52 protein-coding genes and 1 riboswitch (2 of these 53 cut by a window edge) are annotated in these 57,671 nt (G+C 41.1%); of the genes, 35 read left to right on the plus strand and 17 right to left on the minus strand.

The window, feature by feature from the left end:
- A protein-coding gene (locus WC882_02730) for a glutamate-5-semialdehyde dehydrogenase (GenBank protein MFA5842563.1) crosses the window boundary here: on the plus strand, positions 1–1,162 show its 3' portion. The gene continues 89 nt to the left of window position 1, outside the view; only the last 1,162 of its 1,251 coding nucleotides appear in the window; its start codon lies off the left edge, out of view; it ends in the stop codon at positions 1,160–1,162.
- A 936-nt stretch (positions 1,163–2,098) separates the two neighbouring features.
- On the opposite strand, the gene WC882_02735 is transcribed toward WC882_02730, so the two are convergent.
- On the minus strand, positions 2,099–4,132 hold the full coding sequence (locus WC882_02735; protein ID MFA5842564.1) for a hypothetical protein: 2,034 nt from the start codon (positions 4,130–4,132) through the stop codon (positions 2,099–2,101).
- Between the two features lie 12 nt (positions 4,133–4,144).
- Between WC882_02735 and WC882_02740 the strand changes: the two genes are divergently transcribed.
- A complete protein-coding gene (locus tag WC882_02740; protein MFA5842565.1) occupies positions 4,145–4,396 on the plus strand; it encodes a hypothetical protein in 252 nt (83 codons plus the stop codon).
- 2 nt (positions 4,397–4,398) lie between these two features.
- Here WC882_02740 and fsa read toward each other — a convergent pair whose 3' ends face one another.
- Entirely contained in the window at positions 4,399–5,043 is a 645-nt protein-coding gene (gene fsa, locus WC882_02745; GenBank protein ID MFA5842566.1) for a fructose-6-phosphate aldolase, read from the minus strand.
- Positions 5,044–5,135: 92 nt separating this feature from the next.
- Here fsa and WC882_02750 point away from each other — a divergent pair, with 92 nt between their 5' ends.
- A complete protein-coding gene (locus WC882_02750; protein MFA5842567.1) occupies positions 5,136–6,098 on the plus strand; it encodes a DUF1385 domain-containing protein in 963 nt (320 codons plus the stop codon).
- Positions 6,099–6,154: 56 nt separating this feature from the next.
- Positions 6,155–6,982 carry a pyrroline-5-carboxylate reductase gene (proC, locus tag WC882_02755; GenBank protein ID MFA5842568.1) on the plus strand — a complete coding sequence of 276 codons (828 nt, stop codon included), beginning with the start codon at positions 6,155–6,157 and terminating at the stop codon, positions 6,980–6,982.
- Positions 6,983–7,077: 95 nt separating this feature from the next.
- Here proC and WC882_02760 read toward each other — a convergent pair whose 3' ends face one another.
- From WC882_02760 to WC882_02780, 5 genes are all read right to left on the minus strand, one after another.
- Complete coding sequence (locus tag WC882_02760; protein ID MFA5842569.1) at positions 7,078–7,494, minus strand: hypothetical protein; 417 nt, start codon at positions 7,492–7,494, stop codon at positions 7,078–7,080.
- A gap of 115 nt (positions 7,495–7,609) precedes the next feature.
- The gene (locus WC882_02765) at positions 7,610–9,013 is read right to left on the minus strand and encodes an integrin alpha (protein ID MFA5842570.1); all 1,404 of its coding nucleotides are present in this window, start codon (positions 9,011–9,013) and stop codon (positions 7,610–7,612) included.
- Complete coding sequence (locus tag WC882_02770) at positions 8,986–11,151, minus strand: O-antigen ligase family protein (GenBank protein ID MFA5842571.1); 2,166 nt, start codon at positions 11,149–11,151, stop codon at positions 8,986–8,988. Before WC882_02770 ends, WC882_02765 begins: the two co-directional genes overlap by 28 nt.
- Before the next feature lie 10 nt (positions 11,152–11,161).
- Positions 11,162–12,541, minus strand: a complete 1,380-nt coding sequence (locus WC882_02775; GenBank protein ID MFA5842572.1) for a sugar transferase — start codon at positions 12,539–12,541, stop codon at positions 11,162–11,164.
- An 18-nt stretch (positions 12,542–12,559) separates the two neighbouring features.
- Positions 12,560–14,143 carry a glycosyltransferase gene (locus WC882_02780; GenBank protein MFA5842573.1) on the minus strand — a complete coding sequence of 528 codons (1,584 nt, stop codon included), beginning with the start codon at positions 14,141–14,143 and terminating at the stop codon, positions 12,560–12,562.
- 177 nt (positions 14,144–14,320) lie between these two features.
- Here WC882_02780 and WC882_02785 point away from each other — a divergent pair, with 177 nt between their 5' ends.
- The 17 genes from WC882_02785 to WC882_02865 all read left to right on the plus strand — a co-directional run bounded on the left by WC882_02785 (position 14,321) and on the right by WC882_02865 (position 31,807).
- Positions 14,321–16,684 (plus strand): hypothetical protein, encoded by a 2,364-nt coding sequence (locus WC882_02785; GenBank protein ID MFA5842574.1) that lies wholly within the window; start codon positions 14,321–14,323, stop codon positions 16,682–16,684.
- Between the two features lie 46 nt (positions 16,685–16,730).
- Positions 16,731–17,663 (plus strand): UDP-glucuronic acid decarboxylase family protein, encoded by a 933-nt coding sequence (locus tag WC882_02790; protein MFA5842575.1) that lies wholly within the window; start codon positions 16,731–16,733, stop codon positions 17,661–17,663.
- Between the two features lie 56 nt (positions 17,664–17,719).
- Positions 17,720–17,846: riboswitch (SAM riboswitch) on the plus strand.
- Between the two features lie 56 nt (positions 17,847–17,902).
- A complete protein-coding gene (gene metK, locus WC882_02795) occupies positions 17,903–19,048 on the plus strand; it encodes a methionine adenosyltransferase (protein MFA5842576.1) in 1,146 nt (381 codons plus the stop codon).
- 6 nt (positions 19,049–19,054) lie between these two features.
- On the plus strand, positions 19,055–19,627 hold the full coding sequence (locus WC882_02800; GenBank protein MFA5842577.1) for a class II aldolase/adducin family protein: 573 nt from the start codon (positions 19,055–19,057) through the stop codon (positions 19,625–19,627).
- Complete coding sequence (mtnA, locus tag WC882_02805; protein MFA5842578.1) at positions 19,548–20,522, plus strand: S-methyl-5-thioribose-1-phosphate isomerase; 975 nt, start codon at positions 19,548–19,550, stop codon at positions 20,520–20,522. The genes WC882_02800 and mtnA overlap by 80 nt, the downstream gene beginning before the upstream one ends.
- Entirely contained in the window at positions 20,512–21,027 is a 516-nt protein-coding gene (locus tag WC882_02810) for an adenine phosphoribosyltransferase (GenBank protein ID MFA5842579.1), read from the plus strand. The genes mtnA and WC882_02810 overlap by 11 nt, the downstream gene beginning before the upstream one ends.
- Complete coding sequence (locus WC882_02815) at positions 21,020–21,820, plus strand: S-methyl-5'-thioadenosine phosphorylase (protein ID MFA5842580.1); 801 nt, start codon at positions 21,020–21,022, stop codon at positions 21,818–21,820. The genes WC882_02810 and WC882_02815 overlap by 8 nt, the downstream gene beginning before the upstream one ends.
- 57 nt (positions 21,821–21,877) lie before the next feature.
- Positions 21,878–22,654, plus strand: a complete 777-nt coding sequence (gene rfbF, locus WC882_02820; protein MFA5842581.1) for a glucose-1-phosphate cytidylyltransferase — start codon at positions 21,878–21,880, stop codon at positions 22,652–22,654.
- Between the two features lie 21 nt (positions 22,655–22,675).
- Positions 22,676–23,779, plus strand: coding sequence for a CDP-glucose 4,6-dehydratase (gene rfbG / locus WC882_02825; protein ID MFA5842582.1), 1,104 nt, complete (start codon positions 22,676–22,678; stop codon positions 23,777–23,779).
- Positions 23,748–24,998, plus strand: a complete 1,251-nt coding sequence (locus WC882_02830; protein MFA5842583.1) for a class I SAM-dependent methyltransferase — start codon at positions 23,748–23,750, stop codon at positions 24,996–24,998. Before rfbG ends, WC882_02830 begins: the two co-directional genes overlap by 32 nt.
- A 6-nt stretch (positions 24,999–25,004) precedes the next feature.
- Positions 25,005–25,553, plus strand: coding sequence for a dTDP-4-dehydrorhamnose 3,5-epimerase (gene rfbC / locus WC882_02835; protein MFA5842584.1), 549 nt, complete (start codon positions 25,005–25,007; stop codon positions 25,551–25,553).
- A complete protein-coding gene (gene rfbD, locus WC882_02840) occupies positions 25,535–26,413 on the plus strand; it encodes a dTDP-4-dehydrorhamnose reductase (protein MFA5842585.1) in 879 nt (292 codons plus the stop codon). The genes rfbC and rfbD overlap by 19 nt, the downstream gene beginning before the upstream one ends.
- 48 nt (positions 26,414–26,461) lie before the next feature.
- The gene (locus WC882_02845) at positions 26,462–27,481 is read left to right on the plus strand and encodes a radical SAM/SPASM domain-containing protein (protein MFA5842586.1); all 1,020 of its coding nucleotides are present in this window, start codon (positions 26,462–26,464) and stop codon (positions 27,479–27,481) included.
- A complete protein-coding gene (locus WC882_02850; GenBank protein MFA5842587.1) occupies positions 27,468–28,691 on the plus strand; it encodes a class I SAM-dependent methyltransferase in 1,224 nt (407 codons plus the stop codon). The genes WC882_02845 and WC882_02850 overlap by 14 nt, the downstream gene beginning before the upstream one ends.
- An 8-nt stretch (positions 28,692–28,699) precedes the next feature.
- Positions 28,700–30,052 carry a glycosyltransferase family 4 protein gene (locus tag WC882_02855; protein MFA5842588.1) on the plus strand — a complete coding sequence of 451 codons (1,353 nt, stop codon included), beginning with the start codon at positions 28,700–28,702 and terminating at the stop codon, positions 30,050–30,052.
- A gap of 12 nt (positions 30,053–30,064) precedes the next feature.
- Positions 30,065–30,823 carry a cephalosporin hydroxylase family protein gene (locus WC882_02860; protein ID MFA5842589.1) on the plus strand — a complete coding sequence of 253 codons (759 nt, stop codon included), beginning with the start codon at positions 30,065–30,067 and terminating at the stop codon, positions 30,821–30,823.
- 15 nt (positions 30,824–30,838) lie between these two features.
- Positions 30,839–31,807 (plus strand): glycosyltransferase family 2 protein, encoded by a 969-nt coding sequence (locus tag WC882_02865; GenBank protein ID MFA5842590.1) that lies wholly within the window; start codon positions 30,839–30,841, stop codon positions 31,805–31,807.
- A gap of 4 nt (positions 31,808–31,811) precedes the next feature.
- Here WC882_02865 and WC882_02870 read toward each other — a convergent pair whose 3' ends face one another.
- Entirely contained in the window at positions 31,812–33,245 is a 1,434-nt protein-coding gene (locus WC882_02870) for a flippase (protein ID MFA5842591.1), read from the minus strand.
- Between the two features lie 65 nt (positions 33,246–33,310).
- Between WC882_02870 and WC882_02875 the strand changes: the two genes are divergently transcribed.
- From WC882_02875 to WC882_02905, 7 genes are all read left to right on the plus strand, one after another.
- Positions 33,311–34,486 (plus strand): glycosyltransferase family 4 protein, encoded by a 1,176-nt coding sequence (locus WC882_02875; protein ID MFA5842592.1) that lies wholly within the window; start codon positions 33,311–33,313, stop codon positions 34,484–34,486.
- Positions 34,487–34,495: 9 nt separating this feature from the next.
- Complete coding sequence (locus WC882_02880; GenBank protein MFA5842593.1) at positions 34,496–35,221, plus strand: hypothetical protein; 726 nt, start codon at positions 34,496–34,498, stop codon at positions 35,219–35,221.
- Positions 35,149–35,760 carry an HAD family phosphatase gene (locus WC882_02885; GenBank protein ID MFA5842594.1) on the plus strand — a complete coding sequence of 204 codons (612 nt, stop codon included), beginning with the start codon at positions 35,149–35,151 and terminating at the stop codon, positions 35,758–35,760. Before WC882_02880 ends, WC882_02885 begins: the two co-directional genes overlap by 73 nt.
- Before the next feature lie 4 nt (positions 35,761–35,764).
- Positions 35,765–36,502 (plus strand): glycosyltransferase family 2 protein, encoded by a 738-nt coding sequence (locus WC882_02890; GenBank protein MFA5842595.1) that lies wholly within the window; start codon positions 35,765–35,767, stop codon positions 36,500–36,502.
- 428 nt (positions 36,503–36,930) lie between these two features.
- On the plus strand, positions 36,931–37,509 hold the full coding sequence (locus WC882_02895) for a DUF1893 domain-containing protein (protein ID MFA5842596.1): 579 nt from the start codon (positions 36,931–36,933) through the stop codon (positions 37,507–37,509).
- A complete protein-coding gene (locus tag WC882_02900) occupies positions 37,410–38,723 on the plus strand; it encodes a phenylacetate--CoA ligase family protein (GenBank protein ID MFA5842597.1) in 1,314 nt (437 codons plus the stop codon). The genes WC882_02895 and WC882_02900 overlap by 100 nt, the downstream gene beginning before the upstream one ends.
- Positions 38,713–40,104, plus strand: coding sequence for a DUF362 domain-containing protein (locus WC882_02905; GenBank protein MFA5842598.1), 1,392 nt, complete (start codon positions 38,713–38,715; stop codon positions 40,102–40,104). Before WC882_02900 ends, WC882_02905 begins: the two co-directional genes overlap by 11 nt.
- A gap of 17 nt (positions 40,105–40,121) precedes the next feature.
- On the opposite strand, the gene WC882_02910 is transcribed toward WC882_02905, so the two are convergent.
- The 8 genes from WC882_02910 to WC882_02945 form a co-directional block, all read right to left on the minus strand.
- Positions 40,122–40,451 carry a DUF2304 domain-containing protein gene (locus WC882_02910; GenBank protein MFA5842599.1) on the minus strand — a complete coding sequence of 110 codons (330 nt, stop codon included), beginning with the start codon at positions 40,449–40,451 and terminating at the stop codon, positions 40,122–40,124.
- On the minus strand, positions 40,409–41,107 hold the full coding sequence (locus tag WC882_02915; protein MFA5842600.1) for a glycosyltransferase family 2 protein: 699 nt from the start codon (positions 41,105–41,107) through the stop codon (positions 40,409–40,411). The genes WC882_02910 and WC882_02915 overlap by 43 nt, the downstream gene beginning before the upstream one ends.
- 9 nt (positions 41,108–41,116) lie before the next feature.
- Complete coding sequence (locus WC882_02920) at positions 41,117–41,932, minus strand: NAD(P)-dependent oxidoreductase (GenBank protein MFA5842601.1); 816 nt, start codon at positions 41,930–41,932, stop codon at positions 41,117–41,119.
- On the minus strand, positions 41,881–42,933 hold the full coding sequence (locus tag WC882_02925; GenBank protein MFA5842602.1) for a polysaccharide biosynthesis protein: 1,053 nt from the start codon (positions 42,931–42,933) through the stop codon (positions 41,881–41,883). Before WC882_02925 ends, WC882_02920 begins: the two co-directional genes overlap by 52 nt.
- Before the next feature lie 92 nt (positions 42,934–43,025).
- Positions 43,026–44,192, minus strand: coding sequence for a glycosyltransferase family 4 protein (locus WC882_02930; GenBank protein MFA5842603.1), 1,167 nt, complete (start codon positions 44,190–44,192; stop codon positions 43,026–43,028).
- A 5-nt stretch (positions 44,193–44,197) separates the two neighbouring features.
- The gene (gene ahcY, locus WC882_02935) at positions 44,198–45,508 is read right to left on the minus strand and encodes an adenosylhomocysteinase (protein ID MFA5842604.1); all 1,311 of its coding nucleotides are present in this window, start codon (positions 45,506–45,508) and stop codon (positions 44,198–44,200) included.
- Between the two features lie 44 nt (positions 45,509–45,552).
- Positions 45,553–46,533, minus strand: coding sequence for a methyltransferase domain-containing protein (locus WC882_02940; protein ID MFA5842605.1), 981 nt, complete (start codon positions 46,531–46,533; stop codon positions 45,553–45,555).
- Between the two features lie 56 nt (positions 46,534–46,589).
- Complete coding sequence (locus WC882_02945; GenBank protein MFA5842606.1) at positions 46,590–47,504, minus strand: glycosyltransferase family 2 protein; 915 nt, start codon at positions 47,502–47,504, stop codon at positions 46,590–46,592.
- Positions 47,505–47,600: 96 nt separating this feature from the next.
- On the opposite strand from WC882_02945, the gene asnB reads away from it, so the two are divergent.
- The 5 genes from asnB (at position 47,601) to WC882_02970 (ending at position 54,664) form a co-directional block, all read left to right on the plus strand.
- Positions 47,601–49,496 (plus strand): asparagine synthase (glutamine-hydrolyzing), encoded by a 1,896-nt coding sequence (asnB, locus tag WC882_02950; GenBank protein ID MFA5842607.1) that lies wholly within the window; start codon positions 47,601–47,603, stop codon positions 49,494–49,496.
- 3 nt (positions 49,497–49,499) lie between these two features.
- Entirely contained in the window at positions 49,500–50,597 is a 1,098-nt protein-coding gene (locus WC882_02955; GenBank protein MFA5842608.1) for a glycosyltransferase, read from the plus strand.
- Positions 50,598–51,383: 786 nt separating this feature from the next.
- Positions 51,384–52,244: a hypothetical protein gene (locus tag WC882_02960; GenBank protein ID MFA5842609.1), complete on the plus strand. Its 861-nt coding sequence runs from the start codon at positions 51,384–51,386 to the stop codon at positions 52,242–52,244.
- Positions 52,217–53,806, plus strand: a complete 1,590-nt coding sequence (locus tag WC882_02965; GenBank protein ID MFA5842610.1) for a hypothetical protein — start codon at positions 52,217–52,219, stop codon at positions 53,804–53,806. The genes WC882_02960 and WC882_02965 overlap by 28 nt, the downstream gene beginning before the upstream one ends.
- Positions 53,807–54,106: 300 nt before the next feature.
- Positions 54,107–54,664 (plus strand): hypothetical protein, encoded by a 558-nt coding sequence (locus tag WC882_02970; protein ID MFA5842611.1) that lies wholly within the window; start codon positions 54,107–54,109, stop codon positions 54,662–54,664.
- On the opposite strand, the gene WC882_02975 is transcribed toward WC882_02970, so the two are convergent.
- Positions 54,616–55,557, minus strand: a complete 942-nt coding sequence (locus WC882_02975) for a glycosyltransferase family 2 protein (GenBank protein ID MFA5842612.1) — start codon at positions 55,555–55,557, stop codon at positions 54,616–54,618. The genes WC882_02970 and WC882_02975 overlap by 49 nt on opposite strands.
- Positions 55,558–56,074: 517 nt before the next feature.
- On the opposite strand from WC882_02975, the gene WC882_02980 reads away from it, so the two are divergent.
- Together WC882_02980 and WC882_02985 are read left to right on the plus strand one after the other, a co-directional pair.
- Positions 56,075–57,178 carry a DegT/DnrJ/EryC1/StrS family aminotransferase gene (locus tag WC882_02980; protein ID MFA5842613.1) on the plus strand — a complete coding sequence of 368 codons (1,104 nt, stop codon included), beginning with the start codon at positions 56,075–56,077 and terminating at the stop codon, positions 57,176–57,178.
- An 8-nt stretch (positions 57,179–57,186) separates the two neighbouring features.
- Positions 57,187–57,671 carry the 5' portion of a formyltransferase family protein gene (locus tag WC882_02985; GenBank protein MFA5842614.1) on the plus strand. Its footprint extends 637 nt past the window's final position, so 485 of the gene's 1,122 nt are visible here — the first part of the coding sequence; the start codon lies at positions 57,187–57,189; its stop codon lies beyond the right edge, outside the window.

Consider the following 57,671-nt stretch of genomic DNA (forward strand, 5'->3'; position numbering starts at 1 on the left):
ACGCATTAGCGAAGAGCTTTTAACGCAGACGGATGCGATTCTCGCCGCGAATCAAGAGGACGTTGAACGTGCGAAAGCCGCCGGCGAAACCGTGATGGTGGACCGCCTGACTCTCAACGCCGAGCGCTTGCAAGGCATTGTGAATGAACTCAAAAACGTGATTTCGCTCCCTGATGAGGTTGGGAAAATCATGGATGAGCGCGTGCGACCGAACGGGCTCAAGCTCGAGCGCGTGCGCGTGCCCCTGGGCGTGGTGGGAATGATTTATGAGGCGCGGCCCAATGTAACCGTGGACGCGACCACGTTGTGCTTGAAAAGCGGAAATGCAGTGATGCTCAAAGGCGGTTCGAATGCGATTTCAACCAATCGTGCGCTGGTGAAAGCCATGAAAGAGGCGTTGGATGAGACCGACGTGCCGTCGGATGCGATTCAATTCATTGATTCTACGGACCGGGCTATGACCGGTGAGTTCTTGAAATTGCGAGGCTATTTGGATGTTGTGATCCCTCGTGGAGGACGTGGTTTGATTGATTTTGTGGTGGAAAATTCTCGGATTCCGGTGATTGAAACCGGCGCATCCGTGGTGCACACGTATGTTGATGCCGATGCGGATCTCGACAAAGCTGCAGCCATTGTGGTGAATGCCAAAACGCGGCGCGTTTCCATTTGCAATACGCTCGACACGTTGTTGGTGCACGAAAAGATTGCGGAAAAATTTCTTGAAAAATTAACACCGTTGCTTCGTGCTAAAAACGTTGAATTGCGATGCGATGAACGGGCGTTGGCCATCGTTGGAAAAGAAGGTATAAAAGCCAAGCCCGAGGATTTTGGCAAAGAATTTCTCGATACTATTTTAGCCATCAAAGTGGTGGATTCGTACGAAGAAGCGGTGGAACACATCGCCCAGTACAGCCTCAAACATTCCGAGGCCATTGTGACCGAAAATGCGACCACAGCCGAGCGTTTTTTACATGAAGTGGATGCCGCGTGTGTGTATTGGAACGCGTCGACGCAGTTCAGCGATGGAGCTCAATTCGGGCTGGGAGCCGAGATCGGGATTTCCACTCAAAAACTACATGTGCGCGGACCGTTCGCACTCGAAGGACTGACCACGTTTAAGTGGGTGGGACGGGGGGATGGGCAGACCAGACCCGAAGCGTAGCGAAGGGTCTCCCCCTCTTTTTTCCCTACTGGATCCCCGTTTTCACGGGGATGACATTTTTATGATAAGATAAAGGAAATTCATCTTTTCCTCATGCTCAACGAAGTCAAAAGACCGGACCTCAAAAAACTCTTCCCCAAGCGCAAGCGCGATTCGCACAAGGGCGACAATGGGCGCGTGTTGATTGTTGGCGGAAGCCGCGAATATTACGGGGCGCCGATTCTGGCAGGCATGGGCGCGTTGTTTGGCGGCACGGATTTGGTCACGCTGTTTGTTCCGGAATGCAATTTTGACGTGAGCCGAAGTTATTATCCGGATTTTATTGTCAAAGCGTTTCCCGGCGACCATCTTGATGGCCGAGGCGTGGAACTCATTTCTTTGACGAGTCAAAGTCAAGATTGTGTGGTGTTTGGGCCCGGTATCGGCGATCGAGAAGAAACGCAAACCGCGATTCAAGCGCTGATTAAAAAAATCGAATGCCCTCTGGTTTTGGATTCGCATGCGATTTATGCGTTGCCGCGAAAGGACACTCGAGATAATGCTCGTATTTTGATCACGCCTCATGCGCAAGAATTCGCCAATTTTTGTAAAAAGCCAATGCCTTCCCTTTTTATTGAAAAGACCGAATGCGTTAAAAAATGCGCTGCCACCTTTAATGTGAATGTTCTTTTAAAAAATCCCGTAGACATTATTGTGTCTGCCAAAGGCGATTTTTGCATCAACTCCACCGGGAATCCGGGCCTAACCAAAGGTGGGACCGGCGATGTTTTGGCCGGACTGATCGGCGGGCTGGTGGCGCGCGGGCTTTCACTCTACAACGCAGCACGAATCGGCGTTTTCATCTTGGATACGGCCGGAGACGAACTTTTCCTCGAAAAAGGCTATGGCTACACAGCCACGGATTTGGCGTTGCATTTGCCGTATACGATCAAAGAGCTACTTAGCTGAAGAATTTCGGACACGTTTTGGCTCAGGCTCTCCCTTCGCTCCTCTAATTGTAACATTCGGAGTTTTTCCCGCTTCAATGTGAAATATTTCGGTAGGAATACCTTTAGCGTCACAAGCTTCATAAACCCCCGCAGGCAACATTATAGTTATCCCTTTTTTGATTTCTCCTTCTCTAATTCTTTCATTTATTCTCTTAAGTGCCGCCTGCCCAAAAAAATTCAGACTAGACTCCTCTCGAGGTCGAACAGATTTAATCCCAAAACCGTTATCGTTCAGAACTTGGATCCCCCACCCCTTTTCGATTGTATCCACATAATACTTAATCAATTCAACAACCTTCTTATCCTCATTTGAAAGAGAAGAATTGCGATAATTTTCTCGTATGGCTTTCCCGGCTTTTCTTGCTATTTTATCAGCATTTCGAGGGTCTCCGCAGTGCATGGCCGCTTCCACGGCAGCGCACCATTCTTGAGGAGAGAAAGGTTCTGTCTTCTCTGCTTTTTTCTCATACAATTTATATACTTTTTTCCAATCCCCATCCCCGACAGTGGCCTTATCAGCGGCTTCAAGCAATGGATTACCGGAATCTTTATATAAAAAATCTCCCAGTTTTGGCTCCTGCTTAGGTTTGCCGTAGGGTGAAAGAACTAAAGCATCCGGATCCTTTGGTTTGGGAGGATTCCCGACACGATTGAGAAGTTCCATTATTTCGTCATAATAACTCTTAGAATTTGGATTTTTTACCAGGTCTAGAGATATTTTTTCCGGTGCACCACAACCCTCTATCCCCCCTTTACAGGAAACGTTAATTTCCCAGGAACGAGGCTTTCCGTCCTCAGGTTCTTTTATGATGCAGGAAGCGGTTACCTTAGGATACATATTAAGTGAATCCGCGACGAATGCTTTTATTTTCTCCCATGCTTTTTCCTGAGGATCTGCCTCTTTTGATTCGAGGGTTTTTACCGGTTCTACTTTTACGGCCTCTGCCTTCTCGGCTGCTGCTTGCTCGGCTGCTGCTTGCTCGACTGCTGCCTTCTCGGCCGCTGCTTTCTCGGCCGCTACTGTCTCCTCTTCTGAAGGCGGTTCAGGGTATACTGTAGGTGGCTCGTCTAAAGGCCCGGAACCAACCGGAGAAGGAGCTTCTTTTTGAGGAGAATTCCCGACACGCTCAAAGGCGGCATCTATTTCTTGATAGGTGACCTCAAGATTCTTTTTTAAATCAATTACAAAGCTCTCATTAGGTCCGCAAGTGCTATCATTACACAATGTTTGAAATCGCCATGAACGAGACCCATCTGTGGGTGAAATGGTCACAACACAAGTAGCCCCTACTTTAGGGTATATTTTATTTTTAGACTCGATGTGGTCTTTTATCTTTCCTATGGTTTTTTCTTGTTCATTTTCTTCCGGCGTCGACTCTCTTAAGGGCACTTCCATCTTAGGTTGCAGCTGAGAAGATCCACCGAAAATATCCGGAAACAGCGTGCAGGTGGCGGTTTTTGTTTCCGGTTTGCCATCGGGTGTAAATTTTTGCTTCCCGTCCGTCCCGAACACGAGTTGGGTTACTGTCACTACACCCTTCTCAAGTTGAACGATGGTCCCCTGCTTACGTTTGGCGGTTTTAATCAAAACAACGTTGGCATCTAACCCCGCCTCCTCAAATTTTTGAAAAACATGCATGTATGACACGTCTTTAAGGGCGTGATTGTCCTCAAAAGCCGCATTTAAAAGTGGACTTTCCATCGCCAAGATTTCAAGCAATCCTTTCCCTGCATATTCAGGTTTATCAACCTCAAAAGATTTCCCTCCCTTTGCGTCAAAACTGTTTAAATCCGCCGCTCCCCCTTCCTCTTCCACTTTCCTTCTAAGTTCGGCTAATTTTTCTTTCGTATAAGTCTTTTGAATCTCTGCTAATTTCTCTTTTGAATAAACCTCTTTAAGATCTCCTGCATACTGCTTCGCCTCCGGGGTTGAAATCACTTTTTCGCCCTCGGTTTTCACCCATTTTTGAGGAACTTCCAAATAAATACAAGCATGCTCGCTCCCGGCCAAGGAATTGAATGAAAGGAATTTATTCCAATGAGTGAAATTCATGTTTTTAGGGTTAGTGTTTGTTTTTTATTATTTTCTTATCTTATTATTTTACCAAAAATTGAAGATTTTCTCAATAGAATCTCCTGAAAAAGCTCTTTCATGAAAATAGAGTTCGAGCTGAATAAGAATGCTGCGAAAAATTCGGGGAAAGAAATACGGGGAGAAATTCAGGGGAGGAGCGCACTTCGCTAGCGCTACGTGCGTGGTGAGTGCCAATCTTTCTTAAACTTCTCAATCCCAATCTCCGTGAGCGGGTGCTTAAACATTTGTTCGAGAATTTTGAAGGGAACCGTGGCCACGTGCGCGCCCATGGCTGCCGCGCTTTGCACGGTCAATGGAGATCGCACCGAGGCCACAATGATTTGCGATTTGAACCCGTAATTTTGAAGGATTTGCAACGACTCGTCGATCATACTCAGGCCATCTTCTCCCACATCATCCAACCGGCCCACGAACGGACTGATATAAGAAGCGCCGGCTTTGGCAGCCAGCAACACCTGATTCGGCGAGAACACCAAGGTCACATTGGTCTTGATGCCTTTGGCTTCGAGAGTTTTGGCGGCTTTGATGCCTTCTTCTGTGCACGGGATTTTGATGATTACGTTTTTGTGCCACTTTGCCAACTTTTCCGCTTCCACGATCATGCCTTTGGCGTCCGGGCTCATGACTTCCGCGCTCACCGGGCCTTTAACGATTTCGCAAATTTCGATCACGGTTTCCTTGAAATCACGGCCTTCTTTGGCGATGAGGGACGGGTTGGTGGTGGCGCCGTCAACCACGCCCCAGGATGCGGCTTTTTTAATTTCATTCAAGTTTGCAGAATCGATAAATAATTTCATGTCAGAAAATTTTAATAAATTTTTAACAAAAATAATCGTACCGCAATCATTGGATTTCAACAAATTTTGTTATGGTGTAAATTACCCCTAACATGAACAAAGATGAAAAAATCAATTTTGCGGTGGGCGGGCAGGCGTTGATCGAGGGAGTAATGATGCGTGCCCCTCACGGATATGTGATGGCGGTACGACGATCCACGGGTGAAATCGTGGTAGAACGGCAAGCTTATGTGAGTATTGCCAAGCGCATTCGTATCTTGGGCGTGCCCGTGATTCGCGGGGTGGTGAATCTGATCGAATCGCTCATCATTGGAGTAAAGGCGTTGATGTTTTCGAATACAATTTTCTTAGAAGGGCTCGAGCCGACGCAAAAAAATAAGACTCCGAAGCCAAAAGATGTGCCTGAATCTTCTTTTAAGCGTTTTTTGAAAATGATGTTTATGACTTTTTACTTTCTGTTTTTGTTAGCGTTTTCGCTTTTTTTATTCAAATTTTTACCCCTTCTTGCCGCGAATACGGTTCAACGCTATGTGCCGGCGGTGGAGGCGCACTATTCACTTTTCAATCTTGTGGATGGCTTGGTAAAAATTTCCATTTTCCTCGGGTATATTGTGGCGATTTCATTTTTGCCCGACATCCAGCGCGTGTTTGGGTATCACGGGGCCGAGCATCAGTCGATTTGGGCGTATGAAAAAGACAAACCTCTGACTGTGGCTGCCGCGCAAGAAGAATCTCGATTCCATCCGCGTTGTGGCACGAGTTTTATTTTGTTGGTGTTTTTATTGAGTGTTGCGGTGTATACGGTCGTGCCTCCGGCTGCGACATTTTGGATGAAACTGGTGGAACGCATTGCGCTGTTGCCTTTGATTGCCGGACTTTCGTATGAAGCGCTTAAATTCTGTGCCAAATATGAAAAAACCGCATGGGGCCATGCCGTGGTGCAACCCGGACTGTGGCTCCAACGCCTAACCACCCGCAAACCGAGCGATGACATGCAAGAGGTGGCGCTGGTGGCGTTGAAAGCGGCACTTGAAGAAGAAAAAATGAATCCTTAATTCTTTTCTCCTCTATTTTCTTTCTTCTTATTCTCATGAAAAATTTAAATAAAAAAATGCGGGAAAGGACACTCAGCTACGCTTCGTGTCTGCTGATCGGTTGCGGCAATATGGGTTCTGCGATCGCAGAATCGTTGTTGCTCCTTAAAAAACCACTCTTCAAATCCATCCAAATCCTCGATTCTCATCCTGAAAAGTGTGCGCCGCTCAAAAAACTGGGGGCGAAAATTCTCCCTTCATTAAGTCGAACAAAAATCGATGCAAATACCTTTATTTTACTCGCGGTTAAGCCCCAAAGTATGGAGGAGCTTTTACGAACAATTTGCCCGAATCTCCACCCCGGCACACTGCTCATTTCCATTGCCGCCGGTGTGAATTTAAAACGACTTCAAAAATATTCCGGCCACTCCCGAGTGGTGCGCGTGATGCCCAACACCCCAGCCTTGGTTCAAAAAGGCGCGTCCGCGTGGATTGCGTCGTCGGAGGTGACTGTCGCTCAAAAAAGGGCCACTCAACGCATGCTGGAGAGTTTTGGCATGGCCATTGAGGTAAAGCGCGAACGGGATATGGATGCCGTTACTGCGCTGTCCGGAAGCGGTCCCGCGTATGTTTTTTACTTTTTGGAAGCACTGGTGCAAGGGGCAACGAAACTCGGACTTTCTGAGGATACGGCACAAAAACTGGCGATTCAAACCTTGATTGGCGGATCCGAATTGGCTTTACGACAAGCTAAAACCCTCCCCGATCTTATGGCCCTGCGCGCCAAAGTCACGTCCAAGGGCGGGACCACGGAACGCGCGCTTGGAGTATTTGAAAAAAAACAATTCAAGAAAATCGTAGAAGAAGCGCTTAAGGCCGCGTTTGATCGAGCTCAAGAGTTATAATTTTAAGTACACCTCTCTACGGTGCGCTATTTTTACAATCACTAAAATTATCAACGTTCCATCTGACTCCGGAGTTACAAGGATTCGATAATCCCCTACACGAAATCGGAAATAATGATCATATCCGGTCAATCGTTTTGCATGAGTCAATGGATTGGATGATTGCTCAAAAAATTCAATTTTTTTAAGAATTCTAATTTGCCAAGGTCTCTCCAATCGAGCAAAATCCAATTCCGCTTTTTTAGAGAATTGAAATTGGTAAGAAATTTTCATGATTTAATATTGAACTTTTTTTTCATTTCTTTAACCGTTAGGCCGCCTTTCTTTTTCCAATTCTTCCTGGCGTCTTCCAATTCTTCCAAAAAATCATCGCGTGTTTGCAAGGGTTCAAGGACAATGGATGACCCTTTCACTTGGCACGTAAAATATTGCACCTCAAGCATTTGGGCTCGCACTTCTTTTGGAATGGTCACTTGCCCTCGATCCGAAACAGCAACAATTGAATTTTTCATCATTAAACATTAAAAAAAGTTAATTACTGAAAATATGATAATCTGAAATTCAGTAAAAGTCAATTTTGGGTTACTGGATTTTGTGGGCCTTCGTGCCTCCATACGAAAAACTGGCCTAATAAAAAACATAAACGGCACCGGAATCCCCAAAACCTTTTGCGCTCACCAGGAATCCATCTTCAAAAGATTCTATATTTTCGCCAAAATAATTATCAGGATTTTCTCCTGAAATTAAAAGGTCGTATCGGTCTTCAATTCTTCCATTGAAATCAAGCCCATCTTCTCCGTAAAGAAAATACAAAGTACCGGTATCGTCCGATTCACCTGAGGCTCCAGCTAAAATCTCCGGATATGCATCCCCATTCCAATCGTCCAAGTAAGCAACACTTGTGCCTAATTCTCCGTACTCTTCTGCCCCGGAGATGTGATAAGAGTCACAATCAAATGAACTATCCAAATCACCGGGAATAAAAACCAATTGGCCGGCACGACTGAAACTTTCGTAATCCCCTGCAATAATATCGTTTATTCCATCGTTATTAAAATCATGACTCGAATCCAAGCTATTCCCAATTGACTCGGTATTTATACAACTAAAACTCGAGACCTCTTCCCATGGAGCTAAGCCCAAAGATATAAAAAGATTATTGTCTTCAGGGTTGCCGATTATAAGATCGGAAATAGCATCACCATTTATATCATTTTCTAAAGCAATCCTAGAAAAATTTATCGAAGTATCACTGAGTTCATAAGCGGTTAAATGGCTATCGCTATCCTCAATAACTCCTTTTAAAGCGGTATTACTTCCGGAAAGAACATAATAACTTGCATGATGATCTGAACTATAGATTAAAACGTCATCATAACCGTCTAAATTAATATCGCCCAACGGAGCGCCACTCATCCCCGTAGTGAATGGGTTGAATTTAGCCACATTAGAATTGCTCACAAGCATCGAACTAAGATCACTTTTGCCATAAATTAAATACACACTGTCTCCCTCTGCACTACTCCCCCCTGAAATAAAAATATCATCAAATCCATCGCTGTTAAGATCGCCGGCCGGACTTATGTATATTCCCAGATTATACTCAGATTGATTGATCGAAAATTGGACGGACTCAATTTCAGTGGTGGATTCGTTTATTGGACCATAAATTAAATAGACCAACCCTGCATCACTGGCTATCAAGTCGTTATAAGGAGCACTGATAAGGATATCCTTGTATCCATCTCCGTTGACATCCCCGGCCTCTGCAATTCTACTCCCAAAGTATACATCGTCCGATGGGCCGGTTATACGCATTGCCGATACGATAGTGCCATCACTGGCAGTAAAATCCACAACGGATGCCGATAACTTAATGCTGTTTAATTTTCGAATCGCGGGTGGGGTAATTGTGGTGGAAGGAGATATTTTAATCGTTGCACTGCCTGAAAAATCGAATTTTACAAACAAAACTACAGTCAAACAAAAAATTACGAACGGAATTAGGAATAACTTATAGGAAAATTTCATGATTTAAGGTTAATGTAAATTAAAATATAGTTTATATTTCACTGAATTTCTCCCTCACTGGTCTCCGCATTGATCCTCTGCAACAAGGCTTTTACATTTTCATCCGCCGGATTTTCTTGGAGCGCTTTTTGTAGGTATAAACGCACGGTTTCATAATCTTTTAACTCCGTACTCAATAAAGCGATTCGGTAATAGGTATCTTGATACGGATCGCGAATAGCGAGCACTTGTAAAAACGTGTCGCGCGCCTCTTCTTTTTTATCTTGTGAATCCAACACAATCCCAAAATTATACATAAACAACGGATTGTTCGCTGCCACTTCAACCGCGTTTCGATACATTTCAACTCCTTTTTCACGCCATACTTGCGCCTCGACGGCGCGTCCTTTTTCTTGCACCACATCCGCATAGGCAATGTAGGCAATTCCCAGATTGGCGGGCACGTCCGGCACGGTTTGCACCAAACGATAGGCGTTTTCATACGCGTTAATGGAGGTCGTTAACAACGTGTCTACGATTTCAATGGGATTGTCATACAACCCAAAATTATAAGTACCGGCTCCGTACGCGGCAAAATAGCGCGGCATCCATGGCATGGCCTGAATCGTAACCTGATAATCTTCGAGCATGAGGGCTACTTCGCCCTGCGCTTCATCAATCCCGGCTCGATGGAGAAACCACTCGGCTTTGGCTTGGCGTAGAGTAAACCAAGCGCTTAAAATCCATACGATTCCCACCACGATTACGCCTCCGGTTTTAACGAACGCGTCCAGTCGAATCAAAGCAAATTGTTCGGTTTGAGGTTTGGGATCTTCGGTGACGTGATATAACACCACAGACATTCCCATCAAAATATAAAGTGGAACCAATGTCCCGATCATCCCAAAACTGAGCAATGCTTGCGTGAAATAAGCCAATCCCGCCGCCAAAAAGGACAAGGCTAAAATTTTGGTTCGAAATAAAGTTTTTTCGCTTCGAATCACTTTTCTCAACAACAACATCCAGCACCCGATCATGCCAAAATAAACCAACAAACCAAGTAGCCCTTGCGTGGCTGCGGTATCGAGATATTCCATGTGTGCGGTTTCCGGGGTGAAGGTGTCTTGAATATCCCCGGGCACGCGATAATCCGCACGGCGATACATGTTGTAAATGTCATGAAATGTGGCGAGTCCATGCCCGAGAATCGGCGCGTCATGGATCATTTCAAAGGCACTGAACCACCAACTGATGCGATCCGGCACTTGGCCGTTTTGAATGGATTCAATCGAGGCAATCGTGCGCTGAGTGAGATTGAGATTTTCCAAACGATACAAAACCGCGTTGTGAAAAATTCCGATGAGAAGAATCCCGGCGCCCATCACTCCCAAAATCGGTTTTTTATTCTTTTTAATCCAATGCCATCCGCGAATCACCACTCCGCCCATGAACACCAATGAAGCGAACAATAAGGCCAAAAATGCTCCGCGGCTTGCAGTGGCAACAATCGTGGCCAACATCGGGAGAAGCCCAAGTCCGCACAACAAACGATGCCCCCATTTTTTAGAGCGCAACAATAAACCGATCAAGAGCATGACGTGAAACACCAAGTACGCGCCAAAATGATTACTGTGTCCCATGGTCCCGAACACGCGCACCGTGGGGTCGTGACTCCAGCCTTCGGCTCCCGCCCATCCTTTAAATTGCAACAACCCATAAATCGATAACGCAACCGCCATCCAAACGGAAATTCGCACATAACGGAGAATTTCTTTTTTATCGTTAAAAAATTGAATCACCACAACCATTAAAAAAAGAAGATTCAACATACTGAATAACCCTAAAAACCGGCTCCCGTCTCCAAAAAAGCTGGTCCAAAAATAGGTCGAGGTGAGGGTGGTGAGAATAAGAACCAAACCGTACATCCCGATCCATTTGTTCATGGGGGAACGACGGTAGATCAACTTGCCTTGCGCCAAAATTTGCACCCCCCAAATCGCGACGATAAGAAGAGTTACGATGCGTACCAATGTCAATTTGGGCACAGTGAATGCGGACTCAAATCCGGTGCTGTAAATTACGGGAACCAAAACCACAAGGGCGCAGATCAGCGCCTTAATCAAGTCGTGAGTGGTGATGTTTTTGAGGCGGGAAAACATATTATTTCTGTTAATAAGCTCCTCTTCCCGTGATCACGGTGGCCACGGTTTTGAGTAAAATCACGACATCAATAAAAAACGATTGATTTTTAATGTAGTAAAAATCGTACTCAATGTTTTCGTGGAGAGGAAGATCTTTTCTCCCCAAAATTTGCCAAAGTCCGGTGATGCCGGGTTTTACTTCGAGACGATGACGTTGCCAATCTTTGTACGTTTCCACAATAAAAGGCATTTCCGGCCGAGGCCCCACAATGGACATTTCTCCTTTAAAAACATTCCAAAATTGAGGAATTTCATCCAGGCTTGTGCGGCGTAAAAATCGACCGATATGCGTGACTCTTTTGTCCCGAGAATCCTTGGGTGCGTGCGCATTGGGATTGGTCGTGGCACGCATGGTTCTGAATTTATACATGGTGAAAATTTCCCCACTTTGTCCCACTCGTTTTTGTTTAAACAGCGGGCTATCTCCGGTTTCAATCCAAATAAAAACCATTAAAATCAGATTAAACGGTAAAGAAACGACCAGTGCGGCCACCGCTCCGATGATGTCCAGAATCCGTTTAAAAAAGCGATAAAGCCACTTACTTCCTCCTTTTTTCAAATCCAAGCTGGGCAAACCTTCGAGTTCATTGAGATCAATATCACCGGCCACAATTTCAAATAAATCCGAGACCACTTTAAATTTCACGGGAAATCGATCGCATTGATGAATGAGTTCGAGGATTCGTTCATGAGAAAGTTGCGGATCCGCCACGTAAATTTCATGCACGAGCGCGGTTTGAAGAATTTGCGGCAGTTGTTCAAGCGAACCCAAAAGAGGCGGCCCGTCTTGCGGAGGCTTGGTGACATTATCAATATAGCCAAGGATTCGATAACCAAAACTTTCATATTTCTTAAGCTTTTCCGCAATTTGTTTCCCCGGTTTTCCGGCGCCAACAATGATCACATTCACAATCCCGATTCCGTGTTTATGGAACAAGCGAGCCAGGTGTCGAACAATAAACCGATCCAGATTGATAAAAAACAATCCAAACCCGTAAAAAATCACCACAAGGATGCGAGAATAATCGTATTTATAAAGAAAGGAACCGGCCATCACGAACACCCAAACCAAGGTGATGGCGCGCACCAAATTATACAATTCTCCAAAACCGGTGATGCGGCGACTTCTCTCGTAAAGCCCGAAACTGTAAAATGTCACAAGTAAAATAAGGGCCACCACAGGCATGGCCTTGGCGTATTCCATCCACGGTTGGATTTCACTCCCCCAAAAATCATTGCGCAAAGTGTAGGCCGAAAAAGCGGCGATTCCCATGCCAATCAAATCCGAAAGGACCAAGACGAAAACCGTCAACGCGCTTTGATCGAGAATTTTTAAAAATGATTTCATAAGAGCGAAAGGGGGCACCTAAGATTTTGCGCTTCCGTTTAACCATTTTGCCATATCTCGAGCGCTCACCTTTCGATTTCTCATGATGAGGCGTCGATTTCGTAAGGCCCGTGGCAATTGGAGGAAAAACCGACCCAGCGCTTTTAAAAGATACGGTTCGCGCACCATTATATACCCGAAAATAAGAATTTCCTTCATGAAAATCGAAAAAAAATCGCGAGCCAAATTTCCCCACAATTCGTTTTTTACCTGCATGAGGCGTTGGTTTTTGTATGCGTAATATTTTTGAAAACGTGAGAGATTTTTTCGGCCTTTATACACCTGATAATGCGTGAACCGCTTGAGCACGCCCGTTCCACGACCGTGATACCCCACGGCTTGCGGGAGGTAATAACATTTCCACCCGCACAGGCGCAGGCGCCATGAAATATCAATGTCTTCTTTGTACATAAAAAAATCTTCGTCGAGGAAATCATGCGGCGGGAGTTTGATGTCCTCAAGTGCGGTGCGACGGTATACGGGAACCGCGCCGGACACGCCAAACACTTCCTCTTCGTCATCGTATTGGCCTTGATCTTCCAGGCCTTGACCGCGGTCAATCACGCGACGATTGCGAAAACAATATAAACCTGTTGTATCGATGAATTTAGTTTTTTCGTTTTTCTCAAAATCGTACTTGAGCACTTTGCCGGTGATGGCTGCAATCTTAGGATCTTGTTCGCACTTTTTAATAATGAGCTCGAGATAGTTGGGGGTTAAAATCAAATCCGGATTTAGAACCATAACATAATCGGCTTTACTCATTTGCATGCCCTGATTCGCGGCTTTGGCATAGCCAAGGTTGTCGCGATTGGCCACGACTTTTACGTCTTTAAAATGCTCGCGCACATACTCCACTGACCCATCGGACGAGGCGTTGTCGATAAAAATCGTTTCAAAATGTTTGTAAGTTTGCGCCTCCACGCTCTTGAGGCACGGCTCCAAAAAGCGTTTGCTGTTATAACCGATGAGAAGAATGGAAAGGGTTGAATGAGATTTCATTGGATTTCAGTATATCGGATTTCTTTTAATTTCCATTAATAATTCCTCAAACCGAGTATAGCCCGCCGCAGAATTGAAATGACCTGCGCCCTTGATGACTCGGACGTCGATGCCTAAGAGTTTCGCCAATTCTTGCGCTTTTTCAAGTTTAATATAAGGGTCGTTGTCGGAATGAAAAATGACAAAATGTTTGCAATTCTTTTTAATCGCAGGCCAATTGAATGTTTTTTGAGCAAATGTTTTCATGGAGTCGTCGAAATGATTGTCAGCCTTACCCACAAATGCAGCCACAAAAAAGGCGGCTTTGACCGGATGTTTTTCAATAACATTGAGCAAAAATGCCGGCCCTACGCTGTGCCCCACCACGAGCGTCTCAGGGGTTAGAAATTCCTTATAAAGATCCATCACGCGCAACCACTCGATGAGCGTTTGATTCTCCGGCGTTGGAAATTGCGGGACAATGACGTGATGCCCCAGTTTTTCGAGCTCTTGCTTAAGCCATGGAAACCAATTTTCCTCAGGCGACCCGCCCACCCCGTGGATGATGAAAATATTAGCCATAACAGAATTGATTTTACGCCTTTTTATAAAAACGGAAAAACTTCTTTTTGATGGCTTCTTTTGAGAACTTTAAAATTTTACGTTTTTCTGTAAAATTTTTATAAAAATTCATCGTTTTGACTTGTTTTTAATTATTTTATAGGTTAAAGTTGCCTTACTATTTTTCTGTAAAAATTTATGAAAATCGCACTACTTTGCGGGGGGCCATCGTTGGAACGTGGGATTTCACTCAATTCTGCGCGAAGTGTTCTCGATCATTTGAACGGCGATGGCATTGAAATTGTCCCGATTTATTTTGACACGCATCGCAACGCCTATCACCTTTCCCAGGCTCAGTTGTATTCGAATACTCCCTCTGATTTTGACTTTAAGCTCAAGGAAACCGCCAAGTTTTTAAGTCGCACGGCGCTCAAAGCTCTGCTTAAGAGTGTTGATCTTGCGTTTCCGGCTATGCATGGGGCATTTGGGGAGGACGGCGATATCCAACGCCTGCTCGAGCGTTACGGCATCCCGTATGTAGGCTCACCTGCGTCAGCGTGTCGTCGTTTTTTTGACAAACATGAGGCCAATACCTTTCTCCGCGAACAAGGATTTTTTACCTTGCCCTCGGTTTTACTTAAAATTCATCACTCTGATCACTCCCGTTTAATCCGAGCTTTTTTCAAACAACATCACATCACCCGCGCGATCGTGAAACCCGCGACCGGCGGCTCGAGCATCGGTGTTTTTTCAGTTTCCACTCCGGCGGAAGCGCTTAAAAAAGTCCGCTATCTTTTTTCCAAACGCATCAATACCCGCGTGGTGATTGAGCCGTTTTGCACGGGCATTGAATTCACTGTCATTCTCCTCCAAAACCGTTTCAATATGCCGGTGGCCATTCTTCCCACCGAGATTGAGGCGGATTACACCAAACATCAAATTTTTGATTATCGAAAAAAATATTTGCCCACGCGCCAAGTCCGCTATCACTGTCCTCCGCGTTTTGACAACAAGACCATCGAACGAATCCAAGTTCAGGCCGAACAATTGTTCACGCTTTTCGGCGTGCGCGATATGGCGCGCTTTGACGGATGGGTATTGCCGGACGGGAAAATCTGGTTTTCGGATTTCAATCCGATCAGCGGCATGGAACAAAACAGTTTTCTTTTCCAACAAACCTCTCGTATCGGGTTCAGTCATCGCGATCTTTTGCGCTATGTGGTGCGGCACGCGTGCGACCGCCACGAAATTCCTTTCCCCGCTTTACCTCGTTCGATTTCAACCAAATCGCGCAAGCCCATCCAGATTGTTTTTGGTGGAAAAACTTCGGAACGGCAAGTTTCTCTCATGAGTGGAACCAATGCGTGGCTCAAATTGCGGCGCTCGGAAAAATATGACCCCAAACCGTTCCTTCTTGGTCTCCACGATGAAGTTTGGGAACTTCCTTATGCCTTTACCCTCAGCCACACCGTGGATGAAATTGTTGAAAATTGCGAACACGCCAAACGCGACGATGAACGCCTTCATTTTCTTGAGGAAAAAGTGCGATTGCGTCTTGCCCTACGAGAGGGCGAGGCCAATGAACCGTTCTTTCTCCCGCGAAAAATGAGTCTCAGCTCCTTCATTAAAAATGCATCGTATGTTTTTATGGGATTCCATGGAGGAATCGGGGAAGATGGAACGATTCAACGCATGCTGACCCAAGCCAAAGTCCCCTTCAACGGCTCTAGAGAAAAAGCATCCAAAATTTGCGCCGACAAACTCAAAACCGGAGAAGTTTTGCAAGGGCTTGAGTCTCAGGGCATTTATTCCGCGCAAAAAAAACACGCTTTAATTTCGGAATTTAAAGGATGGAAATTGAACGACTTTAACCTCTATTTTAAAAAACTTCAAAAAATCCTAACCTCCCGCAGTGTGATTGTTAAGCCACGCGACGAAGGATGTTCGTCCGGGATTGTGCGACTTTTTTCCGGAGAAGATTTAAAAAAATATGCGTATTGGGTTCAAAAAAACACTCCCTTTATTCCGGCGGGTGTTTTTCATCATCAAACCACGGCCATTGAAATGCCGTTGCGATTGTTGCGAGACATTTTCTTTGAGCGCTTTATTGAAACCGATATTGTTCGGGTCAAAGGCCAGCGCATCAAATGGCGACGAAAAACCGACTGGATTGAGGTGACGGTGGGGGTTTTGGAACACGCTGGACGCTATCACTCGCTCAGCCCCAGCCTTACCGTGGCGGAGGGGCACGTACTTTCAGTGGAAGAAAAATTCCAAGGCGGAACCGGAGTTAATTTAACCCCGCCTCCCGCGCCGTACGTTAAACCTGCCGCACTTGAAAAAGTAAAACGCTCCATGGAGCTCATTGCTCAACGCATCGGGATTCAGGGCCACTGTCGCATCGACACGTTCATGCACACGCAAACCGGCGACGTGATTGTGATTGAGGTGAATACGTTACCTGCGACCACGCCTTCAACCGTGCTTTTTCATCAAGGGTTGGCGGAAAAGGAGCCGGTGTTCCCGAGGGAGTTGATGGAGAGGATTATACGAGGGGTTTAAAACATAGATATGGTACAATAAAAATCGTTGTTAAATATTGTATTCTATGAAAATCAGTTTAGTCACAGGCGGCGCCGGATTTATCGGAAGTCATTTATGTGAAGCCTTGCTTGAAAAAGGGAATACTGTCTTTTGCGTTGATAATTTTTGTACCGGGAACAGAGAAAACGTAAAACCTTTTATAAAAAATAAAGCTTTTCACCTCATCACACACGACATCACTACTCCTATTAAAATAAAAGGACCTATTGATCAAATTTATAATTTAGCTTGTCCCGCCTCCCCCGTGGATTACCAAAATATCCCCATAGAAACGTTATTGGTGTGCGCTGAAGGCGTTAAAAATATGCTCGATTTAGCGGTTCAAAAAAAGGCTATTTTTCTGCATGCCTCCACCTCGGAGGTCTATGGTGATCCTTTAAAACACCCTCAGAGAGAAGATTATTTTGGAAATGTAAATTGCATCGGCCCTCGTTCCTGTTACGACGAAGGCAAGCGATTCGCTGAAAGTTTGATTATGAATTATAAAAATCAATTCAATTTGGATATAAAAATCGTGCGTATTTTTAATACGTATGGCCCGTTTATGCGAAAAAATGACGGTCGCGTGATCCCGAATTTTATTAGCCAAGCGTTAAACAATGAGCCAATCACTCTTTATGGCGACGGCTCTCAAACACGATCGTTTTGTTATGTTTCGGACTTAATTGATGGGTTCATGAGTATGATGGAGTGTGCTGATTTTTCAGGCCCTGTGAATCTTGGCAATCCGCATGAAATTTCTGTCAAAACACTGGCTGAAAAGATCATTCAATTGACTCAATCTAAAAGTGAATTAGTGTATCGGCCCATGCCTAAAGATGACCCCAAAGTGCGTTGCCCGGACATCACATTGGCGCATGAAAAATTGAATTTTTCACCCAAAGTGGAATTAAAAAAAGGGCTTCAATTGACTCTCGATTGGTTTCGTAAAGAGTAACGCCAAAAAATTTGACAACGAGCGTTTTGGCCTTTATAAATGATGCATTGAAAATTCGCTTATCCAGAGTGGACGAGGGATTCGGCCCGTAGACTCCACAGCAACCCGTTTGCATCTCATTGACGTAAAATGAGCCGGCAAGCACGGTGCTAACTCCGACCCCTTTTGCGGGGAAGATAATGTGGGAATATTCACTTCATAATCTTTCTCGCGAAAGATTATTTTTTTATTCTTTTTTTATGTCTACGTATCTCTTCACTTCGGAATCGGTGACCGAAGGGCATCCTGACAAGATTGCCGATCAAATTTCCGATGCCGTGCTCGACGCGGTTTTGGGTCAAGACGCGCGCGGTCGTGTGGCGTGCGAAGTGTTGGTAACCACCGGGCTGGTTTTAGTGGCCGGGGAAATCACCACCACATGCTATGTCGATATCCCCAAATTGGCACGTGAAACCATTCGAGAAATCGGTTATACGGACGCAACCTATGGATTCGATTATAAAGCATGTTCCGTTCTCACGGCGATTGATGAACAAAGTCCGGACATTGCCTTGGGTGTGGATCGCGAAGGCGCCGGGGATCAAGGGATGATGGTCGGTTTTGCCATCAATGAAACCCCGGAATTCATGCCTCTTCCGATCATGCTTTCGCATAAATTGGTTCGCCAGTTGGCTAAAGTTCGTAAAGAAGGCGGACTCAAATACCTCCGCCCCGACGGAAAAAGTCAGGTTACGATTGAATATGAAAACGGCAAACCCAAACGTATCGATACAGTCGTGGTTTCCACCCAACACGGACCCGATGTGTCTTACGATCAAATTCGGCAGGATGTGATTGAAACCATTATTCGTCCCATTTGCAGTGAATACCTCGATGACAAGACCACGTATCACGTCAATCCGACCGGGAAATTCATTATTGGTGGGCCTCCGGGGGATTCCGGACTCACAGGTCGCAAAATCATCGTGGACACGTACGGCGGCATGGGTCGCCATGGAGGAGGATGTTTCTCGGGGAAAGATCCGACCAAAGTGGATCGCTCGGGCGCGTATGCGGCTCGCTATGTGGCTAAAAATATTGTGGCTGCAGGCTTGGCTGACAAATGCGAGATTCAAATCGCTTATGCCATCGGAGTCGTGGAACCGGTTTCCATTTTTGTGGAAACGTTCGGGACTGAAAAGGTTAAAAATGAACTCATCGTTGAATTGGTGAGGAAACATTTTGACCTCACCCCGCGTGGCATCATTTCTCACCTCGATTTACGCCGTCCGATTTATAAAAAAACAGCGGCGTACGGGCACTTCGGCCGAGAAGAAGAATCTTTTACATGGGAAAAACTCGATAAAGTCGATGCGTTGAGAAGCGATGCAGGACTTCGATCTTAAAACTCAATGGACACAAACCCAATCGAAAAAATTCGTAAAGTGGTACGGTTGATTCAACCTAAAATAAGCCCCTTCGGGAACATCAGTTTCCGTAAAGGGGATGCATTTCAAATCACAAAATCGGGGGCGGTTCTAAATGAAATTCAAAAAAAGGATTTCGTCGCCCCCGATCCCAAAAATAATCCTTCAACTGAAACAAAGCTTCACGCTTTTATTTATGAACAAAGGCCAGAGATTCATTGGATTATTCATCTTCATGACTCTGTGGTTCTTAAAAAAGGAGAAACACTTCATTTACCTATCACGAAAGAAGAAAAACCTTTTGGCACCCAAGCTTTAGTGGATGAGGTTGGCAAAATTCTCGGGAAGCATCCTTACATCCTCATGAAAAACCATGGTATCATCGCGCTTGGGTCTTCTTTGGATGAAACCCTTGATTTGATAATCAAAATCCACAATGCCTGTAAAGACGATTGAATGGAAAAATGGGGCCGCTCATATGATCGATCAGACGCTTTTACCCCAACAATACAAAATCATTCGATGTGAAACGGTTGAAAAAATTTGGGATGCCATTAAAACATTAAAAATTCGAGGCGCTCCGGCGATTGGGATCGCGGCGGCATTTGGACTACTGATTGCCTCCGAAAAATCATCTGCAAAAAACTACTCTGCCTACAAACGCGAAATGCAAAAAAGTGCGAAATATTTAGGGAGTTCACGACCCACTGCAATCAATTTGTTTTGGGCCCTGGATCGAATTATGAAAGTCGTGGATGAAAATGAAAATATTAAAATCGCTAAAAAAAATGTAAAAAAAGAAGCTTTAAAAATCTTTGAGGAAGACAAAAAAATTTGTAGAAGAATTGGAGAAAATGGCGAAAAATTAATTCCCCATGGGGCCACGATTATTACTCATTGCAATGCGGGAGGGCTTGCCACTGCGGATTATGGTACGGCGCTCGCCTGCCTTTATTTTGCACATGAAAAAGGCAAGAAATTAAAAGTCTTTTCGGATGAAACAAGGCCGCTCCTTCAAGGCTCGCGCCTCACCTATTGGGAGCTCACTCACGCGGGCATCGATACGACCATCATTTGTGACAACATGGCCGCGCACGTGATGAACACACAAAAAGTGGATTTGGTTATTGTTGGAGCGGATCGCATTGCAGCCAATGGAGATACGGCGAATAAAATCGGCACGTACAGCCTTGCGCTTGCGGCTCGAGCTCATCAGGTCCCTTTTTATGTGGCAGCCCCCCTTTCCACGTTTGATCTTACCTTGAAATCCGGGAAAGAAATCCCCATCGAAGAACGCAACCCGAAAGAAGTGGTAAAATTTAAAGCAAAAGTCTACAACCCGGCCTTTGATGTCACCCCTGCGAATTTAATCACGGGTATTGTTACGGAAAAAGGAGTTATTAAAAATCCAACTTTTAAAAAAATCTCTAATCTTTTCTCTTATGGATCTTAAAAAATATATTCGCGATATCCCCGATTTTCCTAAAAAGGGAATTATTTTTAAAGACATCACTCCTCTCCTTTCAACGCCTTCTGCTTTTAAATTTGCCATGGATCAAATGTTGGAATTTGCACGCCAACAAAAAGCTGAAGCCGTGGTGGGTATTGATTCAAGAGGTTTTATTTTTGGCAGTGTCATCGCTTACCAATTGGGCCTAAAATTTGTTCCTGTACGGAAAAAAGGGAAACTCCCGTATCAAACCCTTTCCGAAAAATACGCACTTGAATATGGGACGGCGGAACTTGAGATCCATAACGATGCGCTTCATAAAGGAGAAAAAGTTTTAATTGTGGATGATCTTCTTGCCACAGGCGGAACCGTTCGAGCCACCTGCGGTTTGGTGGAAAAGCTTGGCGCACAAGTGTGCGGGATTGCGTTTTTGATCAACCTTTCCTTTTTAAACGGTGGGGAGAAAATTAAAAATTATAAAACCTTAACTTTAATCCAATATGAATAGCGCTTCCATCGGTATTTTGGGCGGATCGGGTTTTTATGATTTTTTAAAAAATGCGCACACCATTGAAATGGACACCCCTTACGGCAAACCGTCCGGCAAAATCACTCTTGGCGAATATAAAGGCAAAAACGTGGCCTTTCTTCCTCGTCATGGAAAAGGCCATATTTATCCTCCCCATCAAATCCCTTATCGAGCGAATGTGTGGGCATTCAAACAATTGGGAGTTCAATTTATTTTGGGCCCTTGCGCCTCAGGAAGTTTGCGTCCGGATATAAAACCAGGCGATTTTGTGGTTTGTGATCAATTTGTGGATCGGACCAAGGGGCGTATCGATACTTTTTTTGAAGGCCCAAAAGTCGCTCATGTTGAAGCCGCGGAACCTTATTGTTTAAATCTTGGGAAAATCGCAGTGGAAGAAGGCCGAAAACTGGGAATTCAAATCCATCCCAAAGGCACAGTGGTTGTAATCCAAGGCCCTCGTTTTTCCACAAAAGCGGAGAGCAAGTGGTTTTCTTCCGCGGGTTTTGATGTGATCAATATGACTCAATATCCAGAATGCATTTTGGCGAGAGAGCTTGAAATGTGCTACTCGGGCATCGCTTTGATTACCGATTACGATGTAGGCCTGAGTGATTATCCCGAGATTAAGCCCGTTACCATTGAAGAAGTTTTAAGAACTTTCAAGGAAAATAATGAAAAATTGCGTAATTTGCTTTTTGCAATCATTGAAAAAATAGAGATTGGGAAATCCTGCCGATGCCATTCGGCGATGAAAAATGCGTTTCTAAATTAGAGATTTTGAGATACTATCCAATTAAAGTTTTCCATTCACCCACTTAATTTCAGACGTATGAAAACGGTTATTCTCTGCGGCGGATTAGGGACTCGCTTAAAAGAAGAGACTGAATTTCGTCCCAAACCCATGGTCCACATCGGTAACAGACCTATTTTGTGGCATAACATGAAAGTTTATGCCCACTACGGGTTTAAAGATTTTGTTTTGGCTTTAGGATATAAAGGCGAAATGATTAAAGAATATTTTCAAAATTATGAACTATTAAATAACGATGTCACTCTTGAGTTGGGGAAGCCTGAGAATCGTATTGTTCATCAACGCCATGACGAAGTGGGGTGGAAAATCACGTTAGCGGACACCGGTCAACAAACCCTTAAAGGGGGCCGATTGAAGAAAATTGAAAAATATATTGATGAAGATGAATTTATGATGACTTATGGAGATGGGGTCAGTAACGTCAACATCCCAGAGCTGATTGCTTTTCATCGGAGTCACGGAAAAATGGCAACCGTAACCGGGGTCACGGCTTCTTCTCAGTTTGGAGAAATCTCCATAGGGCCTGACAGCACCGCCAGTTTTGTTGAAAAACCTCGAAACACTTCCATTGTGAGCAATGGAGGATATTTTGTTTTTAATCGAGCGATTTTTGATCGTCTTAAGGACGAGGATTCGTGTGACTTAGAGTACGGCGTACTCGAACAATTGTCTAAAGAAGGACAATTAAAAGTTTTCCGACATGCCGGATTTTGGGCATGCATGGATACGTTTCGAGATATGGAGTATTTGAATCGATTATGGAATGAAGAAAAGGCCGCCTGGAAAATTTGGTAAATGCACTTTGTGATAAGCCCTATGAAACACCTTTCAGACTTACATGAATTTTATCGCGGTAAACGTATCCTTATTACAGGGCACACCGGATTTAAGGGTGGGTGGCTTGCGTTTTGGCTCCATGCGCTCGGGGCACAAGTGATTGGGTATTCATTGCCTCCGGCCACAAACCCCAATTTCTCGGAAACTGTAGAGCTAGATAAAAAAATCGTTTCTATTTTTGGCGATATCAGAAATCGAAAAACCTTGGAGGATACGTTTAAAAAACATCAACCCGAAATCGTGTTTCACATGGCGGCCCAAGCGTTGGTAAGGCCTTCGTATCGAGATCCGGTTGGCACGTATGAAACCAACGTCATGGGCACGGTTTATGTTCTTGAGGCGTGTCGCGCCACTCCCTCCGTTCGTGCGGTGGTGAATATCACAAGCGATAAATGCTATGAAAACACCCAACAAAAAAGTTATCGAGAAGAAGATCCCATGGGTGGACATGATCCTTACAGCTCCAGCAAGGGATGTTCCGAACTCGTCACTCAAGCCTATATTCGATCTTATTTTAACCCTGAAGAAAAAAACTCGGTCGCACCCAATTTAGCTCTTGCCTCGGGAAGGGCCGGGAATGTTATTGGCGGCGGCGATTGGGCCGAGGATCGCCTGATCCCGGATTGTATTCGATCTTTAACCACTCAAAAACCGATTGTCTTACGTTATCCGGCAGCCACTCGTCCTTGGCAACATGTGCTCGATGCACTTCATGGCTATCTTTTGCTCGCCCAACATTTATATGAAAAGGGGCGCGCCTTTTCCGGAGGATGGAATTTTGGAGCTGATGATGAAGATCAAAAAACCGTACAATGGGTCGTGGAAAATCTCCTTTCCCTTTGGGGCAGCCCTGAATCGTGGCAAAAAGATCCTGTCCCGCCTCTGCATGAAGCGCCTTTTCTTGCTTTAAATTGCTCAAAAGCTAAAGAAAAATTAGAATGGAGTCCCTTGTGGAAACCCGAGGTTGCTTTGGAAGAATCGATAACTTGGTATAAAGCCTTCTTTGAGAAGAAAATTATGGCAGAGATTACACTTCAACAAATTATTTCTTATGAAAAACTCCTCCATGATTCATGATTCTAATCCCATTTTCTGTCGCGTGTGCCAGACCGAGGTGATCCCCTTCTTCTCTTTGGGGAACATGCCATTGGTCAATTCATTTCTCGAAAAAAATGAAATTTCTCAAGAAAAAATGTATCCCCTCACGGTTGCCTTTTGCCCGCACTGTTATTTGGCTCAACTGACGGAAATTGCTCCGCCCGAAGCTCTTTTTTCCGATTATATTTATTTTTCTTCCACTTCAACCTCCTTCCTTGAACACTGTAAATACACGGCTGAAACATTGACGTCTCGCTTAGGCCTTACTTCCCAAAATTTAGTTCTTGAGATCGCGAGCAATGATGGGGCGCAACTTCAATTTTTCAAAGCGCTTGGGATCAAAATCCTTGGAGTTGACCCTGCAAAAAACATTGCGGAAATTGCCAACCAACGTGGTTTGCCCACGATTCCCACTTTTTTCAATGCCGCGTTGGCAAAGAAATTACACGACGAAGATCAAACCGAGGCGGATCTTATTTTCGGAGCCAATGTATTGGCCCATGTTCCCGATATTGTGGATTTTGTTAAAGGAGTCAAAACGCTCCTCAGGCCCAAAGGCACTGCGGTGTTTGAATTCCCTTACTTGAAAGGGCTCATGGAGAATAAATTCGACACCATTTATCACGAGCATGTTTTTTATTATTCCTTGCTGGCCTTGATTTATCTATTTAAAACTGCCGAATTGGAAATTTATGATGTGGAAATGATGCCGGTGCAAGGCGGTTCTTTACGAATTTTTATTTCTCATCCTGGCGTTTTTCCAACGAGTAAAAACGTGAACGATCTCGTCGAGCAAGAAAAAAAGGAAGGCTTTGACACAATTCAGACTTATCAAAAAATCAACACCCATGTGAATACCCTGAAAACCGAGCTTATCGCCTTGCTCAAACAATTGAGAAAAGAAGGTAAAAAAATAGCGGCTTACAGTGCGCCGGCCAAAGGCAATATTTTGTTGAATTATTTCGATTTGAAAGGGGAGCTCGATTTCCTGGTGGATAAATCAAAAGCCAAACAAGGGTTGTACACGCCTGGCACTCACTTTTTAGTTCATGCCCTAGATAAAATCGACCAAGAAAAACCCGATTACCTTCTAGTACTATGCTGGAATATTGCAGACGAAATCATTCATATGCCCGAGTTGGAGGCCTATCGAAAACGAGGTGGAAAATTTATTGTTCCCATCCCTGAAGTCAGGATTATTTAAAATTTTATGAAATTCACAGAGACTAAAATTAAAGGCGTCTATTGCATTGAACCCGAACTCATTCGGGATGAACGAGGTTATTTCACCCGAACTTTTTGTCAAAAAGAGTTAGAGTCTCATGGGATTGAATTCAATATTGCACAGACTAATTTAACTCTTACTTTAAAAAAAGGCACAATTCGCGGCCTACATTTTCAGGTCGAACCTAAGGCGGAAGCGAAAATTGTTCAATGTCTTAAAGGTTCGATTTATGATGTGGCGATTGATTTACGAAAAGACTCGCCCACCTACAGTCAATGGGTGACCGAGGAGCTGACCGGAGACAATAAAAAAATGCTCTATATCCCCAAGGGATGTGCACATGGACTCCAAACGTTAACCGATGATTGTGAGGTTTCTTATCTTATGTCTGAATTTTATTCACCTGAACACAGTAAAGGTGTGAGTTGGAATGACCCCTTTTTTAATATTCAGTGGCCGGTAAAAAATCCTTCCCTCTCTGAGAAAGATAAAAATTGGTCTTTCATTAAAACCTCATGAAAAAAATCCTTTTAATCGGTAAAAACGGCCAACTCGCCCATGAACTCCTCAACGATGCGAGTTCTTTTGGATTTGAAATTATTGCGTTTAATAAAGAAGAATTGGATGTAACCCAGCCCTTGCAAATCGAAGAAAAAATCAAACAAATTAACCCTGCGATTTTAATCAACACCTCCGCTTATCATGTGGTTCCCTTGTGTGAAAAAAATCCTTTACCGGCCCTAGAGGTCAATTTTATTGCGGTTCAAAATCTAGCAAGGATATGTAAAAAAATAGGCATTCCTTTTGTCACTTACAGCACCGATTATGTATTTGATGGCAAAAAAAGCGCCCCCTACTTGGAAGCCGACTTACCTCATCCTCTTCAGGTTTATGGCCTTTCGAAACTGGCCGGAGAATACGCGGCTTTGAGTTCCTACCCTGAGGGTACTTTTATGATCCGAACGTGCGGTTTATACGGAGGGAAAACAGGCAGTCCTGAAAAAGGTGGAAATTTTGTCTTAAATCTTTTAAAAGATACGAAAAACCAAAATGCCATGGAAGTAAGCTCAGAGCAAAGAGTCAGCCCCACCTATGCCGGAGATTTAAGCAAAGCCACCTTAAAATTATTAAGTCGAGAGGTTCCTTCCGGGATCTATCATCTCGTAAATCGAGGGGATTGCAGTTGGTATGAATTTGCGAAAGAAATTTTTAAATTATCAAACATAAAAATAGCCCTAAAACCCGTGGATCGAGGTGGTTTGGATAAAGACATGAAGCGCCCTCTGTTTTCCGCTTTGGAAAACACAAAAGCCAAGGCGCTCGGAGTGGAGTTGCCTTCTTGGCAAGAAGGGCTAAAATCCTATTTGGATTTCTTGAATTCCATGCAAAAATAACGTAGTTCTTTCGTTATAAATAAAATTTATTTTTTAAATAATCCCTCCATGAAAGCAAAAATTAAACCTCGCATCGACCTGGTGAATCGGACAAAACTGGAAACCGTCATTCCTATTCGTGTGCCTTTTGTTATCTTTGTAGACCCGAGTGATTTATGCAATTTTAAGTGTAAATTTTGCCCTTCCAGCGATCGAATATTGCTCAAAAAAATGGGCAGAGCCCTTAAGCCCATGGACTTTAATCTTTATAAAAAAATCATCGATGATATTTGTGAATTCGAAAAACCCATTAAAGTTTTACGCCTTTATAAAGATGGAGAACCGTTGTTGAATCCTCGTTTTGCCGACATGGTTCGCTACGCCAAAGAAAAAAAATGCGCGGAAAGGATCGACACCACCACCAATGCTTCTCTTCTCAACCCAAAATTAAATCTTGAAATTATTGAAGCCGGACTCGATCGCATTAATATTTCTATCGAGGGAGTGAACGAAAAACATTATTGGGACTTTTCAGGATATAAAATCGACTTCGATCAATTGGTTGCCAATATTCGACATCTTTATGAACATCGAGGAAAATGTGAAATCATCATCAAAATCAATGGAGACACCATTACCGAAGAAGATAAAAAAAGATTTTACGATGTGTTTGGAGATATCGCCGATGGCGTATTCATTGAGCACGTGATGTCGTGTTGGCCTGAATTTGAATTGAAAGGAGTCATGGTCAATCAAGCTTTTGGTATCTATGGACAAAAAATTAAAGAAGTTAAAGTTTGTCCTTATGTTTTTTATTCTTTCTCGATCAACTCGGATGGAACGGCAAGTGCTTGTTTCTTAGATTGGTCTAAAAAACTCATTATTGGTGATACGAGAGAAGAAAGCGTTAAGGATATATGGAATGGAGAGAAATTATTCAATTATCAAAAAATGTTTTTGGAGAAAAAAAGGAAAGAACATTTCTTCTGTGGCAAATGCGGCCAAATGTCTCATGGACTTCCGGATGACATTGATCCTTATGCGGAAGAACTATTATCTAAACTAGAAAAAAGCCATGGAGGAAAATAAAGAGACGCTCTGCCCCATTTGCAAATCAGCCCAAGCTTTTCGCTTATTAAATTTGGATTGCGGGAATTTAGACCCTTCAACTCTTTATTCACTTGTAAAAATCAACGCCTGTGAAAAATGCGGTCATATTTATAATGATTTATCTTCAGAGGACATTACGGGGCTCATGAAATATTATAATGAGGAATACGGCCCAGTGAATATGAGCTCGACCGATAAAGTCGGCGATCGCCCGGGGAGCACCAATTCTTTTACCTGCAAAAGGCACGCTCTCTTGTATGACTTGGTTGCTCCTTATATTCATAAAGATTCTCGTGCGTTGGATGTGGGTTGTGCGATGGGGGGATTTCTTGATTATTTACATCAAAAAGGGCTCACTAAACTTTATGGAGTTGATATCATCGAGGACTATGTTAGTTATGCAAAGAAAAAGGGGATTTACACGGTTAAATTAGGGAGTGCCGAATCTATCCCTTTTGACGAAAATTCTCTTGATTTAGTTGTGGTGGATCAAGTGGTAGAACACTTGGTGGATCCTATCCAAGTCTTTAAAGAAGCAAAACGAGTTTTAGCGGAGGATGGATTGCTGTGTATTGGAGTCCCCGATGCTTCGAGGTATGACAAACTGTATTTTTTTGATTTCTTTTGGTTCCTTATGCGAGAGCACATTCAACATTTTGACCTTGAACATCTTAAGTTATTGGCGGGGCTTGAAGGCTTTGAATTCGTCACTCATTGTGAAGCTGAAACGCCGATGATGAGTGAAAAGATGATTTTGCCAAATTTAAATGTTGTTTTTCGAAAAACAAATAAAAAGGGACAGCTCCATACGACTGAAAATTGTTTTAAGCTTAAAAAAGAAATGGAACAATACATTGCGAATGACCTTAAAAAATTGAATAATAAAAAAGCTCTTATAAAAAAATTTATAAATTCTAAAAAACCGTTGTATGCATGGGGTATTGGACGTGAATTTTTATACCTTTATGCCTCTGCGGGACTTAAAAATTGCAATCTTGTTGGACTTATTGATACCAACTCACTCAAGCAAAGCACTTTTTCTGTTGAAGAGAAATCGATCCATGATAAAAATATTTTAAAAGAAGCTCCCGCGAATTCCGCGTTATTGATCACTGCGATCGCTCATACTTCTCCGATTAAAAAAGTCCTTTTTGAAATGAGGTACCAGGGGCAGATTGTAGAGATTTAAATCCCTCTATGCGAAAAAATTTAATTAAAAGAATTCTTCATATTACTCCCCATCTTGGAGGAGGAGTTGGAAGAGTCCTTTTGGGTTATTTCCCGAAAGCTATAAAAAACCGTGACTTTGAACACACGGTTGCCTGCTTGGATGACGCGAACGAGCACTCCCTAGATGTTGCTCAAAATATAGGGCTCAAATTATTTGATAAAATGTCTGGGAAAAAAGAAAAACTTCTTAAAATGATCGCTGAAGCGGACATTGTGCTTATCCATTGGTGGAACCATCCTCTTTTATATGATTTCTTGGTGAAAAGCCCTTTACCTCCTTGTAGGTTGATTTTATGGAGTCATATTTCAGGATTTCATCCTCCTTATGTTTTCACCCCTAAAATCCTTCATTATCCTGAAGTTTTTGTTTTTACCACCCCTCTCAGTTTTGAGACTCCGGAAATTCAAGCGCTTTCGGATAAAAACAAAAAAAAATTACGAGTGATCTGGTCTACCGGAGGGATAGGCCATGTTGAAAACGTAAAACCCAAGCCTCACAAAGGCTTTAACATCGGATACATTGGAACCGTAGATTATTGTAAAATGCATCCTGATTTTTTGAAAATTTGTGCTGGCATTAAAATTCCCGATGTCCATTTTATCGTTTGTGGGGGGCCCAAAGAACAGGAACTTAAACGAGAAACTCAAAAATTAGGGATTGCTGAAAAATTTGATTTTACAGGGCCTATTTCCGATATTTCAAAATACCTCTGCCTTTTTGATTTATTTGGGTATCCGTTGGCTCCTTATCATTATGGCACCTGTGATCAAGTCTTGGCGGAAAGTATGGCTGCGGGAGTGGTCCCTGTGGTGCTTTCAAACCCTATGGAAAAGCACATGATAAAAAACGGAATTACTGGAAGGGTTGCTAAAGATGAGAAAGCTTATATCCATGCGATTCAGGCTTTATATAAAAATAAAAAATTAAAAAATTCTTTGTCTAAAAAAGCTCAAGAATATGCCCTCGATTTTTTCTCTACGGATAAAATGGCCAAAGAATGGGAATTTATTTTTAATAAAACTCTTCTTTCCCCCAAAACACATAAAAAATGGAATATTTCTAAAAAGAATTCAAGGATATCCACTCAGGATGTATTTTTAGAATCCCTTGGGAGTTACGGGAAAATCTTTAAGGCTTATTGCAAGGCTACCGATAAAAAAAACCGTGAAAAATGGCGAAAAGAAATAATAAAATTGGGACAATCCCCTACGTGGCAAGCCCTCACCCGAGGGACCGTGCATCACTACAATTCGTTTTTCCCGGGAGATAAAAACCTTGTCGCTTGGGGGAAAATCATGATAGATATTAAGAATAAATAATCTAAAAATCACATGAATACTGATCCTATAAAACAATTCCGACTCGAAGCCATTCAAAGAGCAAATTCATATCGTAAAAATGAGGCTCTTCAAAAAACCTGGCAAAGTTTTCATGAACAATTGGTAAAGGCCCAATATGCGTATAACTTTTTTTGGCTTGGAGTTCCCATTATTCAGGCCCCCCAAGACTTACAGGCGTTGCAAGAAATCATCTGGGAGATTAAGCCAGATCTCATCATCGAAACCGGAATCGCGTGGGGAGGGTCTATTATTTTTAGTGCTTCTATGTTGGCTATTTTAGAAGCCTGTGGCTCCATAGAAAAGGGTGACGTGATCGGAATCGATATTGATATTCGCGCTCATAATAAACAAGCGATTCTTGACCATCCTCTGAGTAAAAAAATCACCATGTTTGAAGGGTCTAGTATTGATGAAAAAATCGTTCAAAAAGTAGCCGCATTTGCGAGAACCAAAAAACGCGTACTCGTTTGCTTGGATAGCAACCATACGCATGACCACGTTCTCGCTGAATTGAGGGCCTACGCCCCTATGATAAGCGTTGGCAGTTATTGTATGGTGGGAGATACGGGCGTTGAAGATTTGCCTGAAGGAAGCACTTCGAATCGCCCTTGGGGCAAAGGGAATAATCCTAAAACAGCAGTTTGGGAATTTTTGAAAGAAAATCATGACTTTGAAATCGATAAAATCATTGAATCAAAATTGATTATTACCGGATCCCCCGATGGATATTTGAAACGAATTAAGGGTTAAAAATTTATTTTTAATATGTCAAAACCAACGGTTTCTATTGGGCTTCCTACTTATAATGGGTCTAAGACCATTCGACGGACCTTGGACACTCTCCTTAATCAAACCTATAAAGATTTCGAACTCATTATTTCCGATAATGCTTCAACGGATGGGAAGGTCCCGGAAATTTGCGAAGAATATGCGGCCCGTGATCCACGCATTCGTTATATTCGTCAAAAAGAGAATATTGGTGGAGCCAATTTTAAATTTTTAGTTGATGCTGCACAAGGAGACTATTTTATGTGGGCCGCGGATGATGATGAATGGGAACCTGAGTTCATCCGTGAACTCGTTGAATTACATATTGAAAATCCTGAAGCGATTGTTGCTTTTTGCGCACATGATAATCTCACATTTTCAGGAGAAGTTCTTCAATTTCATCCTCCTTTATTCCCAGAGCATGAAAATTTAAACAAGTATCATCGTTTTAAACGATTTCTTTTAGATCGAGGAGGCAAATGTAATTACACCTATGGACTTTTTAAAAAAAAATATTTACTGAATCATGTGATTTTGAAACCATTTGAAGGCATTCCTCCTCAATATAGCTCTATGGATACCTTTTTCTTGTTTGATATGCTCCTTAAGGGGCCTTTTGTGAGCACTCCTAAACTTCTTTGGCATAAAAGATGCCACGGGCACGATTTTAAACCGGAACGTACGGTAAAAGATTTGAGTGTATTTGGGGATCGAACACTGTTTTTCCGTAAAATGTTGCATTTTTTAAAAACTCCGTATTACGCATTTTTTTTCTACCGTGTTATTAATGACCTTATCCAAAAATCGTTCTCTTCTGTTTGGGACCGATTTCGTTTGTATTTTTTCAACACCTATCGATTGTTTTATTTTTGGGGGAGTCGTTTGTTCTGGGCCCTGAAATTATTGTTTTCCTTTTTTGTCGGGCTATTCCGTCTTGCCAAAAAACAAATCGTGAAGAAATCGTAAAATTTTATTCTCGGCGCATCAACACTTTCACCATTTGGCGAATTTCTTGAGGATGGATGATTTTTCCGATAAAAATCAAAGCCACATACGTTGCCATCGCAAAAGAAGCGGCGAGAACGGGGGGTAAAACAAGGGAAAGAGTAAAAAATAAGGCCACCGACCCCAATGCCATAAATGTTGGCTTAGCGATCATGGGGAAAAACTTGATAGGAATAATCCCTCTTAAAAAATAAATATTAAATAAAAGTTGGGCAATTTGCGCGATGACCGTTGCGGTAGCGGCGCCTTCCCCTCCCCACGACGGGATTAAAATCATATTAAATATAAAATTCAATAAAGTGCTTAATAATACGCTCCAAAGCAGGTCTTTTTGTTTGCCCACCACAATCAACGCCCCATACAGAATCCCTCCCACCAAAAAAACCATGATGGACCAAATCATGATTTGCAACGTCAGGGTTCCCACAAGATATGCTTCTCCAAAACAGAGCTCAACGATGGGACGAGCAAAAAAAGTAATCCCCAGCCCAAAGAAAAAACCCAACCCTGCCATGAGTTGAACCGACCGTTTGTAAACCGACATGAATTCCTCTCGAGCGTGTGCAAAAAGCTTGGAAAAAACCGGGGCAATGCTGTAGCCGTACAAGGAGGCAAGAAGCCAAAACGCAAAAACAATTTTATACATGGCGCTATAAATCCCTACCGCTTCACTGTCTTTGAAAAAACGCAACATGATGGAATCTAGAGAAAAATACACGGTGCTTAAAGCGCTCCCTGCCATCAGGGGCCACGATTGCGAAAAAAGAATGCGCCCCATCTTCCAGTTGATCTGCCATATCCATGAAAAAAGATATTTTCTTATCAAGATGAGGGTAATCATTCCCCCCAATACACTTGCGCCTAAGTAACCAAACATCACCTCCTCGATCGTCCCTTTTTTAAACAGAAAGAAAAGCACAAAAATAATCAGAAATCCATATTGAGTCGCAATGGCAATGGCTTCAAGGTGCATGCGATTGACCGCCTGAAAAGCGCTATACAAAAAATTTGTAATGATACTGAACATGGTATAAAAAAGCGCGATCATAAGGAGAAGGGCGTCTTGGCGTAATACGGGAAAAATCAAAATAGCGCCGACGAGCGCAAGAAATATGAGAAAGGAAGCGATGCCTTGCATGAAAAGGGCAGTGATCAAATTTTCACGTAAAAATTTTTCGTCTCGCGCTCCATCTCTCACGAAAGTGGTGGGAAGCCCTAAATTCATGACGATAGAAGCAAATCCTGTAAGCGCCAATGCAAAAGAAAATCGACCGTATTCCTCTGGCCCAAAAAGGCGCGCGAGAAGAACGACCAATGCGATTCCACTAACCGCTTTGACCCCTTCAATAATGGCGCGGAAAAAACTGTTGAAAACAATGGTACGAAAAGTCGAGGTCATAAGATGGGTTTCGTTGCGTGTGGCGTGGATTATAAACTATAATGCAGCCCTCTAACAATCTTCTCTTGAAAAACGTTTATTTTTATACTGGATCTCAGGTTCATAATATTCATAAACAAGAGGCCAAATGCGCGCCGGAAGGTTTTCAATACATCGCTTCTAACCCAGCTCTTTTTAAAACCATTGGTGTTCACGCTCGTTCTCCCAAGAACCTTTTCGGGTTCTTAAAGAAGGGATTCCAAAATTTTATTTTCCACCTCCTTTTAGCATTAAAACTCCCTAAAGTTCATTATATTCGGCCTTCCACAAAAGTAGACTTGATTCACAGCACTCATCATCCTCTTTTGAATAAAAAAATCCCTTGGGTGATGGATCTTGAGGAAGTCACTCAGTTGACCTGGTACAATCGACGTGTTTTTGACAAAAAACGCAATCAACGATTTTTTGAAAAATTATTTGCAGGCAAGGCGTGCCGCGGCATTTTGTGTTGGAGTGAGTCGGCACAAAAAAGTATTCTTAACGGACTGGATTGCTCTCGGTTTAGAGAAAAGATCCAAGTGGTTCCCTTAACTTTGGAAGCCATGAAACCGGTGCAAAGGACTTTTCAAAAAGATCGCGTAAATCTTCTCTTTCTGTCCACCATTTTTGATACTAAAGGGGGTATGGAAACGCTTTTAGCCACTGAGGAATTGTCAAAATCTTACAATGTTCATTTGTATATGGCTTCAAATCCTCCGGAATCCATTCGAAAACAGTTTGAAAATCACCCCAATATTCACATTGGAGAGCCGCAATCCAGGGGAGAACTCATCCGAATGTACAAAGAAGCGGATATTTTTGTAATGCCCGGTCATTTTGAGGCCTTTGGGTTCGTCTTTTTAGAGGCCTTTTCTTATGGATTACCCTGTGTCACCACGGATGGATATGCAGGAGAAGATCTTGTAGAGGATGGCGTGCGAGGGAAAGTGATTAAAAATTATTTTTCCATTTTTGATAAAAATTATATTTCCACTTTAAAATCATTCGATGATCGTCAAAAATGGGCAGAACGATGTTTGTATCCCCCAAAAGATTACGTAGATCGTTTAGCCAAAGCGATTGAAGGGCTAATCGTCAACCCTGATTTAAGAGAAAAAATGAGCCGAAATGCTTATGAAAGCGTGGTGTCCGGGAAATTTTCGCAAGCTCATCGTCGTAAAATTTTAAAAGAAATTTATACCAAAGCGCTTCAATCTTCTTAAACTATTTTTATGAGTATTTCTTTATTGGCTCACAGGGGCTTTTGGAAGATAAAAAAAGAAAAAAATACACTTGAGGCTTTTTGGAAAGCTTTAGACCAAGGTTGTGGGATTGAAACGGATTTAAGGGATTTCAATCAAAAACTGGTGATCAGTCATGACCCGGCTTCCCCTAAAAGTATTTCAGCAAAAAGAATCTTCTCAAAACTTTCCACACATCCTTCTTTTAGGAAAGTGCTATTTGCTTTTAACATCAAAGCCGACGGCCTTCAAGAATGGGTAAAAGCATTGATTGAAAAATTTGGATTGAAAAACAACAGTTTTATCTTTGATATGTCTGCCCCCACCCATTATGGGTATTCCTTTTATTTACCGCGTAAAAATATCGGAACCCGATGGAGTGATTTTGAATCCACTCCTCTTTTTTTAGAAAAAAGTGCTTATATTTGGATGGATCAATTTGAAACTTTTAAAAACGATATTGAGAAAATAAAAAAATGGCAAAATCAAAGCAAAAGAATCTGTTTTGTATCGCCTGAACTTCACCACCACGATCCCGAGCCTCTTTGGCAATGGCTGGAACGTTTTTTTTTAAAAGACAAAAAAACGGTATGGCTTTGCACTGACCTTGTGGAAATGGCCAAAAAACGATTTAATGTCTCATGATGATTAAAGCGGTCTTATTCGATCTCGACGGCGTCCTCGTGGATGCCACGGAATGGCATTATGAAGCGCTAAATAAAGCGCTTGGTCTTTTTGGTTACACGATCAATCGCACTCGACATCTCGATTTTTATAATGGTTTGCCTACGCGAGTGAAATTAAGAGAATTAACTAACGAATTTGGTTTACCCGAATCTCTCCATCAATTCATTTATGAGATGAAACAAATTTATACCACGGATTATATCCAACGATTGTGCCGTCCCGATTTTCAAAAACAATTGATGTTTAAAAACTTAAAAAAGGTTGGGCTTAAAATTGGGGTATGTTCCAATTCGATTCGAGAGACCCTAGAATTAATGCTAAAAAGAAGCGACCTTTTTGAGAGTTGTGATGTCATTATTTCAAATCAGGATGTCAAAAAAAATAAACCTCATCCTGAAATGTATCTCACGGGAATGGCTCAACTGGGCATTAAACCGGAAGAAACGTTGATTGTAGAAGATTCGCCCCATGGAATTGAAGCGGCTCAGGCCTCAGGGGGCAAAGTGGTTATTGTAAAAGGAGTTCATGATGTGCACATCGGCTTGCTTGAAAAATATCTAACCCCATAAATTTATGTTGAATATTGTTGTTCCTATGGCTGGACGAGGTACTCGTTTTGCGGAAAAAGGCTATACGTTCCCCAAGCCCCTCATTGAAGTGAAAGGGAAGCCCATGATTCAAGTGGTTATTGAAAATTTAAGACCAAAAACCGAACACCGCTTCACCTTTATTTGCCAAAAAGAACATTATGAAAAATACGCGCTTCATGAACTTTTAAATTTATTGACGCCAGGTTGTAACATTGTGACTTTGGAGGAATTCACTCAAGGTGCCGCTTGTACGGTTTTATTGGCGAAAGAATACATCAATAATGATGATGAATTAATGCTCTCCAATTCCGACCAATATATCGAGACCGATATCAATCATTTCCTTGAAGATGCTCGTAAGGCAAAGGTCGATGGATCTATCATGACCTTCCCTGCCATGCACCCCAAGTGGTCTTTTGCAAAGACAGACGATCAGGGACATGTGGTTGAAGTGGCTGAAAAAAAGCCCATCAGTAACCATGCCACGGTTGGAGTTTATTATTATCAAAAAGGACATGATTTTGTCCAAGGTGCGGAAGATATGATTCGAAAAGATATCCGGGTCAACAATGAGTTTTATGTGTGCCCGGTTTACAATGAAATGCTTTTAAAAGACAGAAAAGTTAAAATCTATGAAATTGAAGCGAACCAAATGCATGGGATGGGCACGCCCGAAGATCTTGTCGAGTTTGAAAAATCAGAAACTTTTCTTCGTTTTTAATTCTAAAAAATGCTCGACACCTTCGTTCTTTCATTTGAAAAGAAAAACCACAAAACTGTTTTATTCTTTGCGATATTACTCATTTTTCCGAATTTTTTGGGGATGCTAAATGTCACGACTCCTTTTGATTTTAAAATTCATTTCTTCCAATTGGCAATCTTTTTAGCCGCTTATTTTTATGGAGCCAAAGGAGGGTTATTGTCTGGGACGATTGGATCTTTTTATTCCGCATGGATGATGCACAACCCTTATATTTTGATAGGGAATGCCATTTTGGGATTTTTTGTAGGGTTATTCATCCAATACAATGTGGGGCTTTTCTGGAGCATCTTGCTCGCCTATTGCATTCAATTGCCATGGCTCGTTCTGACCGATTATTTTTTAATTCATATGCCGCTCCCTGTGCTTGAAAAATTGATTCTCAGCTTATGGATATCCAATATGATCTGGGGGGTGACTACAAAAATGATGATAAAACCTATAAAAAATGCACTGAAATGATCGTTCAAGATGGAGTCCCTTATTCTCTGATTCTCAAAAAATCCTCTCGAATTCTTTATCGATCCACTCAAACCGGATTGAGGCCTCTTGTGGAATGCATTGAAAAAAATAAAGGGAAAAAAGGATGCACCTTGTATGATAAAATCATTGGGCTGGCTGCGGCCAAATTGATCGTTTATTCTGGGATTATAAAAACCGTTTTTACTCCTATTGCTTCTGTGCCAGCTCTTCAATTTTTGGAAAAAAATAAAATTAAGATACAACCGTTAGCAACCGTTCCGTCTATTCTGAACCTCCCCAAAACCGATCTTTGCCCTTTTGAAAAAAAGGCTCAAACCATTCATGATCCCATTGAATTTTATGAAACAATAAAAAAGATATTTTTATTCGCCTGAAAAACATCTTCATGCTCCGTAGCACTTTATATTATTTTCTCTTACGACATCTTAAATATCCTCATTGGGAAAAAGATTATGCCGATATTGTGGCCGATTATTCACGGCTAAATGCGGACTTCCTTCCCGAAATTCTTGAGCATACGGTGCGCCATGTGCCTTTTTATCAAAATCTATTAGGAAAAAATGATCCTCGAAAAATTCTTTTAGAAAACTTCCCCATTCTTACGAAAAATCTTTTACGTAAAGAGTGGCATTCTTTTAAATCCACTTTAAAAAAGCGCCCAGGCACTTGCTTGAATAGTTCTGGAGGTGCTACCGGCATCCCCCAAACATTCATTCAAGATCGTGAATTTTATGAATGGGGACTTGCTACTTCCGCTTTTTATTTTCGTCAATTTTTAAAAATCGATGAAGCCAAAGTTTCAAAAGTAATGTTGTGGGGTTCCGAAAGAGATCTTTTTAAACAAAATAATTTCCAGATTCATTTCGCCAATTGGTGCACTCAACTGACCGCGTTTAATTCTTTCAAAATGTCCCCAAAAGAGTGGGAGCATTGTTTGGATACCATCAATACACGTCGCCCCTATTTTATTAAGGGATATGCGGGGTCCCTTTATGAGCTTGCCTGCTTTATTGAAAGTCAAAAACGATTGGTTTGGAAACCCCATTTCATTTATGCCGCGGCAGAGACTTTACATCTGTTTATGCGAGAAAAGATTGAAAAAGTTTTTAAAACAAAAGTATACGATTTCTATGGATCGCGTGAGGTTGGGACTATGGCGGGCGAATGTCATTTAGGAGCCAAGCATATCTTTACATTCAATAATTTCTTAGAAGTGGTGAATGCCGACAATCAACCTGTTAAAGTAGGCGAAGAAGGACGTATTCTCGTCACCACTCTCCATAATTATTCCATGCCGTTAATCCGATATGAGATTGGGGATACCGCTATTTTAGGGGAATCATGTCCTTGTGGGAACTCTCTCCCCACTTTAGAACGTATCACAGGCCGGACCACGGATCATTTTAAAAATAAAAAAGGAGATATTATTCATGGAGAGTATTTTACTCATCTTTTTTATTTCCGGGAATGGGTGAAAACGTTCCAAGTTCTTCAAGAGAAGTTGGATAAAATCACCTTATTCGTTGTACTCAATCCGATAAATCATGGGCCAACCCCAACCGAAACCCAAGACATTGAAGGAAAAATTAGACTTGTTATGGGTGGAGATTGTATGCTTACTTGGAGTTATGTTTCGGAGGTTCCAAAAACTCCCCAAGGAAAGCATCTTTTTACCCGCAGTCTTATTCATGGAAAATAACACTCTTAATCCTCGTGTGGCCCTTATTTGGACGGACAAAGCTTACCCTGAGTTTCCTTATGATGAAAACTCCGCTTTACATAAAGCACTTAAAGACCTTTTTAAGGCCTTAGGGGTGCCCCCTGAAAATCCATTTAAAGACTCTATTAAGCCCGGGGAAACGGCGCTCATCAAGCCCAATTGGGTCATGCATACCCATCCTAACGAAAAAAATCTTGATTGTTTGATTTCGCATACTTCTTTGATTCGATATCTTATCGATTTTTTAGCAAAAGCCATGCAGGGGCAAGGAACGATTGTTTTAGGAGATTCTCCTTTACAATCCTGTGATTTACCTAAACTTCTTGACCGAAGCCATATCCATGAAGTTTTAACAAATGCTCGCCAACAATACCCTCAAATTCAATTTGTTATTGAGGACTGGCGTCTCACCCATTATAAAAATAAACCAATCCCTCTGGATGATTTTGGGAACATACAATCCTCAAAACATCAAATCATTGATCTTAAACAAAAAAGTTTTTTAGAAGACATTCGTGATTATTCCAATCAATTTCGTATCACTTGTTATAAACCGAGTTTATTGAAAAAACATCATGCCCCCGGTAAACACGAATATTTTATTGCAAATCGAGTTTTTGATGCGGACTTCATTATCAATCTTCCCAAAATGAAAACTCATATCAAGGCGGGTTTGACAGGAGCTCTTAAAAATCTAATCGGAATCAATGGACATAAAGAATATTTACCTCATCACATTAAGGGGCCTTATTTTAAAGGTGGAGATAATTATTTAATGCCCAATAAAATCCGCGAATATCATGAAAATGTTTATGATTATTTTTGGGAACATTCCAGTGAAATGAGTTCACTGAAAAGAAATTTATTTTCTTTCTGGCTTAATGTTTTATTGGTCCTTTCTTTTATCCTCGGGAAAGAAATTATCTCCGCCGGACAATGGCGATGCAATGAAACCATTTGGCGCACCACGTTGGATCTCAATCAAATTTTATATTTTTTCGGCCCAAAACGTCCTCGAAAAATCCTTACTATTTTGGACGGAATCATTGCCGGCGAAAGGCAGGGGCCACTTTGCCCTCAAGCCAAAAAAATAGGCGTCTTGATCGGGGGGGAAAATCCAGCTCATGTGGATGCAATTGCAGCACAATTGATGGGTTACAATGTTTCACGAATCCCAACGGTTTATCATGCTCTTTATCATCGCAATTCTTGTTTTGGAGGAACATCGCTTGAAGAATTGTCTATTTTTTCAAATACCCAAGGACCTGAATTGAGTAAAATTTCATTTTTCGATCTTCCGAATCTTCATTTCCAAAAGCCCCTATTTTGGGTCGGGGCCTCCCTCAATGATAAAGACTAATTACAAATAAATCGGTTTTATTGTTTTAGGTTTTTAAGCGCTTCTTCTCTTACTAGTTTTTCAATACGTTTTTGTAAAAATTTCACCACCAAATAATTGTGAATTAAGAGTGCGAATAAAACCACGAAAGCAATAACGACCACAAAATCCATGAGCCGAGAAAAACCCATTTTTTGGATGTAAGGGCTCACGGTTTCGGGGAGGATGGCAATTCCTAAAAAGACCACCCAAATCATCATCCATAAAATCATTTCTTTCCCACTAAAATCCCTTCTTTTATAGGCAATATAAGTAAAAAACAGGGCTAAACAGGCAAAGATGATGCATAACAATTGAATTCCAATCATAAAATGAATCGCCAAATAAAAATCTGAAATAAAAGATTTAATCCATCGACCACGGTCATCCCCTTAAAATCATCATAATAAATCGTGTCGATAAAAATTTGTTTGCATTTTAAATGATATTTAACGGCGCGTATAGTCATTTCAGCATCCGCGTAATAACTTTCGGCTTTCCAATCCAATTGAGGATAAACATTGGCCCGAAAAGCACGATATCCAGATTGGATGTCATTGAAAGCGCATTTAAAAAGAAAAAAGGCGGCCCATTCCAACATTTTATTCCCCCATTTTCGAAGAAAGGGCATTTTTTGGCCTCCTTTTCTTGCCCCAATGATCATGTCATAACCTTCTTTTTCAATGGGTTCGATAAACCGCGGTAAATCCTTGGGGAGATGTTGCCCGTCACTGTCCATGAAAATAATAATTTCAATCCCCAATTTTAAAGCGGCGGTCACCCCCGTTTTAAGAGCCGCGGATTTTCCTAAATTAATTGTATGATGAAGCGCTAAAGCTCCTGCTTTTTTTGAAATTTCATAACTCGCGTCCTGAGAACCATCATCTACGGCGATCACCACATCCACATAAGACTTAGCTTCTTGAATAACGTTTCCAATGTATTTGGATTCATTATAAATGGGTAAAATTAAAGCGGTTTTCATCATAAAGAGCTAAAGATCTAATTCAGTGATTGTTGGAGAAAAATGGAGTTTTTTTTGAGCCTTTTTAATATCTAAAGATAAATTTCTCAAAGAATTGTCTTCGGGTTCGTAGCGCACCTTAAAATGCTCTTTTTTTTGAAGGGTTTCAACAATTTCATTCAAGGAAACACTTTTGGGATTGGAAATATTGAAAACATCTGATTTTGGATAAAAAATGCTTTTTTCTAAAGCAAGACAGGCGTCTTTTACATGGAGAAAATTCCTAAGTTGGGAGCCATCCCCATGAATTGTAATTTCTTTCTTTTTCTGAATATCGGTTTTAAATCGATAAATGACCCCTTTATTGTTATTGGGCCCATACACATTGGGGAATCGAAGAATGACATAAGAAAGCCCAAAATTTCGGTGATGATAAAAAATAATTTCTTCCGACATTTTTTTCGCTAATCCATATAAAGTATTGGGGTGAAGAGAATCCTTTTCTTTTGAGGCCTTGCCAAGAGGTTCTCCGTAAACAGCCCCACTTGAGACATAAATAATTTTGGGGATTTTATGGTGAACCGCTGCATTTAATAAAAAATAAGTGGTAGAAATATTAATATCCAATAAACGCTGGAAATCCGCCTCAAAAATTCCAACCAAATGGATAATTTGATCTATATTGGGATGTTGATCAAAAAATTCTCGGAGATCATTTTTGCATAAAAGATCCCCCTCAAAAGGAAAAATTTCGACATTAGGATTCCCTGAAAGATGACGTAAAAAATGGGATCCTATAAATCCTTTCGTGCCAGTGATGCAAATACGAAGGGGATGGTAAATCATGATTTGAAAATTTCTTTTTCTTGCCGAAGCATTTTCATGAATTCCTCATTGCCAAGTTGGCGAGCATTGAGAGAATTAAATTCCTCAGAATCGATGGGTTTGAGGTGTTTATATTTTTTCCCCAATTCTGGGCACGGGTATTGAGGGAGAATCACATAATATTGATCATTGTAAATTTTAGTACGCGGGGATTCGTTTTTAGAAACTAAAACTTCATGTTTTTTTTCTCCTGGACGAACTCCTATAATTCTACATTTTGTATTTTTGTCTCCAAATAATTTAACTATTACAGTCGCAATGTTTTTTAATTTTGTCGCCGGCATACGCATAACAAAAATTTCTCCTCCCTGCGCATGGATGACCGCTTCAAAAACAAGATGAATGGCATCTTTAACACTCATCAAATAACGGGTCATTTGAGGATCCGTAAGGGTGATTTCATTCTTTTCTAAAATTTGCTTTTTAAATAGGGGGAGAACGCTCCCATTGGTTCCCAAGACATTCCCTCCACGAATACAAACAAATTTTGTTTTACTGATATAATTTTGATTCGCATTGATGATTAATTTTTCACCACAAGACTTGGTTACCCCGTAGAGATTAAAGGGATCTACGGCTTTATCTGTAGAGATATCAATGACTTTTTTTACCCCATTTGCAATGGCACATTCAATGATGTTTTGAGTGCCATAAATATTAGTAAGCACGGCTTCCCAACAATTTTCCTCGCAAACAGGAACATGTTTTAAGGCGGCAAGATGAAAAACGTAATCCACGTTTTTCATCGCCAATGAAAGAATATTTTTATCCCGAACATCTCCGATAATAAATCGTAAGGACGGATGATTGTGAAAAGTTCGTTTCATTTCAACTTGGCGGTGTTCTCCTCGAGAATAAATACGAACCTCTTTTGGGGAATATTGTTCAAGAAGTTGCTTTATCAATTCCCCTCCCCATGAACCCGTACCACCGGAAATAAAAACGATTTTATTATTAAACATAAAAATGAATCAAAAAACAATTCGGTACCAGGAAATAGTTTAACAAAAATAGGTTCATTTATGCAACCCATACTCCTATTGGACAAAAATTGTTATTTTTTTAATAATTCTTGGAATAAATCTTCGTAAGATTGAACAATTTGGGGCCAATTGAAAGATTGGATATGATCACGTGCATTTTGCCCTAATGAAAGTGCTAATTGTTCATCTTTAAAAATTTTCCGGAGATGGCTTTTCATGGAATTCTTATCTTGCGAAGGAAATAAAAATCCGGTTTTCCCGTGTAAAATAATTTCACGAGTGCCTCCCACATCGCTTGCAACAATAGGGAGACCTGCGGCCGCGGCTTCAAGGACAGAACGAGGGAGGCCTTCGGAATGAGAGGGATTCACAAGGACATCTGCCATTTGTAAGCATTCCATAACTTCTTTGGCTTTCAGTGTCCCCAAAAAGACAATATGTTTTTGAATATTCAAATTTTGAGCCAAGACTTCTAAAAATTTTCGATAAGGACCGTCTGCTACCACCGCCAATTTAAGGTTGGGTTTTAAAGAAATTAAATCCGTAAGAATAGCAAATACATCTTGGAGTCCCTTGGCATAAATCAAATGTCCCACAAAAAGTAAAATTAAATCATGGGGCTTAAAACCCCATTTTTCTCTCAATTTATTTTTTTCTTCTTTTGATAAAAGAGGGATGAGATTGATTCCGTTTGGAATTCTGGAAATTTTTCGAGCGTGTAAATGGTTTAAAAAATCACACGCCGCTTGCGAAACCCCAACATTATGCTTTGCGCATCGGACCACAATAAATCCCAGAGTATGATCAATACATTGACTGATCCCGTTGATGATACGATTGGGAACGATGCTATGAAAAGCTCCACGCTCCGTATGAATAAGGGGCAAACGCCTTGTAAGGGCAAAAAATGTTCCTAAAAATGAAGTTACGAAAAAACGAGTTTGAGTGCTCACAATATCAAAAGGCCGTTTCCATAATTTTTTAAGAATACGAAAAGTTCTTAAATTGGGAATAATTAAAGGGTAAGTACGATTTAAAATATGCCAAGAAGGGAGTCGAATAATCTCTACTCCATCCATGAACTCAGTCGCCGGAGCCTCTTTGTAAAAAGGGGTAACGATTGTTATCGAATGTCCTTTTTGTACCAATGCTCGTGCCAACCCATGAATACTTTCAACATAGCCTCCGCGAAACGGATGATAAAAAGCGGCAAAAATAAGAATTTTGAGAGGTTTCATGACTCTTAATAACGGTAATGGTCCGGTTTATACGGCCCATCGATGGAAATGCCCAAATAATCGGCCTGTTTTTGAGTCAACGTCTCGAGTTTGACGCCGATTTTCTCAAGGTGCAATCGCGCGACTTCTTCGTCGAGTTTTTTAGGAAGGAAATAAACGCCGACCGGGTATTTTTTCGAATGTTCGTAAAGTTCCATTTGCGCCAAAACTTGATTGGTGAAGGAGTTACTCATCACAAAGGAAGGATGTCCGTTTGCGCATCCCAAATTCACCAAACGACCTTGAGCGAGAAGGATGATTTCTTTTTTGTCCGGAAAAATGTATTTATCGACTTGAGGCTTGATATTGATTTGTTTCATGCGTTTGGCCGCGACTTCTTTGTTGAGCCACGACACATCAATTTCACAGTCAAAATGCCCGATGTTGCACACAATGGCCTGATCGCGCATGACTTTGAGGTGTTCGGGGCGGATCACATCAATGCACCCCGTGGTGGTCACAAAAAGGTGTCCTTCTCGAGCCGCTTGAGCCATGGGCATGACTTCGTACCCTTCCATGGCGGCTTGCAATGCAATAATGGGGTCTACTTCTGTGATGAGCACGCGGGCGCCCATGCCACGCAGAGATTGTGCAGATCCTTTTCCCACGTCGCCATAGCCTGCAACCACGACGGTTTTCCCGGCCACCATCACTCCGGTGGCACGTTTGATCCCATCCATAAGCGATTCGCGACAGCCGTATAAATTGTCGAATTTACTCTTGGTCACCGAATCGTTCACATTGATGGCAGGAACCTTTAAATCTCCTTTTTTCGCCATCTGATACAAACGGTGAACTCCAGTGGTGGTTTCCTCGGTGATCCCGCGAACTTCTTTGAGCAATTTGGGGTATTTTTGATGCATGATCACGGTTAAATCGCCTCCGTCATCGAGAATCATGTTGGGCCCGACTTTCTTGTTTTTATCAAAAAAGATCGTTTGCTCAATGCACCATTCGTATTCTTTTTCCGTCTCGCCTTTCCAAGCAAAAACCGGGATGCCTTTTTTGGCAATCGCGGCCGCGGCTTGATCTTGTGTGGAATAAATATTGCAACTCGACCATCGGACTTCGGCCCCCAATTCAATCAAAGTCTCGATCAAAACCGCGGTTTGAATGGTCATGTGAATACACCCGGCAATGCGGGCGCCTTTCAATGGCTTTTTCTTGCCATAACGAGCGCGCAACGCCATAAGCCCGGGCATCTCTTTTTCCGCAAGAATGATTTCTTTTCGGCCAAGATCGGCGAGGGTGAGATCGGCAACTTTGTAGTCAGACATAAAAAGCTAGGATTAGAAATTATGAAAAATGAAAAATTTTAAAATTATAAAGTGGCTCGGGCAATATAAATTCCCACATTGCGTTCAATAAAAACCTCTTTAAACCCCGATTCTTTAAACCATCGTTCAATGCTCTTTTTCAATTGAGGTTGTTCATATTGAGGGGAAAGCCAGTCGAAAGTATCTAAAATCGCCCATTCCAAAACTTGTTTTTCCGTTAAAGGATAACGTCCTTTGTAATTGGCGATGGGCACTCCGTGCCTTAAAATACTTCCCACCTTTGGGATGGAAGCCACGGCATTTGATATTTTCAATAAAAAGGGAGCCGCTTTTTGAATTCTTTTATAAAGTTTCTCTGAGTTTATTCTTTTTGTAAAAGGTCTTAAGAATTGTCGAGGATGGAACCAACTGATCGGGGCCGCATAGGCATCAATCACCAAACAGCCGCCGGGTTTTAAATAAGGGATTAAGCTCTTGAATGATTTTTCAGGGCTTGGTGTGTGTTGTAAAACCCCGAAGCAAAAAATTTTATCAAAATATTTCTCGGGAAATGGGACTTCATAAATACTAGCCTGAACTAAACAATGATTGGGGTTAAAATTCATGTTTTTTTGAGCCGCATCCACTGCATTGGAATAGTCCAAAGAATAACAATCCGCTCCCGTAGAAAGCGCAATTTCCGTAAAGCGCCCCATCCCGCACCCGGCTTCTAAGATTTTCTCTCCTTTCAATTGCCGAGACCATTGCGTTTGCCCAAAAAATCGATCTTCGGAAATTTTTGTTCCATTCCTGGAATCCAATTGCGTTTCGGGAAAAAGATTCCATTGCCAACCAAACGAGTGAGCGTAATTTTCCTTGGGGACAAATCGAGGAATTCCGTTTTCAACGGGATACGTTTTCGAGCAAGAAGAACACTTAAGTTCTCCTTCTAAAATAGACTCATTTCTCCGGGCGTTAACGCACGTCAATTTAAGTTTTCCTTTACAACAAGGGCACCGCAAGGCATCAAGGAATCGCTCCACCATAATCAAAAATTAAAGCCGTTTTAAAATACCACCCTCTCCCCCATAAGGGCAACCTTTTAATACAGCCGACGTGCAACTTGACCGACCAAATAAAAAGGCCATTTCCCCAAAAATGAACATAGGTACATCCCATAGGCTTTTATGTTTGGATTATGTTTTATGATTCCTTTCAGAATCTCTCTTCCTCTCTTTTTATCTCCTGTTAAAAAATGAAGATAACTCAACACACTTAAATTATGAATATAAAATTGAAGGTTTAGCCTCTCCATATCTTTTCCAAAAGTATTTAAAAATTTTTGATAAGAATATTTGCGTTCCTCAATAAATTCCCCTCTTAAAAATCGTTTCGTAAGTCGATTTTCCCCTCTGGAATCATACAATCTTAAATTTATATTGTGAATCCATACTTTATGTTCTTGGGCCACTTTTAACCAAAAATAACCTTCGAAAGCACGCATATCTTCATGAAACATTTCTTTTTCAAAAATTTTACGATGAACCACGGTTAAAAATTCTCCCCACATTTTTTCTCCCTTCATCCATCCCTCATAAGAAATTCCCCCTTGTTTCTTATAAAAAAAGGATTTTTGAATTCCCGTTTTAATTTCACACGTCCCATAACGAATAAGAGGATATTGTCCTTTCAAAGAATCTATATCTTTTTTCATAACATCAAAGGCTCCCGGCGTTAGCTGATCGTCGCTATCTAAAAGAACCATCCATTTTCCGGTGGCCATTTCTATCGCGCGATTTCTAGAAAAATTAACTCCTTTGCTCTCCGGATAGGTTCCTACTTTAATTCGTGGATCATTTAGTGATCGAGCGACTTCTGCGGTCCCATCTCGACTTCCGGCATCAAAAACGATGATTTCAAAATCTGAAAATTTTTGATTGAGGACGCTTCGAAGAGAATCTTTTATGCAATAAGCTCTATCCAATGCTGGCATGATGACACTAAAAAAGGGGGGCATTTAAAAATAATTATTCACTTTATATCGGCTAACTTTACATCTATGATAAAACCAATTGCTTATTAAGTTAAGTTATTTTAATAATATCGAATTTTTATGTGCGGAATTGCCGGGATCGTCACACTCAATCCCAATCTAAAATTAGAAGAGTCTTCCTTAAAGCGAATGGTCCAAGCGCTCCATCATCGAGGCCCGGATGATTCCGGAATTTATATGAACCCCGATTCCACGGCTGGCTTGGGCTCGGCTCGTTTGGCAATTTTGGATTTAAGCCCTCATGGACATATGCCCATGAGCAATAAAAATAAAACCATTTGGATCGTTTTCAATGGAGAAATTTATAATTTTCAAGAAAACACCGATGCTCTCATGAAAAAAGGGTACGTTTTCAGATCTCATTCCGATACGGAGGTGCTTTTGGCTCTTTACGAAGAATATGGGGTGGATTGTTTAAAATATTTGCGAGGGATGTTTTCTTTTGCCATTTGGGATGAACCTAAAAAACGTCTTTTTTGCGCACGAGATCGGGCTGGCAAAAAACCTTTTAAATATTTTTTTGATGGTAAACGTTTTGTTTTTGCTTCCGAACTTAAAGCCATCATTCAAGATCCTTCGATCCCTCGGCGAACCGATTTTAATGCTATTAACCATTATCTCAGCTATCAATGCATTCCCTCTCCGATGACGGGGTTCATGGATATTCATAAACTTCCGCCCGCTCATTATCTTTTACTGGAAAAAGGCCAACTCAAAATTCAACGTTATTGGCAGTTGGATTATCGTGAAAAACTCGCGCTTTCGGAAGAAGAATGGGTGGAACGGATTACTCATGAATTGGATGAAAGTGTCCGTCTTCGCTTGATTAGTGATGTCCCCTTGGGCGCTTTTCTTTCTGGGGGGATTGATTCAAGTCTTGTGGTGGCGTTGATGAGCCAACATTCTCCCCACCCTGTTAAAACCTTTTCGATTGGATTTAATGAAAAAAAATATAATGAGTTAAAGTATGCGCGTTTGGTGGCTCAAAAATTCGAAACCGAGCATCATGAATTCACCGTAGAACCTCAGGTTTTAGATCTTTTCGATGAGCTCGTTTATGGCTATGAGGAACCTTATGCAGACTCTTCCGCTCTTCCCACTTATTGTGTTTCCAAGCTCACCCGTCAATTTGTTACTGTGGCTCTAAATGGAGACGGAGGAGATGAAAATTTCTTTGGATATCCCTGGTTCAATGTCCATAAATTTTCGCTTTATTATAAAAAAGTTCCTTCTTTTTTAAGGAAAGGTTTTTTTACGCCTCTTTCTGGTTTATTTTTTAAAATTTTTAAGACCACCCTTACAGAACGAGCGTATCGATTCAATCAAAAATTCAACGATAATTTACATCGCTTATATTTTGAATATCGTTGCTTTTTCAATGAAGACCAAAAAAAATCTCTTTTTACAAAAGAATTTGAACAAAAGCTTTCCGGGCCTAGCTCCACCGATCTTACAGAAACCCTTTTTAGTCAAATTTTGGCTTCAGACCCGATGGATCAAGCCTTAGGTTTTGATTTTAACTCCTATCTCCCCGATGCTTTGTTGGTAAAAGTGGATATTGCCTCCATGATGAATACCTTGGAGTGTCGTTCCCCTTTTTTAGATCATCATTTCCTCGAATTAACCTCCCAAATTCCTTCTTCTCTCAACTTTAAACATTTTCAAAAAAAATATCTTCTTAAAAAAGTGGCAAAACAATGGTTACCGCCCGAAATTATTTATCGTAAAAAACAAGGATTTAGGGTCCCCATAGAACATTGGTTTAAGGACTCCTTAAAAGATTTTGTTCAAGAAACGTTATTGCACGGAGAACTTATTAAACGAAATATCGTTAAAAAAGATGCCATTGAAAATTTATTTCGTATGCAAAAAACTACAAAAATTAATTTATCCAACCAAATTTGGGCTCTTTTGACCCTAGATCGATGGTTTTCACTTTTTGATCTTAAAGATTAATTCATGAAAAAAATTATCTTTCATCTCATTACACATCTGGAGCTCGGGGGGTGCGAAAAAATGCTCAGCAAAACCATTCCTCTTTTTAAAAAACATACTCCCATTGTTATTTGTCTGCGCTCTGAAGGAGTATTAAGTGAAGGTTTGAGAAAAAACGGGGTCCTTGTTTATCATTTAAATGTAAAAAGTTTTTTTGATCTCAAAGCTATTTTTGCATTTCGACGATTGATTCATCAATACAAACCCTATGTCTTAGTGACCTATCTTCCTCATGCGGATGTTTTTGGCCGAATCTGGGGGAAAATTTTTAAAATCCCCGTAATTCTTAAATCTATTCGATCTTGCCTTCTCCCTGGCTGGAAATTTTATTTGCTTTGTGTTTTTGAGCGATGCACTTCTTCTTGGGTGGACACCTATATTTCAGTTTCTGAAACTGCAAAAAAATCTTATATTCAACGCGCTAAAATTCCTCCTTCTAAAATTAAAGTCATCCCCAACGGAATAGACCTAAAACTCTTTCAAAATCCGGTTAATATTCAAAAAAAAAGGAAAGCCTTGAGGATTCCTTCCGATGCTTTCATTTTACTTTATGTGGCTAAATTGCGTATTCAAGAAAAAAATCATTTTTTCCTTTTAAAAATTTTTAAAACCTTTCTTAAAGATCATCCTTCTTCTTATTTACTTTTAGCGGGTGACGGTGCGGATCGTACTCTTGTCGAAAATTATATCCACCTTCATCATCTTAAAAAGAATGTTTTGCTTTTAGGAGACCGCAATGATGTCCCTGAGCTTCTTAAAATGACGGATGTATTTCTTTTGCCCAGTTTTTCCGAAGGGATGTCTAATGCTTTATTGGAGGCAATGGCGACGGGATGTTGTATAATGGCTTCCGATATCCCCGCCAATCGAGAGTTAATCAGCTCTCAAGAAGGATTTTTATTAAGGCTAGATTCTCCTCAAGTATGGATGGACACACTTTCTATGCTTTATCTTAATCCACTTAAAAAACAGGAAAAACAAAAAGCTGCACAACGAAAATCTTTTAATTTCGATATTCAAAAAATTTCGCAAGCCCTTGATGCTTTTTATTCTGAATTTTAGTTTTTATATTTTTCTATGGAATTATCCTCTTCAAATCTTCGAAAGTTCATCACTCCCTTTTATCTTGGTGTGGTATGGCTTTTAAGTTTAGTACTCAATAATTTAAGCGATTCCTGGTATTACGCCCACGGGAGTGATGAATACACCTATATCGGATCGGCACGGCGTTTAATTTTTTTTGAAAACAAAGATTTCACTTTAATTCCCTTTAAAGACAGTCCCCTTCTTCTGTCTTACTGGATAGGACTTGTAAGCTTTTTCAGCCATATCCCTATTGAATTTCTTTTTCGTTTATTTCATGGCCTCGGCCTCCTCTTTTTAATCGTAATGACTTACAAAATCGGCCGTCGGTTCAATTTAATGATTGCGTTTTTCTTGCCTGCTTTGATTGGGTTTTCTCCTAGCCCCGATTTTTATCCCGGCCTTGCCTATCTTTTACCTTCCTTTTTTCTTTCTATTTTTTCATTGCTCATCATCGATCACTTGAGCTCGACTCATTATAAATTCGTTGTATTGGACCTTTTGTTGGTTTTATTTTTTTATCCATACGCCTTCCCAATTTTTTTAATTTTTTTATTTTTCTATTTTAATTTTATTTATTTAAAAAAACTTTCTTTTATTCCGATCTTGCTGTTTGGTTGTTTTTATTTCCTTTCCCCTAATTGGGATTTATTAAGCTCGATTCCCATCCTTAATCTTATTTTAACATTTACAAATTGGTCAGGGGGGGGGACTGATTTTTATTTTCATCAATTTTATAATACTTATTTTATCTATTTTATTCCGTTGGCCATTGGATTGATTTTTGTTTTTTTAAAACCGTCCATTCGTCAACGATTTTCTTTTTTACTGTTTTCGGCTCTTGCCCTCACTTCAACCAGTCTTTTCCTTTTCTTTTTCGTGAATCCTTACATTTATATACGCACTCTTTTCTTGCTGTATGTCGCTCTTTTTATTGTGATCAGTATTGGTTTTTATTCTCTTTATTATTTTCTACAAACACGATATTTAAAAATGATTGTTTCCGGACTAATTATTTTATATATATTTTCAGTCACTTTTTATATGGGGACTATTTATGCTCATTCACTTGCCCCATTCCCACCCTTCGATTACTCCGAAATACAAGCGTTTGAATGGTTGCAAAATAATTATGATATGCCTTCGACTTTTATTGTAAGCGATTATTATACCTTGGTGGCCTCTTTGGCCTACACGAACAGTTTAAATTCAAATTTTATGGTCTCTAAACATGGAATTATATTTTATTCTGAAGAAGAAAAAGAAGTAGCCTTTATGCTCTCTAACCCAGAAACCCCTTTTATGGGTGATATTGCTGATTTTTTATCTTCTCCTTTTTTAACCGGAGACTCTTTTAATCTCATCCAAACTATTTTTAACGATTTCAAGCCCACTCAATTGATCGTTATTATTTCACCTCGAACGCGTCAAACATTGGGAATCAATTATCTTGGAAATTTTTTCCCTTCCTCTGTTTTGGATACGACCTCCGTTTATCCGTCACTAACAGGTGAAGCTAAATTTAAAACTAATAATTTTTATTTTAATCTTGTTTATGATAATGGAGAGACTCAAGTTTATGAATATAATTCTATTGAATGAATCCCTCTCTCCTTAACTTTTTAAAAAACTGGAAAATTGCAGCGCTTTTAATCCTCCTTTCTCTTATTGCGATTTTTATCAATGGAGTGGGGATGACTCACTTCGATATTCCTTTAACTCCCGATGAACAGGAATTTATTGGAGTCGCTCGACAAATTGTTTTTTTTGATACGATTCCTTATCCGGTAATACGCGGGTATAAATTTTTTACTTTCTCGGCGAGCCTCGGTTTATTAAATTTAATCATCCCCATTAATATTGTTTTACTTACAAGGATATTGCATGCCTTATTTTTAATAGGATTTATCGTTGGAGTTTATCGTTTGGGGACAAGACACTCTAAAACATTCGGGATCTTACTCGCCTCTTTTTTGGCTTTTTATATTCTTCCGAAAAATAATTACGACCTTCCGGTTAACTTTTCGTCTTTTACGCCCACTCTTATTATTTATGCCATTACCCCTTGGTTCATCAAGCATGTATTGGAAGGGAAATATAAATGGATTTTTTTTGAGTTGATTTTAGTGGGCCTCATTCATGTTTGGTTTTTAGGCCTTTTCCTTATGTTTTTCGTTTTATATAAAATCTTTAGAAAAAATATCGGCTGGGGCTTACTTTGTGTTGGGTTTTGCGCCGGGGGGGCTCTGGGGGCTCATTCTTTATTATTGCAACGATTTGGTCCGTTGCTTGTTTTTACTCCTTTACCCTTTTCTCTGGATCAAATCACCCCTTTTTTATGGCTGGGATTGATTGGCGTTTTTATTCTTTTAATTTCAGGGTTACAAGAAAACTTCAAACGATGGAGAGAATTTATAATCATTGGCTTTGTTTTAATGATCCCTTATGTTTTTTTATCGCTTTTATTGGGAGAAACGTATGGATCTTATAAAGCGGTTTTTTTTCTAAATCTCGGTTTTATCCTATGGGGGACCGCAGGAATAAGTCTCTTGATTGAGAAATCTAAATATCGGAATTGGACTCTTGTTTTTTTGTTTTTTTCCCTCGCATTTTTGTGCCAAACAGGAGTAAAAATCAATATGAATTCCGTGAATATTTCCCCTACTTCCGAGTCGGAATTGCAAGCGTTTAAATGGTTTAATGATCATACGAATCCAAAGGAAATTGTACTCCTATCCGATCTGGGAACATTAATCACTGCTCATTATTATTTACCCATTTTGAACAGTCCCAGAATTGATGAATGGATTTACAATCAATCGTGGATGACCAATAAAGAGGCTGATTCACAAGATGATTTAACGTCTTACTATACTTTTTTCACCGAAAAAACTTTCCCCAATGATTCCCCTTATTGGCTCGCTCAAATTGGGGAACAATTTCAGACCCAGCAAATTTATTTATTACTCACTCCCCGAAGTTTTCAAAATTTTTATTATTATCAATTCGATCGGAATCGTTTAGGAGGGATTATGGTCGATCCGCTTGCGACTTATACCTTTGATGGCCAATATAAATTTTTTGAAAATTCTTCGTTATTTGAACTCGCTTATAGCAATGAGAATGTTTTTATTTTAAAAGTAAATTTCCCTCCTGTATGACGCAAAAATTATTTCAATATTGTTTAATCTCAGGAACAACCCTTGGTTCTTTTTTAATAGGATGGGACATCGAGAGAAGTTATGGGAATTTAAACTCTCAAGAACTTTTTGTTCGGCTGGCGATTCTATGGTTACTCTTCTACCTCTTATTACGTTATGGACTTTCTTCTTATAAAGAGGCTTGGTCCTCGAAAATGGCAAAACCGATCGCTGCGATTGGGGTGAGTTCTGTTTGGCTTTTTCATGAATTTGTCTTATTCCCTATTCGGGGATGGATGATCATTTCTTTAATGGTCACCTTTTTTTTATTCTTAAGCTTTTATTTTTATGAAACTGAATAATTATACTTTTGCGATTTTCTTTTCTGTGATTGCGGCCATTATTACTTCCTTCATTATTTCAAAAATAATGATTGAACAATCCATGCCCCAAACGGCTCAGTGCGGAACTCTGGGGCGCGAAGAAGTCCCTTATGGAACCCCCTTAAACGCAAAAGCAACGAGTCTCGTACAAGAAATGGAACCTCGAACTGCGGCTTCTTATTTGACAGATAAGAATCTAGGAACTTTTGCCTATCCCCAATCTCTTCAAGTGGATTATTTAATTGAATTCAGTCAGCTTTATCCTTTCCGTTCTTTTGATATTGTTTGGGGCGAATATGGAAAAACAGGTAACTACATCCAAGAATGGGAGCTTTTGGGATGCAATCGAGATGCTCAATGGGTTCAATTGGGGTATGGACTTTTCCCGGGAGAAGAAATCACAACGGTCTCAATGGATATTCCGGTTTCTCAAGTACGACTTAAGGCTTCTTCTGCTAAAGATTGGATTGGAGTCTATGAATTGGAATTTGAATGAGAATTGAGAATTTCATCGATCACATAAATGGGACGCTGTTTAATTTCTTCAAAAATACGACCCAAATATTGACCAATGATACTCAGACAAAGCAATTGAATTCCCCCTAAAAATAAAATCCCCACAATCAGGGTTGAAAATCCTTGAGGACTTCCCGGGCTTAAAAAATAATTGATGATGTAAAAAATACCACTGGCTCCAGAAAGCACCACCACGATGAACGCCAGCCAAGAAATCCATTGCAAGGGCACGTAGGAAAAAGAAAAAAGGCCCAACATGGCCCAATGGAGATTGTCAAAAAATCCGGTGGCGGTTTCCCCGTATTTTCGATCCGGTCGATGATAAGAAACGCCGGTGTGCTTGAACCCCGTCCAAGCGCGCAGGCCTCGCAAATACCGATCGCGCTCAGGAAGCGAACGCATCACTTTTACCACTTTTTGATCGAGAAGACCAAACTCTCCTGCGTCCAAAGGGATATCCAAATAAGACATTTTTCGGAAAAGTCGATAAAAAAGTTTGTATCCGATCCGACGGAATAAACTTCCTTTACGTTTTGTGCGTACTCCATAAACGATCGGAAACCCTTGTTCCCATTTTTCAATGAATTGAGGAATCATTTCCGGAGGGTCTTGCAGGTCTCCATCCATAAGAACCACGGCATCTCCGGTTGCAAAATTCATCCCTGCAGTAAAGGCTCCCTGAGGCCCAAAGTTTCGTGACAAAATCGGAACTATCACATTTTTATCTTTCCGGGCCAAATCTTTTAAAATTTCTTTTGAATTATCTTTACTCCCATTCTCCACAAAAATGATTTGATAAAGAACTTGAACTTGTTTAAAAACCGAAACCAATCGTTCATGGAGCTCTGGGACATTTAAGGCTTCATTGTAACAAGGAATGACGACGGAAATGGTTTTCATAATAGGATTATAGCTCCCGATGAGAAAATGACCAATATTTTTGAGCCGCAAAGGTCACAAGAACCGCGATCCCTATGGCAATAATCTCCGCAAAGCGCGGGTCCATCCCCATCCACTCCACCAAAAAACTCAATATTCCAAGATTTATAAAAAAAATGACGATGTAAATCAGTGTGAATTTAATAAATTCTTTATGAATTTTATTTTTCGATTTAAAAATCCAATACCGTTGCCACAGATAAGCGTGAGGGATCGTTATGCCACTCACCATGATTAAAGCGACTCCATAATGAAAACCCAAAAAATAAAAAAAAATAAAAAGAAAATAGCTCAGAAGCGTGTTAAGCCCTCCAGCAAAAAGAAATTTAATGAATTCAATAAAAGTAGTCTTTTTTTTCACTGTCGTTATCATATCATATGATATTGAATAAGTGTTTTTTTTCACCTATCATTAAAGTTGTTCTTGGCTTTTTTGTCTGCTTGTTATGCATGTAACAATATTTTAATCTCCTTTTTTATGGATTTTGGCATGATTTTAACCGCCGGACCCTCTATTTCTCAAAAAGAGATCGATTATGTTTTGGATGCTCTTCAAAACGGATGGAATGAAAAACTGAGTGAATATATCGACCGATTTGAACAAGAATTTGCCCGCTTTATTGGGGTAAAACACGCATGGACCACTTCCAGTGGAACCGGAGCGCTTCATTTGGCTCTTTTGGGGTGCGGGATTGGAGAAGGAGATGAAGTGATTATTCCGGAAGTGACTTTTGCCGCCTGTCCCAATGTGGTGGTTTATACCGGAGCCAAACCTGTTTTTGCGGACATTGAAGAAGACAGCTGGTGCCTTGACCCAAAAAGCGTGCTCCGCCGAATCACACCCAAAACAAAAGCCATCATGCCGGTTCACATGTATGGCAATGTGTCGGACATGGATGCGATCAATGCGATTGCCAAAGAACACCATTTAATGGTGATTGAAGATGCTTGTCCTTCCATTGGAGCTCTCTATAAAGGCAAACGCCCCGGATCTTTGAGCCATGCCGCTGGTTTCAGTTTCCAAGGTGCCAAAATCATGGTCACAGGGCAGGGCGGAATGATGGTGACGGATGATGATGAAGTTTTTAAACGCGCTCAATGGCTGGGTTCGCATGGGGCTGATGGCTCGATAAAATTTTGGCATACTGCGGTTGGCTATAAATACTATATGTCCAATATCCAGGCGGCATTAGGATTGGCTCAACTGCAACGTATTGATGAATTGGTGGCTCTCAAAACCCAAATTTTCAATTGGTATAAAGCACGCTTAGGAAATATCGAGGGGCTTGCTATGAATACTCAACCTGAAAAAGTAACCATCACGTATTGGATGACCTCTATTGTTATGAAACGTGATTTTGGGATTACGCGCGATGAACTCATGGGGAAAATGAAAGAACGTAAAATTGATACTCGCCCTTTTTTCTATCCGTTGAGTGATTTCCCTCATTTTGAAAAAACCGATAATCCCATGGCTCGGCAAGTGGCTTATAACGGGATCAATCTCCCTTGTGGAGTGAATTTGACTGAGGAAAAAGTGGATTATGTATGTAAAGTTTTGCGCGAACTCCTTCATATTTAATTTTTATTATGCGTATTTTTCTTCTTGCGAACAATTGGGTTGGACGTGAGGTCTGTCGATTTTTGAAAGAAAACAATGAATCCATTGTAGGCTTGGCGATTCATCCTCCGGAAATTCAAAAATTCACGGATGAAATTGTAGAAATCAGTGGCCTTTCGAGAGATGTTATTTTTGAAGCTCCTCAATTGATGGAACCTTCTGTTTTTAGAAAAATTCAAAACTTAAATGCCGATATTGGAATTGCGGCGTATTGGGGAACGATTTTAACCCCCGATTTTTTTAATCTTTTTCCGAACGGTTGTATTAATTTTCATTCGGCTTATCTCCCTTACAATCGCGGGAAAAATCCCAATGTATGGCCTTTTATTGAAGGGACTCCCGGAGGAGCCTGTATCCATTACATCGATAAAGGAATTGATAGTGGAGATATTATCGCCCGAGAAAAAATCCCCATCGAACCGATTGATACGGCCGGGACTTTTGATAAAAAGGG

It is taken from the genome of Candidatus Gracilibacteria bacterium, assembly GCA_041658685.1.
GTDB lineage: Bacteria > Patescibacteriota > Gracilibacteria > UBA1369 > UBA12473 > JBAZZS01.